The sequence below is a fragment of the Flavobacteriales bacterium genome, from assembly GCA_019694795.1.
Classification (GTDB): domain Bacteria; phylum Bacteroidota; class Bacteroidia; order Flavobacteriales_D; family UBA2798; genus UBA2798.
Window position 1 is genome coordinate 1 of record JAIBBF010000014.1, and the last position, 57671, is coordinate 57671.

46 protein-coding genes and 1 tRNA gene (1 of these 47 running past the window's edge) are annotated in these 57671 nt (G+C 40.5%); 29 read left to right on the top strand and 18 right to left on the bottom strand.

Annotated features, from left to right (window positions below; genetic code table 11):
- A partial coding sequence (locus K1X56_06435) for a hypothetical protein (GenBank protein ID MBX7094342.1) occupies positions 1 to 948 on the top strand: 948 nt, incomplete at its 5' end.
- Here K1X56_06435 and K1X56_06440 read toward each other — a convergent pair.
- Positions 949 to 1446, bottom strand: a complete 498-nt coding sequence (locus tag K1X56_06440) for a hypothetical protein (protein MBX7094343.1) — start codon at positions 1444 to 1446, stop codon at positions 949 to 951.
- 121 nt (positions 1447 to 1567) lie between these two features.
- Between K1X56_06440 and K1X56_06445 the strand changes: the two genes are divergently transcribed.
- From K1X56_06445 to atpG, 9 genes are all read left to right on the top strand, one after another.
- A complete protein-coding gene (locus K1X56_06445) occupies positions 1568 to 1981 on the top strand; it encodes a polymer-forming cytoskeletal protein (protein ID MBX7094344.1) in 414 nt (137 codons plus the stop codon).
- Between the two features lie 37 nt (positions 1982 to 2018).
- The gene (locus K1X56_06450) at positions 2019 to 2171 is read left to right on the top strand and encodes an AtpZ/AtpI family protein (protein ID MBX7094345.1); all 153 of its coding nucleotides are present in this window, start codon (positions 2019 to 2021) and stop codon (positions 2169 to 2171) included.
- A gap of 3 nt (positions 2172 to 2174) precedes the next feature.
- Positions 2175 to 2561, top strand: a complete 387-nt coding sequence (locus K1X56_06455; GenBank protein ID MBX7094346.1) for a hypothetical protein — start codon at positions 2175 to 2177, stop codon at positions 2559 to 2561.
- Positions 2562 to 2665: 104 nt separating this feature from the next.
- Complete coding sequence (gene atpB, locus K1X56_06460; GenBank protein MBX7094347.1) at positions 2666 to 3751, top strand: F0F1 ATP synthase subunit A; 1086 nt, start codon at positions 2666 to 2668, stop codon at positions 3749 to 3751.
- 32 nt (positions 3752 to 3783) lie between these two features.
- Positions 3784 to 4023 carry an ATP synthase F0 subunit C gene (gene atpE, locus K1X56_06465; protein MBX7094348.1) on the top strand — a complete coding sequence of 80 codons (240 nt, stop codon included), beginning with the start codon at positions 3784 to 3786 and terminating at the stop codon, positions 4021 to 4023.
- A gap of 79 nt (positions 4024 to 4102) precedes the next feature.
- Complete coding sequence (gene atpF / locus K1X56_06470) at positions 4103 to 4591, top strand: F0F1 ATP synthase subunit B (protein ID MBX7094349.1); 489 nt, start codon at positions 4103 to 4105, stop codon at positions 4589 to 4591.
- Position 4592: 1 nt separating this feature from the next.
- Entirely contained in the window at positions 4593 to 5150 is a 558-nt protein-coding gene (atpH, locus tag K1X56_06475; protein ID MBX7094350.1) for an ATP synthase F1 subunit delta, read from the top strand.
- Positions 5151 to 5165: 15 nt separating this feature from the next.
- Positions 5166 to 6746 (top strand): F0F1 ATP synthase subunit alpha, encoded by a 1581-nt coding sequence (gene atpA, locus K1X56_06480; GenBank protein MBX7094351.1) that lies wholly within the window; start codon positions 5166 to 5168, stop codon positions 6744 to 6746.
- 15 nt (positions 6747 to 6761) lie between these two features.
- Positions 6762 to 7643, top strand: a complete 882-nt coding sequence (atpG, locus tag K1X56_06485; GenBank protein MBX7094352.1) for an ATP synthase F1 subunit gamma — start codon at positions 6762 to 6764, stop codon at positions 7641 to 7643.
- Between the two features lie 116 nt (positions 7644 to 7759).
- On the opposite strand, the gene K1X56_06490 is transcribed toward atpG, so the two are convergent.
- The 8 genes from K1X56_06490 to K1X56_06525 all read right to left on the bottom strand — a co-directional run bounded on the left by K1X56_06490 (position 7760) and on the right by K1X56_06525 (position 19583).
- Positions 7760 to 9154, bottom strand: coding sequence for a PQQ-dependent sugar dehydrogenase (locus K1X56_06490; GenBank protein MBX7094353.1), 1395 nt, complete (start codon positions 9152 to 9154; stop codon positions 7760 to 7762).
- Between the two features lie 72 nt (positions 9155 to 9226).
- Positions 9227 to 9928, bottom strand: coding sequence for a recombination protein O N-terminal domain-containing protein (locus K1X56_06495; protein ID MBX7094354.1), 702 nt, complete (start codon positions 9926 to 9928; stop codon positions 9227 to 9229).
- Positions 9929 to 9987: 59 nt separating this feature from the next.
- On the bottom strand, positions 9988 to 12339 hold the full coding sequence (locus K1X56_06500) for a hypothetical protein (protein MBX7094355.1): 2352 nt from the start codon (positions 12337 to 12339) through the stop codon (positions 9988 to 9990).
- A gap of 147 nt (positions 12340 to 12486) precedes the next feature.
- Entirely contained in the window at positions 12487 to 13140 is a 654-nt protein-coding gene (locus K1X56_06505) for a class I SAM-dependent methyltransferase (protein MBX7094356.1), read from the bottom strand.
- 258 nt (positions 13141 to 13398) lie between these two features.
- The gene (mnmG, locus tag K1X56_06510; protein MBX7094357.1) at positions 13399 to 15282 is read right to left on the bottom strand and encodes a tRNA uridine-5-carboxymethylaminomethyl(34) synthesis enzyme MnmG; all 1884 of its coding nucleotides are present in this window, start codon (positions 15280 to 15282) and stop codon (positions 13399 to 13401) included.
- Between the two features lie 18 nt (positions 15283 to 15300).
- Entirely contained in the window at positions 15301 to 15714 is a 414-nt protein-coding gene (ybeY, locus tag K1X56_06515; GenBank protein ID MBX7094358.1) for an rRNA maturation RNase YbeY, read from the bottom strand.
- 17 nt (positions 15715 to 15731) lie between these two features.
- A complete protein-coding gene (locus K1X56_06520) occupies positions 15732 to 16157 on the bottom strand; it encodes an ATP-binding protein (GenBank protein ID MBX7094359.1) in 426 nt (141 codons plus the stop codon).
- Positions 16158 to 16160: 3 nt separating this feature from the next.
- Positions 16161 to 19583: a hypothetical protein gene (locus K1X56_06525; protein ID MBX7094360.1), complete on the bottom strand. Its 3423-nt coding sequence runs from the start codon at positions 19581 to 19583 to the stop codon at positions 16161 to 16163.
- Between the two features lie 151 nt (positions 19584 to 19734).
- On the opposite strand from K1X56_06525, the gene gltX reads away from it, so the two are divergent.
- The 4 genes from gltX to K1X56_06545 all read left to right on the top strand — a co-directional run bounded on the left by gltX (position 19735) and on the right by K1X56_06545 (position 23755).
- On the top strand, positions 19735 to 21273 hold the full coding sequence (gene gltX / locus K1X56_06530; GenBank protein ID MBX7094361.1) for a glutamate--tRNA ligase: 1539 nt from the start codon (positions 19735 to 19737) through the stop codon (positions 21271 to 21273).
- Positions 21274 to 21320: 47 nt separating this feature from the next.
- On the top strand, positions 21321 to 23291 hold the full coding sequence (locus K1X56_06535; GenBank protein MBX7094362.1) for a tetratricopeptide repeat protein: 1971 nt from the start codon (positions 21321 to 21323) through the stop codon (positions 23289 to 23291).
- A 2-nt stretch (positions 23292 to 23293) separates the two neighbouring features.
- Positions 23294 to 23644: a dihydroneopterin aldolase gene (folB, locus tag K1X56_06540; GenBank protein MBX7094363.1), complete on the top strand. Its 351-nt coding sequence runs from the start codon at positions 23294 to 23296 to the stop codon at positions 23642 to 23644.
- A gap of 37 nt (positions 23645 to 23681) precedes the next feature.
- Positions 23682 to 23755: transfer RNA gene (locus tag K1X56_06545), tRNA-Cys, on the top strand.
- Positions 23756 to 23869: 114 nt separating this feature from the next.
- Here K1X56_06545 and K1X56_06550 read toward each other — a convergent pair.
- The gene (locus K1X56_06550; protein ID MBX7094364.1) at positions 23870 to 25672 is read right to left on the bottom strand and encodes a T9SS type A sorting domain-containing protein; all 1803 of its coding nucleotides are present in this window, start codon (positions 25670 to 25672) and stop codon (positions 23870 to 23872) included.
- 452 nt (positions 25673 to 26124) lie between these two features.
- Between K1X56_06550 and K1X56_06555 the strand changes: the two genes are divergently transcribed.
- A complete protein-coding gene (locus K1X56_06555) occupies positions 26125 to 26472 on the top strand; it encodes a hypothetical protein (protein ID MBX7094365.1) in 348 nt (115 codons plus the stop codon).
- Positions 26473 to 26490: 18 nt separating this feature from the next.
- Here the strand turns inward: K1X56_06555 and K1X56_06560 are convergent, their stop codons facing one another.
- Complete coding sequence (locus K1X56_06560; protein ID MBX7094366.1) at positions 26491 to 28230, bottom strand: hypothetical protein; 1740 nt, start codon at positions 28228 to 28230, stop codon at positions 26491 to 26493.
- 156 nt (positions 28231 to 28386) lie between these two features.
- Between K1X56_06560 and K1X56_06565 the strand changes: the two genes are divergently transcribed.
- Genes K1X56_06565 through K1X56_06580 form a run of 4 tightly spaced genes read left to right on the top strand, consistent with a single transcriptional unit; the run spans position 28387 to position 34899 of the window.
- Positions 28387 to 29358, top strand: coding sequence for a sulfite exporter TauE/SafE family protein (locus K1X56_06565; GenBank protein ID MBX7094367.1), 972 nt, complete (start codon positions 28387 to 28389; stop codon positions 29356 to 29358).
- Complete coding sequence (locus K1X56_06570; protein MBX7094368.1) at positions 29355 to 30158, top strand: prolyl oligopeptidase family serine peptidase; 804 nt, start codon at positions 29355 to 29357, stop codon at positions 30156 to 30158. The genes K1X56_06565 and K1X56_06570 overlap by 4 nt, the downstream gene beginning before the upstream one ends.
- A 59-nt stretch (positions 30159 to 30217) precedes the next feature.
- Positions 30218 to 33679: a SpoIIE family protein phosphatase gene (locus K1X56_06575; protein MBX7094369.1), complete on the top strand. Its 3462-nt coding sequence runs from the start codon at positions 30218 to 30220 to the stop codon at positions 33677 to 33679.
- A 56-nt stretch (positions 33680 to 33735) separates the two neighbouring features.
- Positions 33736 to 34899, top strand: coding sequence for a 1-deoxy-D-xylulose-5-phosphate reductoisomerase (locus tag K1X56_06580; GenBank protein MBX7094370.1), 1164 nt, complete (start codon positions 33736 to 33738; stop codon positions 34897 to 34899).
- On the opposite strand, the gene K1X56_06585 is transcribed toward K1X56_06580, so the two are convergent.
- A complete protein-coding gene (locus K1X56_06585; GenBank protein ID MBX7094371.1) occupies positions 34896 to 36077 on the bottom strand; it encodes a hypothetical protein in 1182 nt (393 codons plus the stop codon). The genes K1X56_06580 and K1X56_06585 overlap by 4 nt on opposite strands.
- Before the next feature lie 111 nt (positions 36078 to 36188).
- Here K1X56_06585 and rseP point away from each other — a divergent pair, with 111 nt between their 5' ends.
- The 4 genes from rseP (at position 36189) to K1X56_06605 (ending at position 40366) form a co-directional block, all read left to right on the top strand.
- Positions 36189 to 37511: an RIP metalloprotease RseP gene (gene rseP, locus K1X56_06590; GenBank protein MBX7094372.1), complete on the top strand. Its 1323-nt coding sequence runs from the start codon at positions 36189 to 36191 to the stop codon at positions 37509 to 37511.
- An 88-nt stretch (positions 37512 to 37599) separates the two neighbouring features.
- Complete coding sequence (locus K1X56_06595; protein MBX7094373.1) at positions 37600 to 38418, top strand: hypothetical protein; 819 nt, start codon at positions 37600 to 37602, stop codon at positions 38416 to 38418.
- Between the two features lie 54 nt (positions 38419 to 38472).
- Positions 38473 to 40026: an aldehyde dehydrogenase family protein gene (locus tag K1X56_06600; protein MBX7094374.1), complete on the top strand. Its 1554-nt coding sequence runs from the start codon at positions 38473 to 38475 to the stop codon at positions 40024 to 40026.
- Between the two features lie 16 nt (positions 40027 to 40042).
- Complete coding sequence (locus tag K1X56_06605; protein ID MBX7094375.1) at positions 40043 to 40366, top strand: hypothetical protein; 324 nt, start codon at positions 40043 to 40045, stop codon at positions 40364 to 40366.
- Between the two features lie 67 nt (positions 40367 to 40433).
- Here K1X56_06605 and K1X56_06610 read toward each other — a convergent pair whose 3' ends face one another.
- On the bottom strand, positions 40434 to 41261 hold the full coding sequence (locus tag K1X56_06610; GenBank protein ID MBX7094376.1) for a gliding motility-associated C-terminal domain-containing protein: 828 nt from the start codon (positions 41259 to 41261) through the stop codon (positions 40434 to 40436).
- Between the two features lie 44 nt (positions 41262 to 41305).
- Complete coding sequence (locus K1X56_06615; GenBank protein MBX7094377.1) at positions 41306 to 42676, bottom strand: hypothetical protein; 1371 nt, start codon at positions 42674 to 42676, stop codon at positions 41306 to 41308.
- 94 nt (positions 42677 to 42770) lie between these two features.
- Between K1X56_06615 and rnr the strand changes: the two genes are divergently transcribed.
- The gene (rnr, locus tag K1X56_06620; GenBank protein ID MBX7094378.1) at positions 42771 to 44921 is read left to right on the top strand and encodes a ribonuclease R; all 2151 of its coding nucleotides are present in this window, start codon (positions 42771 to 42773) and stop codon (positions 44919 to 44921) included.
- A gap of 41 nt (positions 44922 to 44962) precedes the next feature.
- On the opposite strand, the gene K1X56_06625 is transcribed toward rnr, so the two are convergent.
- Genes K1X56_06625 through K1X56_06635 form a run of 3 tightly spaced genes read right to left on the bottom strand, consistent with a single transcriptional unit; the run spans position 44963 to position 51962 of the window.
- Positions 44963 to 45715 (bottom strand): response regulator, encoded by a 753-nt coding sequence (locus K1X56_06625; protein ID MBX7094379.1) that lies wholly within the window; start codon positions 45713 to 45715, stop codon positions 44963 to 44965.
- Positions 45716 to 45726: 11 nt separating this feature from the next.
- Positions 45727 to 50421: a PAS domain S-box protein gene (locus K1X56_06630; protein ID MBX7094380.1), complete on the bottom strand. Its 4695-nt coding sequence runs from the start codon at positions 50419 to 50421 to the stop codon at positions 45727 to 45729.
- Positions 50418 to 51962 carry a hypothetical protein gene (locus K1X56_06635; protein ID MBX7094381.1) on the bottom strand — a complete coding sequence of 515 codons (1545 nt, stop codon included), beginning with the start codon at positions 51960 to 51962 and terminating at the stop codon, positions 50418 to 50420. The genes K1X56_06630 and K1X56_06635 overlap by 4 nt, the downstream gene beginning before the upstream one ends.
- Before the next feature lie 415 nt (positions 51963 to 52377).
- Here K1X56_06635 and rpiB point away from each other — a divergent pair, with 415 nt between their 5' ends.
- Both rpiB and K1X56_06645 read left to right on the top strand, forming a co-directional pair.
- Positions 52378 to 52812, top strand: coding sequence for a ribose 5-phosphate isomerase B (gene rpiB / locus K1X56_06640; GenBank protein MBX7094382.1), 435 nt, complete (start codon positions 52378 to 52380; stop codon positions 52810 to 52812).
- A 2-nt stretch (positions 52813 to 52814) separates the two neighbouring features.
- The gene (locus K1X56_06645) at positions 52815 to 54383 is read left to right on the top strand and encodes a M28 family peptidase (GenBank protein ID MBX7094383.1); all 1569 of its coding nucleotides are present in this window, start codon (positions 52815 to 52817) and stop codon (positions 54381 to 54383) included.
- Between the two features lie 68 nt (positions 54384 to 54451).
- On the opposite strand, the gene K1X56_06650 is transcribed toward K1X56_06645, so the two are convergent.
- Complete coding sequence (locus K1X56_06650; GenBank protein MBX7094384.1) at positions 54452 to 55723, bottom strand: TlpA family protein disulfide reductase; 1272 nt, start codon at positions 55721 to 55723, stop codon at positions 54452 to 54454.
- Positions 55724 to 55839: 116 nt separating this feature from the next.
- Between K1X56_06650 and K1X56_06655 the strand changes: the two genes are divergently transcribed.
- The 3 genes from K1X56_06655 to K1X56_06665 all read left to right on the top strand — a co-directional run.
- Positions 55840 to 56373, top strand: a complete 534-nt coding sequence (locus tag K1X56_06655; protein ID MBX7094385.1) for a sigma-70 family RNA polymerase sigma factor — start codon at positions 55840 to 55842, stop codon at positions 56371 to 56373.
- A gap of 4 nt (positions 56374 to 56377) precedes the next feature.
- Positions 56378 to 57514, top strand: coding sequence for a gliding motility-associated C-terminal domain-containing protein (locus tag K1X56_06660; GenBank protein ID MBX7094386.1), 1137 nt, complete (start codon positions 56378 to 56380; stop codon positions 57512 to 57514).
- Between the two features lie 96 nt (positions 57515 to 57610).
- Positions 57611 to 57671 carry the 5' end (the start) of a ferritin gene (locus K1X56_06665; GenBank protein ID MBX7094387.1) on the top strand. The gene runs 461 nt beyond the window's last position, so the window shows 61 of its 522 coding nt (coding positions 1–61); its start codon is at positions 57611 to 57613; its stop codon lies beyond the right edge, outside the window.

Here is a 57671-nt window from a genome sequence, read left to right on the forward strand (position 1 = left end):
GAAGAAATATCTGAAGCGAAAAAGAAAGTTCAATACGCCCTCTACCATGCCGGGGTTATTTTTAAAGATGAGCTCAGTCAAAACGACCTCGCAATAAAAATGTTTAAAGACCTGCTGAAAAAATACGATTACGGCGAATTCGTTTTACCCGCCAATTACCAATTGTATCTTATCTACAGTCCGGGTCAGGAATCCGAAACCTACAAATCGACCATCCTTACCGATTACCCGGAAAGTGAATATGCACGATTGATTAAAAACCCGAATTATAAACGTGAGGGCGAAGAAAAATTCAAACAGCAGGAAGAAAATTATTTATCCGTTTACGCCTTGTACAAACAAAAACGATTTGATGAATCGTTAAAAGCCTGCAATGAAATAATCGCTTCCGAACCCGACAATAAATTTATATCCCGTTACTATTTTCTCCGCGCATTAAACTATGGCGAAATGCAACAATTGGAGCAACTGGAGCAAGCCTTAAGTCAATGCGCCGAAAAATTCGGAAATGAAGAAACCGGAAAAGAAGCGCAGTCCATATTAGACTTCCTCCGAAATAAGAAATCAAAAGAAAATCCGATCGACGGATTTGTCTACGATGCAAATTCAGAACACTTTTTCATTATGGTGTTTACCAATTCTATGGGGTCCATCGTTGAAGGTAAAGCCGCCTTTTCCGATTTCAATACCAAATACTTTTCTACAAAAAACTATGCCGTAAGCAACAACTTTCTCAATACCGATAATCAGTTATTAATCATCAAAAGTTTTCCGGATAAAAACGCCGGGATGGACTATTACAGAGCTGTTGTTAACGAAAGCGAGCGTTTAAAAAATTATAAGGCGGCTTCCTACTTCCTTATTACTCCTAAAAACTACGCCGCCTTTTTCTTGAGTAAAGACATTGCTAAATACATGCAGTTTTTTCAGGATAATTATTTAAAATAATTACTTCTTCCCTATTCTGATTTTTCCTACTCCTCCGGTTACAAAGGCATTGTAATCAATACTGATTCGCCCTCCACCTGTTCTGAATTTTACCGGAATCCACAATTCATGTATCCCTTTGGCTTTCCAACCCGGTAATGCTTTTATAACAAGCATGAAATCGTCAACAAACGAACGTGCCAAATGATCGATCGTGTACCAGTAATAACGTTCTACCGCATCAATTAATTCCGGTTTTCCTTCTTCGTTCATCACAACGTGAAATAACAACATTTGAGATCCGGTCAGAAAACGGCGCAAAGCAGGTTTTACACTTAGCTCTTGTTCTATTTGAAAATACATGGTCCAGGCCCCTCCTTCATACACTTCCACCCCGGTATATTCTTCGGGTCTGAATACAAAGCCATTGTCGATTACATACAATTCTCCTCCCTTCTGAACATTAGGGTATGCCGACAAAAAACTCAGTGAAAGAAGTAATCCTAAAAAATGATTCATGCCTATGGTGCAAGATAGAAATTAGACAGCTTATCTGTCGGTTTTAATTCTTGTTCCGTTGACCCTTTTTTTTATATTTGTACAAAGGGGTATTATTATGTTCAAATCAAATTCTCCCGCCATGAGCAAAACTGCAGAGATCAATTCTCCCGATCGTTTAAATCGAATTGTTGAAGGAACTGAAATTGTTGGCGACATCAAATCAGACAGCAATATCCGTATCGACGGTCGTTTAAAAGGCACCATCCATACGAAAGGTCGACTTGTAATTGGAGCCAGTGGTTCCATAGAAGGTGAAATCGTTTGCGAAAACGCGGATATAGAAGGTAGCTTTGTAGGGAAAATCTCTGTCAATCAATTGCTCTCATTAAAAGCCACCGCCAAACTAAGCGGTGATATTCTCACCTCCAAACTTGCCATTGAACCAGGAGCCGTATTTTCCGGAACCTGTAGCATGGGAGGTTTAATCAAGGACCTTAAAAACAACGAGCTACAGGAGAAGAACAATGTCCTCGCCACGGAAAAGACCGCCTAACGTTAGCGACGTTAACTATGTAGCCACCACCTTTAAAATGGCAATAGCCATTGGTTTAGGCGTTTATGGCGGACTTTATTTAGACGGACTCATCGGCTGGAAATTTCCACTTCTTACAATTTTACTTTCTTTGTGCGGTGTTGCTATGGGTATATATATTCTCTTTCGCGACACCAATACCAAAAAATAAGCTATGCGATCATTTTTAGTCGGCACCCTCTTATTAGCCTTGGTGCAGGTATTAGCATCCTACTTTATTTTTAATCAAGCCATTGGTTTTCAACCCAATAGTGTTGTTTATTTTTTTCCCCTCTTTTTCATCGGAATCTTCGGACTTGTTCACTGGCAGCTGATTAAAGCGCTGGAAAAGGAGCCAAAACGCTTTGTAACCATTTTTATGGGGGCCACGGGGGCAAAAATGATGGTTGCTCTTTTTACCATCCTAATTATTTCCCTCGTTTTAAAAACCGATTACAAGCATGTAGCGGTGTGTTTTATCGCCGAATACCTGCTATTTATGGCCCTGGAGGTTGTTTTCGTCTTAAAAGAACTGAAGACCAATCCAACAAGCCCCAAGTAGTTATCAACCGTTTACCCAAAAAACCCTCATCTTTTTTCGTTTCGAATTGGTATTTCTCTACTTTTGCGCTCGATTTTGAAATGGTTTCGAAAAGCATGGTAAGAATGGCCCTAATCTCGTTTAAAAAATTATTCCCGCTTCTCGCGTTTATTTTTGCGTTCAATTTTTCTCATGCCAGTGGCGGTGAAGGTGAATTCAAAGCGGGAGAGATGATTATGCATCACATCTCTGATGCGCATGAAATTCACTTCTTTGGACACGTTGCAATTCCTCTCCCGGTTATTATTGTAGATGGCGGGGTAAAAGTGTTCATGTCCGGTTCATTTTACCACAACCCCAAAACCACCTTCGATCCAAAATCGCATTCTGAAGTAGAATACTACGAGCACGAAGGGTATGTGCTTTACCATGAAAAAATCTATAAGCTTTCCGGAGAAGAACTTAAACTCGATGCTGAAGGTCACCCGATGAACGCCGCTTCTGTTGTTGACTTATCCATCACCAAAAGTGTATTGGGTCTTTTCATCGTAATGTTCATTGTGATTTTCATCTTCAAAAGCATTGCTAAAAAATATAGTCAAAACGAAGGAAAAGCTCCAAATGGTTTACAAAACGCATTAGAGCCTTTCATTCTCTTTATCCGCGACGAGGTGGCCAAGCCTTCTATCGGACATCATTACGAGCGTTTCATGCCTTTTCTGTTAACGATTTTCTTCTTTATCTGGACCTCCAATATATTGGGACTTATTCCTTTCCTCGGTGGTTTCAATATTATGGGAACACTGAGCGTAACCATGGTTTTCGCACTCGGTGTTTTTGTAGTTACATCTATAAATGGAAATAGTCACTATTGGGGACACTTATTAAACCCTCCCGGAGTTCCTGGATTTGTAAAAATTATTTTAGTTCCTATCGAAATCGCGGGGATTTTTATCAAGCCGATTGTATTGATGATTCGTTTAACGGCGAACATTACTGCCGGACACATTATCATTTTGGCCTTTGTTAGCTTAATCTTCATTTTCGGTCAGTCAAGCGCTGCCACCGGTTATGGTGTTGGCGTTGGGGCTACAGCGTTTATGGTTTTCATGAACGTATTAGAACTCTTGGTTGCTTTTCTTCAGGCATATGTATTTACATTGTTAGCTGCGATCTATTTCGGATCTGCAGTTGAAGAAGCGCATCATTAATTAGTAATTGTTTAACCTAAATATCAAATCAAATGAGCTTATTAGCTATTCTTCTCGCTAGCCCAACTGCAGGTGTTGCTGCTATTGGCGCTGGTATCGCTGCTGTAGGTGCAGGTCTTGGAATCGGTAAAATCGGTGCTTCTGCACTTGAGTCTATCGCTCGTCAACCTGAAGCTACTGGAGACATCCGTGCTAACATGATCGTTGCTGCTGCACTTGTTGAAGGTGTTGCGCTTTTCGCAGTGATCGTGTGTCTGCTCGCAGTACTTTGATTCATTGAAAGGAAAACGTCCCAACGGTTGGTTGGGACCTTCCTATTTAAGGTTTTGTAAAACATTAAAAAATTAAAATATGTTATCAGTAAGCTACGGTACTATTTTCTGGACTTCAATCGCCTTTATTCTGGTATTGGTGATCATGAAAAAAGTGGCCTGGAAACCCATCCTGGAAACCCTTGCAAAACGCGAAAAGGACATTCAGGAAGCGATTGACTCTGCCCGTCTCGCACGTGAAGAAATGGCTCGTTTAAAAGTTTCAAATGAAGAAGCTCAAAAGAAAGCACGCGAAGAGCGTGATGCCATTCTAAAAGAAGCACGCGATACCCGTGAAGCTATTATTGCAGAAGCCAAAGCTAAAGCCAATCAGGAAGCAGAACGAGTGCTTGCTGCAGCACGCGAAACCATCAAAAATGAAAAAATGGCGGCTATTTCTGAATTGAAAAATCAGGTGGCAACATTGTCGATCGAAATCGCTGAGAAAGTACTTCGCAATCAGCTTTCTTCTGATGATAAGCAAAAAGCATTGGTAAACAACATGGTCGAAGAGATCAATCTGAATTGATATGAAAGGACAACGCGTTGCCTACCGATATGCAAAGTCGCTGCTGAATCTGGCAGTTGAGCAAAATATGCTCGAAGAAGCGTATACCGACATGAAGCGTATTGCCGCTACATGCAATGAGAGTCGCGACTTCGTTATTTTTCTCCGCAGCCCGGTAGTAAAAGCAGATAAAAAAATGGATGTGATCAATAAAGTTTTCGGTAACAGTTTGCACAAACTGAGCGCCGGATTCATTAACATTATCACCACCCATCGTCGCGAAAGTGTTTTGGCAGAAATCGCCAATAGCTTTGTAGATCAATACCGCGAACACAAAAAAATCGCCAAAGCAGAAGTAATCACCGCAGTAAAACTTGATGATGCACTAAAAGCAAAAATCATTGCAGCGGTACATAAAAGCGAAGGAAAAGAAGTTGAGATTTCAGAGAAAGTAGATCCTTCCATCATTGGTGGTTTAATTGTTCGTGTTGGAGATAAGCAATACGACGGATCAATTATCCGCAAATTAAAATCACTGAAAAAAGATTTTTCACAAAACGCATACGTATCACAACTTTAATAAAACAGACCAACAATGGCTGAAGTAAAACCTGCAGAAGTATCTGCAATCCTTAGAGAACAGTTGGCCGGATTCAAATCCGCCGCTGAATTAGAAGAAGTGGGAACCGTACTCCAAGTTGGAGATGGTATTGCCCGCATCTATGGTCTTTCCAACGTTCAATCTGGTGAGCTTATTGAGTTCGAATCCGGATTACGTGGAATTGTACTTAACCTGGAAGAAGACAATGTAGGTGCCGTATTATTGGGTACTTCTACAGATATTAAAGAAGGTGATACAGCCCGCAGAACCGGGCTCATCGCATCCATTAAGGTGGGCGAAGGAATGGTTGGACGTGTTGTAAACACCCTTGGTGATGCTATCGACGGTAAAGGCCCGATTAAAGGTGAGCTTTACGAAATGCCACTTGAGCGCAAAGCTCCCGGGGTAGTTTTCCGTCAGCCAGTAAATGAGCCGCTTCAAACCGGTATTAAGGCAATCGATGCTATGATTCCGATTGGACGTGGTCAGCGTGAGTTGGTAATTGGTGACCGTCAAACCGGTAAAACAACGGTATGTATCGATACCATCATCAACCAAAAAGAATTCTACGAAAAAGGTCAACCTGTATTCTGTATCTATGTTGCCATCGGTCAGAAAGGTTCAACCGTTGCCGGTATCGTAAAAAAATTAGAAGAAGCAGGAGCAATGGCATACACTGTAGTAGTAGTTGCTAATGCTTCCGACCCTGCTCCTATGCAGTTCTACGCTCCATTTGCAGGTGCTGCAATTGGTGAGTATTTCCGCGATACAGGTCGTCCGGCATTAATCGTTTATGATGACTTGTCGAAACAAGCTGTAGCGTACCGCGAGGTTTCTCTGCTTCTTCGTCGCCCTCCGGGACGTGAGGCGTATCCTGGGGATGTATTCTATCTCCACAGCCGTCTTCTTGAGCGTGCTGCAAAAGTTATCGCAAACGATGCCATTGCTGCTCAGATGAATGATCTTCCACCATCTTTGAAACCAATTGTTAAAGGAGGCGGATCATTAACAGCACTTCCAATTATTGAAACCCAAGCGGGTGACGTATCTGCATATATTCCAACCAACGTAATTTCAATTACAGACGGACAGATCTTCCTTGAGTCGAACCTCTTCAACTCGGGTGTTCGTCCGGCGATTAACGTAGGTATCTCTGTAAGCCGTGTTGGTGGATCTGCACAAATCAAATCCATGAAAAAAGTTGCCGGTACATTAAAACTTGACCAGGCACAATACCGTGAGCTCGAAGCGTTCGCAAAATTCGGATCTGACCTTGATGCTGCAACCAAAGCCGTTCTTGAAAAAGGTAAACGCAACGTGGAAATCCTGAAACAACGTGAAGGTTCTCCATTAAGCGTAGAAAAACAAGTAGCTATTATCTACCTCGGTACAAAAGGGATGATGTCCAATGTTCCGGTTAATAAAGTGAAAGCCTTCGAAGAAGAATTCCTTGCGTTCCTCGACAGCAAACACCGCAATGTGCTGGATGATTTACGTGCCGGTAAATTTACAGACGAGATTACAGCCGTTCTGGAAACCGTTTGTAAAGATCTTTCTGCAAAATACGCTCACTAATTTTAAGTCCAACCAATGGCTAATCTCAAGGAAATACGCGGACGAATTACTTCGGTAAACTCTACCAAGCAAATTACGTCTGCCATGAAGATGGTTTCTGCTGCAAAATTAAAACGTGCACAGGATGCCATCCTTCAGATGCGCCCTTATGCTGAAAAGCTTCAGGAAATCCTGGGTAATCTTTCGGCTAGTCTCGATGTTAGTGAAGGCGTTTATTCCGCACCGCGTGAAGTAAAAAACGTTTTAATCGTAGCGATTACTTCGAACCGCGGTCTTTGCGGCGCATTTAACAACAACGTGATTAAAAGGACCAATGCATTATTGCAGGAATACAAAGGCAACAGCAATGTATCTGTTTTATGTATTGGTAAAAAGGCTTCTGAATTTTATAAAAACACCGAGTACAACATTAAGGCTTCCGATTTCCCGAAACATCTTAATGAGGTATATGATAATTTGAATTTTAATACCGTTGCTAAAATTGCAGATAATGTAATGCGTCATTATGTTGACCGCAGCATTGATAAAGTGATTTTGGTATACAATAAATTCAAAAATGCAGCGGTGCAGGAACTGATGGCAGAACAATTTTTGCCTGTGATTCCAACCCAAAGCGGAGAAGAAAAAACCTCTTCAGTTGAATACATCTTTGAACCTTCTAAAAAGGAAATTGTAGAGGATCTTATTCCAAAATCTCTCAAAATTCAGTTCTATAAAGCGGTATTAGATTCTTTCGCCTCAGAACACGGTGCGCGTATGACGGCCATGCACAAAGCAACCGACAATGCAACCGAATTAGTTAAAGAACTACGTATTACCTATAACAAAGCTCGTCAGGCTGCCATTACCAACGAAATTCTCGAAATCGTTGCCGGTGCCGAAGCGCTGAACGGATAATACTCACCAAATCATTTACTAAAAAAGCCACCTGAAACATCGGGTGGCTTTTTTTATTTGAAACGCATTTAAACACGTTGCACCTACATCGATTTAGGTTGGTTTATTTAATTCGATCACTCAACCACTAGTCTTCTTAACCCAGCGGCAGTAGAAACAAGGTAAATACCCGGTGAGACAGAATTAAGATTGATCGAAATCGTTTTCCCTGAAACAGTCTCTGTATATACTACCCGTCCAGTTAAATCGATAAGCTCAATCGAGGAGTTAGTTAGTGCTTCTTCGAATTCCAAACGCACCATATCTGCAGCGGGATTTGGACTCATAACAAAATTGGCCTTTTCAGACAGGTCGATCAAGCCCATATTGGAGGGACAAATCTTTTTGATAGATCCGTTCGCTGTATATCCACCTTTGATTACGTAGATACATCCTTCTAAACCTTGAGCGATATCGGTCATACCATTTATGCTTGTTGGCAGCGTTACAGTAACACGATTGGTCACCTGATCAAGACCGGGACCCGATAAAGTCATATCATAAAGTTTAGATGTGTTGTTATAAGTAACTACTAACAAATGACCCTGAAACTCCGGCATAAGAGGATGATCATAAACCATTATTCCCGTAACGGAAGGCACTGGGGCCGACCAGTCGTCGATTGGGTCCGTATAATTTGAATTGTTGCAAAGATTTGTGGTAGAATTTTGAAGGTAATATCCCTCGCAGGTTGGCCAGCCGTAATTGTCGCCTTCATGAATTACATTTACTTCATCCCAGGTATTTAATCCATTTTCCGATGCATATAAGGAATCATTGATGGGGGAAAAACAAAAATCGAAAGAGTTTCGGTGACCATATGTCCAAATCCGGTCATCGTTTCCGCTAAGCGGATTTCCATCGTCGTAAAAAGGGTTGTCGGTTGGAATGCTTCCGTCTTTGTTAATGCGTAAATACTTCCCGCATGGATTCGTTAACAACTGCGCATTTGCCTGAGTAGCTCTATCACCAATGGTGATGAATAAATGCTGATTGTCTCCCGGTTTAAAATGAATATTTCCACCGGTGTGATTTCCTGCAGAAAATGGATCGTTATAACTAAAAATGATGGTTGGGTTGGTACCAACGTGATTCACTTCAGTAAATCGTACTACGCGGATTTGAGCAGGACTTGCATGATTGTAAAAAACATAAACGAAATTATTCGTTGCAAAATCCGGGTCAACAGCAACACCCAAAACACCACGTTCAAAATAGGTTTCTACGGAATCCGTAAAGTCCCAAAGCACGCCTAACAATGCGCCGGTATTATCGAATTTCTTGATTTGCGCGTCAATATTCGTTGCAAAGCCGTCTCCCCCCTTTTGGGCAACATAATAATTGCCATCTGAAGTAATTTCGAATGTAACCGGGTATTTTAAGCCTGTAATCACATCGCTAACGGTGTATTGAGCCAATGAAATAGCGGAAAAAAAGACACTAAAAATGAAAGAAAATAATCCTCTGGTCATGGGTTTAATTTTTGTCTAAACTAGCTAAAAAGCATGTTTCTACCCAATAAAAAAGCGGAAAATACTGGAATCTTAACGAAAAATTTCTTCCACCACAGCCAGCGATTTCAATTGACCAAAATCAGGGATGTGGATCCTTAGATACTCTACAAGGGCATGAAGTAAAAATTTCCGATTGGCCGGATTAATTTTGTGGGAAGCGCTCTCATCAAATAAATCATCAAATTCCTTGGCTATTTCACCTTCCAAAAACAAATTGTGTAAAGGACGATTGGGGACAAAAGAGCCCGCCTGTAAATCGAAATAAATATCACCCGTGTGATAACTTCCATTGGGAAAAAACCCTAAATAAGCCGATAAGTGGGCGATAAAATGTAAATGAGAATCGGGGTCGAAATCTGCCAAATCGAAGTGCTGCAACCACTCCCTGAAAAACAAATAAAGATCCGGCTGTGGTGGTGCATGCTTTAAGCATTTCAATAAAATTTCATTGAGAAACATCACCACGGTGTTACGCAAAACATCGCGCCCAATATTGTGGTATGAAATGTTCAACCGGATTTCCCGGCATGTATGCATTTCCTGTTTTACTTCTTTCCAGGAAACCAATTCCAGTAATGCCAATGGCTCAAATAATCCGGAACGCCGGTGTTTCTTACTGAGACGATGATAATAACTCTGTAAACCCTCGTTGAGTGTAAAGACTTTTAGAATGACACCATTATCGGAATGCTGTATCGTTTGTAGTAGCAACCCCTCGTCCTTATAGAGCATGTCACAAATATACCTTCTCCCACTGAAAGAAGAAATAAGCTAAGAAAAAACTAACACAACTAGTTGATAAACAATATTTTAGCCACTGCTTTGCCGGAACCCTCCGGACCACGTGTTAAGACGGTGTAAACGCCAGAGGCTACGCGTTCACCTTTGAGATTTTTACCATCCCAAATGGCTTGACCTCCTTCACTCTTGGTTACAAAAACGACATTCCCGGCGATATCGGTAATTTTTACATCCGTGTCTCTATCCAAGCCCTTAATGGCAATGATGCCCGTATAATCCGGTCGAACGGGGTTTGGAAAAGCATATACCGAATCGAAAGGAACTTTTTCCATAGTCGCCGTACCGCGATAGGAAACGATGCCTTGCGATGTGGCAAAATAAACTTCGCCGTTGCTATGGTCAATTTCAATATCGTTGACCTGGTTCGATAAAAGGGGACTATTATCCTTAGTAAAATGCTGAAGCTGTTCTGTACCATCGGCCGACATCAGATAAACGCCTGAACCATCGGTGCCAATCCATTTTCGGTTTGCACCATCTACAGCAATGGCAGTAATTACTTCAGTTTCGAGCAGAATTTGAATATTTCCGTCTTGTTCAATTAAAATTTGCTGGGCATCAAAGTTTCCTCCGTTGAAGTAAGCATCCTGAGAATAAACTACGGCAATACCAGCTCCGGTACCAATCCAGATTTCATCGTCGAGATCTTCGGCTACGCAATACACATCGGTACTAGGTAAATTTCCAGAACCACTTCCGGAACTATACATGAAGTACTGATCATCCGAGCCGTTATTGATCGTGCCTTTATCGTCCCACAATAGAAGTCCGCCGGTTTGTGTCGTTGTGGGTATAGCCACCCACTTGTAGGTAAAATTTTTGCTGCAAACAATTTTTCGAAATACACGGTTATCTGCCACAGCTCCGAGGTCGTAAGAAACAAAAGATCCGTCGGCCTTTCTACAAGCAAAGGGTTTGTTCACATTGGCAATACCCATCCAAAGATTTCCATCCTCATCAAATGTTAATGCCGTAATACCACAGTAACCCGGGCGAGCCGACCATTGAGGTAAAATGGAGTTTTTCTCATCGTAACAATTCAGCACCTCCCCATTTCGCATCTCGACCAATCCGAAGAAGGACATCGATCCGCCGAACACGTGGCCGGGATCATTGGGGTCGATAGCAACCGCCATAAAATCGAAAAGAGAATCCTGGCCAAGATAATTATCGGGATCAGAAAAGGTTTTGCGGGTTTGCCAAATCCCGTTTGTACGGCCCGAAATAAAATCATTGTTGTAGGAGTTTAACCATGCGGCACCATAAACCACTCCAGGTGCTACCCAAACGTTTCCATCGCTAATCGCTAAATCCTGCGAAGAAGCAGATCGGGGTCCATCCGGACAAATCGGAGAATTTTCCCAGGTGTTAAGTGCCTTCACCAAACCTTCATTTCTATCGGCAATCCAGTAGTGGTTCCCGCCAAAAACCGTTTGCAAAGGTTGTGGTCCACCCTGCACATAATCGAAAATGTTCATCACCTGGGTAAAGGAAGCGTCATAAGATTCGATGGAGAAGTTAAACGAAAAGATCAATTGAGCAGAGGAGACATCCATCGACCGCACCCCTTTTCCGGCGATTGCGGGGACATTCACCCAACCAGCTCCTGCATTCCGATAAACAGAATCGTGATCAAATTGACTGCTCTGCCACACAGCCACTACCTCGTTGTTGAAGGTGGCAATCTCTGAAATCACAGAATCACGTACCCCAACTGGAAGCGTGTTGTCCTTTGTCCAGGAAGTATAATCCGTTAAAAAAGGATTTTGCAAATAGGCTTTGTATACACCCTTTTCGGTAGCCGCAAAAAGAGAATCGGAACGGATGGTCAACGCGTTTACCTTAACGGATGTTCCGGATGGAGCAAGGTAATAGGTCTCCTTTACCTCCTTTCGGTTGAGGTCAAGAACCACGATTCCAAAACCGGTGGACAAATAGGCATATCCCGATGAAGGGTAAATATGATAAATGGTTTTATCGCCAATGATGCTGCTACGTTTGATATCGGATAAGTTCGTGGTGGACAAAGCAGAGGGGTCAATCAAATCCACATTACCATTCGAATATCCTACAACCAATGTATTTGTGCCAGCATCGAATGCAAGGGAACTGATACCAATATCCGAAAGCAGATTTACCTTACTTAAGCGGCTCACAGAATTATCATCCTGGTCAAAACAAAACAAAGCATTACCCCCGCTGCAAAACACCCTGGACCCTGTATACGCCACAGCGCTACCACTGGCATAGGGCAGGTGATCCCTCCATTGTCCGATTGAAGGGGTTTGAGCAGAGGCTAAAAAAGGAAGCCAAAGCAGAGAAAAAAGCACAAAACGAATCATGAAAATCTCTTTTTCAGAGAACGAAAATAGTAGGCCTTTGGTATTTATACCAATGAAAATAGGGCAATGTGGACAAGTATTAATAAGTCAGAAATCCACAAAACACACTCGATTATGAACAAAAAATCCCGCATTACGCGGGATCTTTTAAGCTTGTTTTTTGAAGATATAAATCTGACTCGACCAGGCATCCGGAACACGCCGGGCATTTCTGTTCGACTTCCATCCCTGCCAAAATCCCTTTAACACACCACCGCCTTTTATCTTTTCACTAAGCATCGAAACATAATAAGCATCATACTTCATAGGCAAGGTTTCAATGCACCGAAAGCCATGCTTCTCAAAAAGGCGACGTAAAACAGATGGACTAAAGTGATAGAGGTGACGAGGAACATCATATGCCGCCCAGTGCTCCTTGTAATGCGCGGCATCAGCAGATGCAGGGTTGGGAACAGCGATTAATAAGGCACCATCATCTGCCAACAAAGACTTCAGTTTTTCAATATCTGAATTCAACTCGGGCAGATGTTCTAATACATGCCAGAGCGTAATCATGTCAAATCCTTTTTCTAGCCCTTGCAATTCATCCCTGCTCAAGGCCTGAATTCCGTTAAGCTCCTTTGCTAATTTACGGGCATCTGGATCCGGCTCAAGACCCAAAACATCGAACCCACCAGCTCTTGCTGCGGCCAAAAAATGTCCGGTTCCACATCCAAAATCCAATAATTTTTTACCCTTTGAAACACGAGAAATCAATGATACCTTTTGTTTCAGTGTCCTTTTTCGAACCTTTTGATACAAGAAATTGATGAGTCCCTTTTTTGAAGAAGTGTGCGAAACATATGATTCAGCCTTGTAGTAATTCCCCAACACATTCAGCTCCGGGATAGGATTAGTGAAGAGAAAGCCACAGGTCGTACAGCTTACAATAGGGAATGATTCCCCGCTTACGGTATGATCCTTACAAGTTAAAAAAAGGGAAAAGTCATGCCCATCGCATACAGGGCAGCGAGAAATGTTTAGCATCAGTTGTGTTTCACGTGGAACAAATCGGGACTATTAACGCCCCAAATATATCATCAAAATGGATATGTCGGCCGGAGAAATTCCGCTAATTCGGGATGCTTGTCCTAATGTCTTTGGACGAATCTTAATCAGTTTCTCTTTAGCCTCTGAAGAAAGAGATCCTAATTTAGAGAAGTCAAGATCCTCATGCAAAAGGATATCTTCCAGCTTAAGCATCTTATTGGCCAGCTCTTCTTCTTTCTCGATATAACCCTCGTACTTGATTTGAATCTCGGCTTGCTCTACACACAGCTTGCGTTGATCTGATGGGATCGTATTTAAAAAGTCCTGTAGAGAAGGGGAGGCGTTTTCAATATCGGAGAATTGGATTTGGGGACGACTAAGCACGCTCTGCATCTTTACCTTTTGACGGAGTTCGTCCGTCTCCAACTCCTTAAGTCGGGGATTAATTTCCTCCGGAGCTATACTTTCTTTTTTAATAAAGCGGACGATATCTGCTGTATGTTTTTGCTTCTTTTCCACTTCACGCATCCTGTCTTCTTTAGCCAGGCCCATCTCAAAAGCTCTTGGGGTTAACCTCAAATCGGCATTGTCTTGCCTTAACAAGATCCTGAATTCCGCCCTGGAGGTAAACATTCGGTAGGGCTCTTCTGTACCCTTTGTAATTAAATCATCTATTAAAACGCCGATGTATGCTTCGGAGCGTTGAAGTATAAATGGATCTTTATCGTTGATTTTTAAATGCGCATTTATTCCCGCCATCAATCCCTGGCAAGCCGCTTCTTCATAGCCGGTAGTACCATTGATTTGTCCGGCAAAATATAAATGCTCAACCAGCTTTGTTTCTAAGGTGTGCTTTAATTGGGTAGGAGGGAAGTAATCGTATTCAATGGCGTAACCCGGGCGAAACATCTTGGCATTTTCGAATCCAGGGATTCTTTTTAAAGCAGCATACTGAACATCCTCCGGCAAAGAAGTAGAGAATCCGTTGACATAAATCTCTACTGTATTCCAACCTTCAGGTTCAACGAAAATTTGGTGACGCTCCCTTTGGGCAAAACGATTTACTTTATCTTCTATTGAAGGGCAATACCTGGGACCCGTACTCTGAATGGCGCCATTAAACATTGGCGAGCGATCAAATCCGGAACGCAGGATATCATGTACAATGTCGTTGGTATAGGACATATAACAAGAAAGCTGTCGTTCTAATGGACGCGTGCTATTGCTATAACTGAACTTACCCGGATTGAAATCGCCGGGTTGTTCTTCCATTTTAGAATAATCAAGCGTGCGACCATCGATTCGGGGAGGTGTACCTGTTTTCATTCGGCCAGCCTCAAAGCCCAATTGAACCAAATCCTCAGTAATTCCAAAAGCGGCCTTTTCACCCATTCGTCCACCACCAAATTGCTTTTCACCTACGTGAATTAATCCATTCAAAAATGTACCATTGGTTAAAACCACCGCTCTGGAACGAACCTCCATTCCCATGCCGGTTTTTATGCCGACCACCTTATTCCCTTCCACAATCAGACCAGATACCATGTCCTGCCAAAAATCAACATTAGGGGTTTGCTCAAGTAATTGTCGCCAGGTTTCGGAAAACAACTGACGATCGTTTTGAGATCTTGGACTCCACATGGCCGGCCCCTTAGAAAGGTTTAGCATTTTGAACTGGATGGCGGAACGGTCGGAAACAATTCCCGAGTAGCCCCCCAGGGCGTCCACTTCCCGAACAATTTGCCCTTTTGCAATTCCACCCATGGCAGGATTGCAGGACATTTGTCCAATAGTTTGCATGTTCATTGTAACCAGCAGGACCCTGGATCCTAAATTGGCAGCAGCGGCAGCAGCTTCACAACCGGCATGACCGGCACCAACTACTATAATGTCGTATTGAGGTAATATTTGCATGATGTTCCACGTGAAACATTAAAGGACCAACTTCCGGAGATAGGTGTTCTCTTTTTTGGTCATTAATTCTTTATCTGTCTTCCTTTTATCTTTATATCCGCATAAATGAAGAACACCGTGTATCATCACCCGGTGCAATTCTTTTTCTGTACTTACTTTGAATGTTCTAGCATTTTCAATTACCCGATCTAAACTAATCATTAAATCTCCGCTAACTTTCTGATTATCAGTGTATTGAAAAGTAATGATGTCAGTATAATAATCGTGTTGAAGAAATTGGCGGTTTACTTCTAATAGTTGATCATCGCTACAAAGGACAATAGTAATTGTTCCGCACATCAACTTTTCTGTTTCGATGGCGGATTTAATCCAAGAGCTAAGCTCCCTTTTGTGTTTTAAGCGATAGCCGGAATAATTGGACTGAAATGAAATTTTACCTGCCACGGGTATTAATTGGCAGAAGCCTTAAATTTTAGTTCAACGCGTTTACCCTGATTGGTAAAGGTAACTTCATCGGCGAGGTTCTTCATTAGAAAAACACCTCTGCCATTTGGCTTTTCAAGATTGGCCGGATCGGTGGGATCGGGGAGGTGTTGGAAATCGAATCCGTCTCCTTCATCTTCTACAACGAAACTCAAACCGGTTTCTTTATTCTCGAAAGTGAGCGTGATGTTCTTTGAAGGATCTTGTTTATTACCGTGCAAAATAGCGTTGTTTACTGCCTCGGTAAGGGCAATAAGAATATTGCCATAATGATCTTCGTTAACCTTGAATTCCTCACAAACCTTGTCGATCATTTTTTCTACCAACGAAAGATTTTCGATTCTTGAAGGAAAATTAATCTCTTTCACCGGTCTAGCGTAAGCCTGCTCCATACTTTACTTTTCAATTACATTGAAATATTCATTCACGCGGTTCTTATAATATGGTGTAAGGTCGGCAGGAATAGTCCGCAACAATTCCACCTCTTTTTCTTTTTGCCTTTTATACTGCAAAAATTGAAAAGAGTTACTCAAATCTTCATTTTTCGCTTCATTTGATTGTCTTTTTTCATCCCAATCCCTTTCCCGAAGCGCTTTTTCCGATTCCAGCAGGCGTGTAACTATGTCTTGTTGACGAAGCAGTGTTTCGCGGTTGATGTTCATATTGACGATATCCTCTTCGTTCTTCTCCATTTGTTCGGCAATCTTTTTTAATTGATTTCCTTTACCGGAACCATCCTTATTTAATTCCGTTCCCAGCTCCTGCAGTTTCCTTCTCAAGGCTTCTTGCTGCGCAGCCATCTCGGCCAACTCTTTGCTTAATTGTCCATTTTGACCCGGCATTCCCATTCCCGGTTTTTGACCCGGTTTTTTACCGTTTTGTTGCTGACCCTGCTGCTCTAGTTGTTTCTTTAATTGCTCGAGCGTTTTGGCGAGGTCTTCCTGCATCTTTTTAATGGACTGCACCGATTGTTCCGGGCTCTGTCCTTGTCCCTGCGGTTTGCCATCTCCGGGTTTAGGTTTTCCTTTACCGGGTTTATTACACGAACCATTCCCCGCTGCAGAACTATTCATTTGTTGTTGCATTTGTTGCAAGGCATTATCCAGCATCAGAGCAAGGTTATTGAGGGAGGTCATTACATATTGCTGATTGGAATTAGCCTGGGGTGTTTTACGTTCACCAATATTCGAAATCGCTTCTTCCATGTTTTTATTGATGGTAACCATTTCCTGGTTGACAATACTCTGTATAGAAACCTGGCGTTTACTCAATGCAAACAAAGAATCTTCAATCACTTTGGCATCGTCCTGCAACTTGCGTTGTTGTTGTCCGAGTTTAATGTATTTTGGATCCTTAGCACTGGTTTTGGCCATCTCTTTCATCAATGCTTCCTGATCGAAAGAAAGTGTAATCAAATTCTCCAACAATGCACGGATGGCATCCATGTCTTCAGCGTTTTGTTGCGCTTGCATACCCTGCAACATGGATTCCATTTGTTGCTGAAGTTTTTTCATTTCCTGCGAAGCGTTTTTCTGCGATTCAGACGCTTTTTTATTCTTGTTCTGATCTAGTTCTTCAGAACTCTTTTGCATTTCTTCACTAATTTTTTCCTGACTCTCTTCTGTATTTTCAAGGTTCTTTTTGTTCTCTAATTCTTCATTTAATTTGTTCAACTCCTCGAGGTCCTTTTTAATATTTTCAAACTCTTTATTTAATTCTTCCTGCCGCTTTTCAAGATTTTCCTGTGATTCTTTTTTGTCCTTGGTATCCTCTGAAAGCTTCTCCTGTTTTTCGGCCAACTCATTTAGTTTTTCGCTGATGTTTTCCATCTTCTGTTCAAACTCCATTTGTTTAAACAATTCGAGTGAGCGATCTAGTTCCTTCTCTAGTTCTTTATTCGACATTTCCATTTCCTGCATTTGCTCCTGAACCTTATCCTTGTTCATGGCCTCCATCAGTTTTTGTAATTCGTCGTAAAGTTTTTTCATCTCATCGGTCATGATCTTATCGAACATTTCCTCGAGCTGTTTTTGTTTTTCCAATAAAGCCGGATCCATTTCGTTGAATTCGGTTTTTTGCTGGTTGTTGAGTTTGTTGTCCTGCTTAATCTGTTCAATTTGTTTCTGCAGGTTCATCTGACGCTCCATCAGGTTTTCCAACTTGCTTTTATCCTGCCAGCCCAATTGCTTTTTCTCCAACATCTCTTGCTTGAGCAATTGCATCTCTTTATCGATCTTTTTAGCCTCTTTTAAGGCACTTTCGAGGTCTGACTTAATTTCCTTATTGTTCTTATCGGTAGAGGCGCTGATTTCCTCCAGCGTAGGCGCTTTAAAAACCCTTGTTGCAGAACGAGTAAATTTTGGACCGTGAATTCCGTCGTTATCGTACACCACAAAATAATACTCAATCTGATCACCCGGTGAAATGCTCATGGTGGACATATCCCAATAATAGACAAAGCGATCACTGGTGTTTTGACGGGAAAAAGGAAGGTCAACCGTATGCAATTGTTTATCGGAAACCGAATCGGAACTTTCGATAAAACGATAGGCGAAACTTAATTTAGTAAACCCATAATCGTCGGAAATTTCTCCGGCAAAGAATTTACGTTTGAGCGAGGTACTATCCTGGTGTTCTTCTAATGAAATAGAAGGATACTGGTCTGCCACCACATTGAGGTAATAGTTTAACGAGTCGTTGGAACTTGTAAATTGATTTTTGGATCTCAGGCTATAGCTTCCGCTCTTTTTTAGGCGTGAATTAAACACGAATAAATCCTTTGACGATGGTTTTAAATTCAAAATGGTATCAGGTAATTGCACACGCAACTCGTCGGTATATTTTGTACGAACCAACCATTTTGCCACGGTGCCTTCGGGAACAGATAAATCACCCGAATTACTAATTGTTTTAGCACTTAATCCGGTGTACTTCGGAAATTCAAGCTGTACTTCGAATGAAATAAGACTAGGGTTAGGAAGTATTTTTACCTTGTATTCTTTAGAACTGAATCCATCGGCTGTAAAGTGAAAAGAAAAATCTTTGCTCACTTTTTTAAACGTGTATTCGAAATGCCGTTTATCTTTTTGTTGCATCAGGTAACTTTCGGTTCCTGTTACAATCCGAACCTCAGCAGGAATGCTCTCTCCTTTTAGTTCCAGTTGAACAATGTAATCGCTTTGCTCAATGGCTTCTGTTTTTTCATTGAGCAAAACAAATTCAAAAGGAGCCTGAACTTCGAAATCGGAATTATAATTCACCAGGCGATAAGTACCTTCCTTGAGTAGTCCGGGTGCGGCAATGAACAAGGTTAATACAACGAAAACCGGAGGCAATAAGAAGCGAAGGTATTTTCTATTCTTGCTGAGGTCAATTGCAGCGGTAAAGGGAACCGGTTTTAATTCCTTCACCCGCTGGGTGATGGAGGCCTGTACCAAATCTAATTGCTGACCGGAAATATCGGAATAGGCTCCCAATTGGAGCGTGTTTAATACTTTATCGTTTACATCGGGAAAATGATTCCCGATAATGAGCGATGCCTTTTCATAGGAGATAACCTTACCCAGGCGGTAAAGCCGGATTAAAGGATCTATCACCCAAAAAATGAAGCTCGTTAAAAAGACCCCGACAAATGCAAAAAACATCAGGGTGCGTACACCTGAACTAAAAAAAGCAAAATAATCGGAAATGATTGCTACCAGGTAAAAAGCCAGCACTGAAGAAACGCTGAGCAAAAGGCCCCGAATCAGAAGATTTTTATAATACTTCCGAATGAATTCGTCGAGCTTTTCAACTAATATGTTCAGGTTGTTATTCACGGCTAACAATAAACGGTTTTGTGTGGCTTTTGTTACGTAAAGATCGTTAAAAAGCGCGAAGCAACAATTTGTACACTTCAGAATGATCGCCGTTCATTTTTTAAGGGGTTTTAATCGCATTCTTCTATCTTTGCGGCCAAATTCCTTTCAAATGAACAATCGTCGTGTTAGAGTGCGCTTTGCACCCAGTCCAACGGGTCCCCTTCACATGGGTGGTGTAAGAACTGCTTTATATAATTACCTGTTTGCCAAAAAGCACGGGGGTGATTTCATTTTGAGAATTGAGGATACCGATCAAACCCGATTTGTTCCAGGTGCAGAGGAGTACATCATTGAATCGCTAAAATGGTGTGGAATTTTACCGGATGAGGGTGTTGGTTTCGGTGATGGTCCACACCGTCCTTACCGCCAGAGCGAACGTAAAAATGCCGGAGTGTATGCACAGTATGCCGACCAGCTGATAAAAAGTGGTCACGCCTATTACGCTTTCGACACTTCGGAGGAACTCGAAGAAATGAGAAAACGTTTGGAAGCAGCTAAAGCGAAAAGCACTTCCTATAATGCCATTACGCGCCAGCACATGAAAAATTCGCTTACACTTCCGGAGGATGAAGTTGAGCGCAGAATTAATAGTGGCGATCCATATGTTATCCGAATTAAAATGCCACGCAATGAGGAGGTCCGCTTAAAAGACATCATTCGCGGCTGGGTTGTGGTAAACACAGCGGAACTTGATGATAAAGTTTTGTTTAAATCAGACGGCATGCCCACCTACCATTTAGCGAATGTGGTAGACGACTATTTAATGCAAACCTCACATGTGATTCGCGGTGAAGAATGGTTACCATCTGCCCCGCTCCATGTATTGTTATACCGCTATTTGGGCTGGGAAGAAGTGATGCCTGAATTTGCACATTTGCCGCTGTTGTTAAAACCTGACGGAAACGGAAAACTGAGCAAGCGCGATGGAGACCGTTTAGGTTTTCCTGTTTTTCCTTTAGAGTGGAAAGATCCTTCATCAGGAGAAATTTCATCGGGATACAGAGAGAAAGGATATTTTCCTGAAGCATTTATTAATATTCTGGTGCTTTTGGGATGGCACAGCAGCGGTAATCAGGAATTGTTTACTCTGGATGAACTCATTCAGGAATTTTCACTGGAGCGCGTAAGTAAAGCCGGGGCAAAATTCGATCCGGAGAAAGCAAAGTGGTTCAATCAGCAATACCTCAGAAAACACACGCCTGCTGAACTTGCGCAAGCATGGAAACCAGAACTTGAAAAAAGAGGGTTTGCTTTTGATTTAAGTTTTGTAAGCAGTGTATGCGGATTACTTCAGGAAAAAGCCAATTTCGTAAATGAGTTTTGGTCGCTCGGTAATTATTTCTTCGAAGAGCCTGCTTCTTACGATGCTGAGGTCGTAAAAAAACGCTGGAACGAAAAAAGCGCGCAGTTTATTCAACAGATTGGAGATGCCTATCAACATTGTGCCGACTTCAATAAAACAAGTGCTGAAGAGCTATTTAAATCCACAGCAGAAAACTGCGGACTAAAAACCGGTGAGGTGATGCAATTGTTCCGTGTTTGTTTAAGCGGACAAGCGGGTGGTCCGGCCTTGTTTGAAATGGCTGAATTACTCGGAAAAGACCGCTGTGTAATGCGACTCAAAAAAGCTGCTGAAACCATCAAGTAATTTTTTGATTTCGTTCACCCTTGCCGATTTTTCTCTATTTTAGAAAGATGATCCGCAAGTTGTGTATACTCTTCTTTGTGCTCGCAAGCAGTAAAGCATTTGCGGTATCTACCATTGACAGTCTTTTACAAATTACCAGTAGTACTCAACCTGATTCCATCAAGGTTGATGCCTATAATGATCTCATTTGGGAATATTACGGTTACAACAACGATTCTGCCTTGTATTATGGCAATCAGAGTATCCGTTTGGCAACAGCCATTGATTATAAAAAAGGTCTGGCCAATGCGCATCGTTATGTAGGAAATGTATACGAATTGATCTCCAACTACGCACGAGCATTACAACATCAGCAAATTAGTTTAGAGATTGCGGAATCGATCCATTTTAAACCTGCTATTGCAAGTTCGTTAAGTAATATTGGTTCAATCTACGAGCGAATTAATGATTATAAAAAGGCATTGAGTTACCTGGAGCGGAGTTTAAAATTATGCATTGAGCTCGACCAAAAAGAAGGTATTGCAGCGGTGTATGGAAATATCGGAAACATCTATTTTAACATTAAGGCCTTTACCAAATCGCTCGAGTGTTATAAGACGAGTTTAAAAATGAACGAGGAAATTGGTAATCTATACGGAATTGCCGTTTCGAAAAGTAATATTGGCAATATTTATATTGAGCAAAAAAAATACAGAGAAGGTATAGAACAACATTTGTCTTCGCTGGAGATCCGAACACAGATTAATCATCGTCAGGGAATGGCAAGTTCAATGGCAAGTCTGGGTATTTGTTATCAGGCGATTGGCGACATTCAAAAAGCGAAAGAATATTTTGCGCAATCGGCCTTAATCTCAGATGAAGTAGACGATGTGTTATCGGGAATGAAAGCAAATAAGGGATTGTATGAGATATCGAAAGAAAACAAGAACTATCCTGAAGCGCTTCGATATCATGAAGAATTTTTCCGCTTAAATGATTCTGTTTTTAATGCCAACCGTAACGAAGAAATTACCAATCTCCGCACCAAGTTTGCACTTGATCAACAACAAAAAGAGCTCGACACAAAAGCTGAAGCAGAAAAAATAAAACTTCAGGCGGAAGCAGATGCCGATCATCAGCGACAACAAATTATTATTTATGCGTCTGTTGCCATATTGGTAACACTGATTGTTTTTCTTCTCTTTTTATTCAATCGCTTTCAGGTTACGCGCCGTCAAAAATTAATCATCGAAGAGCAAAAGAAAACCGTTGAAGAAAGTAATAAACAAATTACCGATTCCATTAACTATGCACGGCGAATTCAAGAAGCCTTGCTGCCTTCTGAACATGATTTAAAGTCGCAATTCAACGATTCCTTTTTATTATTTAAACCCAAGGACATTGTTAGCGGAGATTTCTTTTGGATCAGCGATCAGGGCAATCACATCTTTTTTGCGCTTGCAGATTGTACTGGACATGGCGTACCGGGTGGATTCATGAGTATGCTTGGAACCAGTTTTTTGAACGAAATCATCAATGAAAAAAAGATGATGGATCCCGGTTCAATTTTAGATTTATTGCGTGAACGTGTCATTGCTGCTTTACGCCAACAAGGAAACATTGCCGAGAATAAAGACGGTATGGATATAGTTTTATGTCGCTATAACAAGAACAACAAACAACTTTGTTATGCTGCCGCTAACAATCATTTCTACGCCATAAAAAACAATGTTCTGTTGGAATGCAAAGGCGATAAAATGCCGATTGGTTACCATGGTTTGTCCATGCAGCCTTTTCAGGAACATTGCTTAGCGTTAAATGATGGCGACGCTGTGGTGTTGTTTTCTGACGGACTTGCGGATCAGTTCGGCGGACCAAACGGAAAAAAACTAAAACATAAATCCCTGGAACAATTAATCAGCGAAAAACACCATATTCCCATGGATCAAATGGGACGTTCAATCCTGGATCTTTTAAATAACTGGAAGGGGAACCTGGAACAAGTAGATGATGTTTGTGTTGCAGGAATAAGATTTTAAACATGGGAATTGTATCGATTAAAGGCCAAAGGGTTTACGCCTATCATGGTTGTTTGGAAGAAGAAGCTTTAGTGGGAACAGAATACCGTATTGATGTAGATATACATCTTGACTTCACAAAAGCATCCATCAGTGATGATTTGACAGAAACAGCCGATTATGTTGTAGTGGCCGCAATAGTTAAAGAAGAAATGGCTATCCGCAGTAAACTGATAGAGCAGGTTGCATATCGAATCATTGGTAGAATCCGGGGTGTATATCCAAAGGCGGATAAAGTGGTAATCTGTCTCCAAAAGATTAATCCTCCGGCGGGTGCCGACCTGGATTATGTTAGTGTTACGCTAGAGGGCTAGTACAATCGATTTTTTTGTATATTTGTCGACCCTAAATGGTCCTGTGGCCGAGCGGCTAGGCAGAGGTCTGCAAAACCTTGTACAGCGGTTCGAATCCGCTCGGGACCTCCAAGAAAGCCGGTGCAAGTGCATCGGCTTTTTTATTTTCTTCCTTTTATTTTAGCATATGGACAAAAAAAATCCGGACCCTTTCGAGTCCGGAAATTTTATTTGTTTGGTGTTTATTTATTTCTGAAGAATCAGTTTTTCGGTTTGAGTTTGTCCGTTTCCAGTGAAGCGAACAAAATAAACTCCGGCTGATTGTTCGGTAAGATCAATTTGTTTTACTGCACCATTTTGAATGTTGTTCCATTGTGATGAAGCAACTACTTTACCGCTAAGATCAATTACCTCTACTTGTACAACTGAAACGATTGTTCCAAATGAAACATTAATCATTCCATTGCTAGGATTAGGGTAAAGACTGATGTTGTTTACCAATGAAAGATCTTCTACTCCAGCACAAGCATCAACTACGATAGCGAGTGAATCTGAATTTGAACATCCGTCAACATCCGTGTAAGAGTAAGTCAATGTATAGTTACCTACAGTAACAGTAGTTGGATCGAAAGATGTACCGGAAATACCGTTACCCGACCAAGAACCTCCAACCGGTGTTCCGGTTAAAGCAACTTGTGTTCCGTAAGTACAAACTGTAGAAACAGGTGAAGAAACAGTTACGTTTGGAAGTCCGTCTTCATCACCATAGCCTGCAACCCAATACAAAGCGTTAGCCATTAAGTCGCCACCTTGCGTTGATGCATCCCATAAATCGGAACGAGAATCTGATGAAGGAGGGAAGAAGTTAAGGTCGGCACGACGAGCATTGTTTCCACCAACATTTGTTTTATAAGCAACCAATCCAACTCCATTATCCCAATCTGCCAACATAGTAGCGCCTGCAGCAAGTGTAACTGAAGGAGATATAAAGGAAGCCGATCCTCCATTAAGATTTGTGATTCCTTTAATGATAGGGTGACAATCGTTATAAACCGTACCTAAATAGAGAGTGGTACCGTCTGTTTGGTTTCCTGATGGAACCATCACCTGGTAGGTGCTGGTATTAAATGCACCGGCAATGGGAACGCTAGCCGTTGAAAAAACTGCATTAACAACTCCACCGCCATTATCGATATAAGCAGCGAGATTATCACCAAGAAGTATATCATCTTGTGCTCCGTAGTCAGTAAATACCAACACCGCATCATAATAATCAAGTTCAGCTACAGTTGGTGTACCATCAACATAAATATTATACAAAGCCGCTTTACCGAATTTACCAGTTGCAAGGATTTTGTCTGCAACATCTTGTAACCACACATTGTCGTCTTCTGCACCGGCAACAAGGATACGTGGACGAATGGTCCATGTTAAAGCATTTGCCATTAACAATCCGCCGTCAGTAGCAGAATTCCAAAAGTCGGAACGAACATCGATGGATGGTGGGTAAAGGTTTAAATCCACGCGGCGTGATTTTGCTGGACCAACATTTTCTTTAACTGCCACTAACCAAGAACCGTTATTCCATTGTGCAATGGTAGAAGCGCCCGGGGCAAGTGTAGTAGATGTAGATACATAACTTGCAGTACCGCCATCTAAAGAGTTTACACCTTGCATTACAGGGTGACTTGGATCCAGAACGGTACCAAGTGTAAGTTGTGTGTTTTGATTCTGACCAGAAGGGACAACCACTTGATAAGTAGAAGTATTAAAGTTTCCATCGATAGGAACACTGGCATTTGCAAAAACGCAGTTTACAACACCGCCACCGCCATCGATATAAGCGGCCAGATTATCTCCCATTAATACTGAGTAGCTTGCTGAACCGTCAGTGAAAGTTAACACTGCATCATAAGCCTGAAGGTCTGTAAGTGTAGGAGTACCTGCAGAAATGTTATAAATGTCTACCACGTCAAACTGACCTGTAGCCTGAAGTTTAGCCTGAACATCGTTGTTCCATGCCGGATCTCCCGGAGCACCGCATACCAATACTTTAATCTGAGCATTGGAAAGTGTCCCCGTAAAGAATAAAGCTATCGCAAGAGAAAGCTTTTAGAATTTTGTAAAAGTTTCATGCATATTCTTTTCGTTTTGGGTTTTACAAATCAAAAGTAATTAGGATATTATGTATGAATTAGGACAAAAATCATATTTCGGAAAGTTTTTGTGAGCATTCAGAAGATTTTGAAAAAAATAATTAATAAACATCCTGGTTGTTTTAATAAGTTATGCTTTACAAAAAAGCTTCGTTGTATTTTAATTGAATTTAATACTCTAATTACGTTCAACCTAAAAAATGCTATAAATCGGGTATTAATACCATATAATCTAGGTGGTCCTACCGAAAAAGCCCGATCAGGTGCTGATTCGTCCTTATTTTACCTTTATATTAAATGGGATTAATCGTTTTATCACCCGGTGCGTAAAACGCATATTTGAATGTGAAATGGATTTTATTTATGGTGACGGTGTTCGCTATTGCGTGCACAAACAACGTTGCTCCTCCGCCTCCGCAAACGTGCGATACAAGTATTGTTTCTTATCATAACGACATTGTTCCGCTCATTCTGTCTTCCTGTTTCTCCTGTCATTCTGCCCCATCACCCAGTGCGGGTATTAATCTTGCCGACAGCGCCTCCTTTTTTTTCTATGTAAACGAAGGTAGTTTTTATGGTGCGGTTAGCTGGGACGGTTCCTATGCTTTAATGCCGCCTGATGCTAAACTGGATGATTGCTCCATGGCAAAAATCACAAAGTGGAAAAACGAAGGATACCCCGCCAATCAATAGCGGAGCACCCTTTACCTATTAGCGCACTTCAAATCCCATTGGGGGTACCCGAATTGCACCCGAGGGACCTCTCGCGTTGATGTTCTTAAATATTACTGTAGATCCGCTTCCGGCTCTCGATAAAAAACTTTTCATTTCAGTAGTGAGTCCCGCAGCATCCGAATGACGATTAATGATATTGTTTCCTGCCGTAATCACCATATCGAATGAGGTAATGGTAAATGAAACTTTACTTGGATTCAGCGGAAAGGAATTATCGTAACCAAGACGTATACCCACATTCATGTTACCGCTTACTTCCGATTTAGAAACAGTTCCCTGCGTTGATGGTATACTTCCGAAAAAGACCTGAGGTGTTGGTAGTTTTCGCACCATGTATGTTGGTCCGTTAAAACTTTTTACACCCTGTTCAGTTCTTACGCTGATTACAGAATTTAATCGTTGTCCAACAGCGGATGCCGGTGCACGAATGGTGTACTTACCTCCTCCCTGAGCACTAACAGATGCTCCGTTCAGACTAAGCATTGTTTTATCCTGAGGATATCCGGAAACCGAGGCAGAAAATGTATGGTCGTATCCAGCATAGATAATGGTCATGTCCTCATTGGAAACAACACCGCTTGGTTGTCCCACTTCATAACTATACGACCAGGGCTTCCATTTTTTTATACCACGTTCCTCAATAGCAATTTGTCCAAATAAAGTATGTTTTCCCGCTGTGTTTGCGCGGACAGAAATTGTTCCATTGGCCATTTGATTAAGATTCACCGAATCGTTCATTCCAAATTTTACTTCCGAAATTTTTGTTGAGTCGTAAGCGGCAATCATTATTTTTACCTGCATCGAATCGCCAAGATTCATGTAGTTGGAAGGAGCGAATGCCATAGGTTCTATTTTATTCACTTTAAATGGCTCCACTTTCACGCGTGATGATAAAATTTCCAGCGCTTGTACTTCTGCGGAACGGATATCGTTAGACAGCGAAGTAAACAGGGCTGATGCTGCAACCACCGGTGCATGATCAAACATTCCCAATTGCCAGTCGACCTCCGATTCAAAATCTTTTATTTTCTCCGGAAGACTCAGCGTTTTATATATACCTCTTATCCGGTCCTGATCTTCGGGATATACATTTTTGCGCAACTCTTCCTCAAGCGAAAGCGAATCGCTGATTGCGGTTGGATCGATTTTATATTTTTTTCCTCCGTATTCATATTCGGAAACAAGCACCATTAATTCATCGCGAAATGCATGAATTTTATTCCTGATCTCTGCTCCAAATGCATATCCGGATGTTCCGATTTCACCGCCAAACAAACGTGTGGCAATATCGTAATCGTCTTTGTTTTGAACCTCCATCAGGTTTCTTGTTTTAAACCGAAAATTTTCTTCATCCGGAACAACATAATCTTCCTGTTCTATTTCGAACAACATTTTGTTTTTGCATTCCATTTGGATAAAGTGGTCCATTTCGAAAACCTTTTTCCGAATCTCTACAGCTCGCTTTTTCCAGTTCAGAACTGCTGATTGACTCTCGGGTACTTTTGCTAAACTTTCGGTTAGCCGCGCCTCATCAAATCCTTGCATGATGGATTCCGATTTGTCGATTAAAATTCTGTTTCCTTCCATGAGTTTGTTATCGAGCTTTACAAAGGCATTAACAATCTCTTTGGAAACATTAAGCGCTAACAATGCGGTTAGAACGAGATACATCATCCCGATCATTTTTTGTCTGGGTGTTTCTTTACCTCCGGCCATAGTTTTGAGTTTTATGTTAGTCACCACGCAATGCACCACCCCAGCTCAAAACGGTTGTTTACTCTTAAAATTCAAGCCCGATAAAAAAGTAACAGGTGGACATAAATATTTTTCTTTTCCTGTGGGCGGGAAGGTCCTTTGTTGTATTTTCACTTTATGCGTAAATCTATTTTTCCGGCCACCATTTTTCTTCTGCTATTGATTTGGGCAGGATATTTTTACACGTTTAACCTGCAGCCCGACCAGGTATTTTCTTTTGGTTACCCCATGATGATTACCATGTTTTTTGGTTCCTTCATTGCCGGGGCCACCTCGGAAGGGGGAGGGGCTGTTGCTTTTCCTGTAATGACCTTGTTGCTGTCCATTCCATCTGCTGACGCCAGAATATTCTCTTTGGGATGCCAATCGTTTGGCATGACATCGGCCTCTGCTCTTATCCTATCGAAAAATTATCCAATTGTTCGTAGTTGTATTTTACCGGTTTCAATTTTTGGAATAGTAGGCTTTATTCTTTCTGATTTATTTATTGTACCCATTCTTTCAGGAGCAGTGGTAAAACTTTTTTTTGTTTCCCTTTGGCTTGCATTCGGAGTTGCATTATGGTGGATGAATAAAACATCCGGTCAACATAAATCCACCGCGCTTTCATTTCACCGAAAATCGGCAACGTTTAGTTTGTTGTTTGTTTTTGGATTTATCGGTGGTGGAATTTCTGCTTTATTCGGAAACGGGATTGACATTATCACGTTTACGCTATTAACGCTTGTGTTTCGGATTGATGAAAAAATTGCAACGCCTACTTCTGTTATATTAATGACCATCATGACCATTTTCGGTTTTCTTTGGCATCTCTTGTATAAAGCGGACATGAATGCTGCCACGGAAAGTTATTGGCTGGCTGCAGTTCCAGTAGCTATGTTAATGGCTCCGCTTGGTGCATGGGTAGTAAGCAAATTAAAAACCAATCACGTTGTGTTTATTTTATATTTTACCATCGTTGCGCAATTTATAACTGCACTCTACGTGATTAAACCCTCTGTAAGTTTGATTGTATTTTCTCTTTCTGTAATATTTATTGGATTAAGCATTTTCAGAGTGATGGCCTACATCAATAAATATTTTAAATGAAGAAAGCCGGGCTGTTTTTTGTGGTATTTCTTTTTTGTTTTTGCTTAAAAGCAACAGCGAATAAATCATTCTACCTCAGTAACCCTAATTCCATAGATTGCATTGTTCGTTTGGCAGATCACCCAAAGGGAACGATTATTTTATTACATGGATGGAATTTCAGTCCAACCGAGTGGTGCGAAAAAAGCAGCATTTGCGATAGTGCATTAAAAAGAGGATACAACCTGATTTTGCCTAACCTTGGTAAATCAACTTACCATTGGCAAACCTATCCGGAAACCAGAAAAGATTATTTAAAATATCCAACCCGAAAATGGATGTACGACAGTTTGTTTGTTTATCTGCAAAAATCGTTTTCGGTGTTAAAAGCGGGACAAAACAATTTTGTTGCCGGAATTTCAACAGGAGGAAGAGGCGCTGCTTTATTTGCGCTTGAACATCCTGAATTATTTAAAGCTGCAGTGTGTTTATCTGCCGATTTTGACCAAAGTCTATTAAAGGGCGAACCGATTAACACCGGGTTTTATGGTCCGTTTGAAAAATTTCCTGATCGTTGGAAAGGAAAAGATAATATTTATAACCGCGCTTCCGAATTAAAGGTTCCTCTCTTGCTTATTCATGGCAAAAAAGATAAAATGTGTCCCTACACCCAATCTGAATCTTTTTATGCTAAAATCTCCATGAACAATAATCCATTGGGACATCAAATCATTTTATCGAAAAACGATGGTCACTCCTACGCATTTTGGTCGGCCCAGAGCGAAATCATTCTTAATTTTTTTGACCAACATCTTCACTGAGTGCATTTAACTTTGTATATTCATCGTTAATGCGCCTTTTCCACACCATATTTCTTTTTTTGATTCTGACATCAGTTTCAAGCGGACAGGTACACAACTTTCGTAATTATTCCATTGAAGACGGTTTAACGCAATCCAGAGTTAGCACCATTGCACAGGATAAATCCGGATACATCTGGCTGGGGACTCTAGGCGGAGGGGTTTGTCGTTTCGACGGGAAACAGTTTATTCCCTACAGCATGCAGGATGGTTTAAGCAGCAACATCATTTATAAACTAATTTGCGATTCCAAAGGAATAATTTGGGCAGGAACCTCACAGGGGATTAGTCGATTTAACGGAAAACGATTCGAAAAAATAGCAACGCCATACAACATCGTTGATAAAGCCATTCTCGACATTACAGAAGACAAAACTGGAAATTTATGGTTCGCAACCAATGGCTATGGAGTCATTCGTTTTGACGGCTTAAAATACCACAAATTTGGAATACAAGACGGTTTAGGCTTTAGTGAGGTTAGCTCCATCTATTGTGATAAAAATAATACACTATGGGCAGGATCTTCAGGATACGGTATTGCTAAATTCAATAATGAGTTTTTTGAAAATGTAACTGAAAAAGCGCAATTAAACGGTGATTATATCCGTGAGATTTCGGAAGGACCAAGAAAAAATCTCATTGTATTTACGGAAAAAGGAGCGCAGGAATTCAATGGCAAAACATTTCAGTCTTCCATAGATTCTTTCCCCCCGGATGTAAAAATTTACCACGCATTTGAAAATGGCGATCAGTGGTTGGCAACTTCACAATCGATTTACCGGATTTCAGAAAAAAAAGAACCGTTGACGCTGGAGAATGGTTTAAGCTCAAATCAATTGTTGTGTTTATTCGAAGACAATGAAAAAAACATTTGGTTTGGTTTTGATGGTTCGGGCTGCAGTGTTTTTTCAGGCGATCGTTTTATCCATTTCGACCGCTATTCAGGATTGCCGGGAAACAGTGTAAATACCATTTACGAAGATGAATCCGGAATCATTTGGGTGGGCACCCAAAACGGATTAGCATATAACGAAGGCGAAGGTTTTCATCCACTTCATCTGGTTGGTTCTTCCTCCTATAATGTAAAAGCTATCATCGAAGACCGGGAAGGAAATTTATGGATAGGAACAGATAATTCGATTATTCGCACCAACGGTCCTTCTTGCCAGGTTTACAGTCAACATTCCGAGGGAAACATCCAATCGGTCCATTTTCTTTTTCAGGATCCTTACAACGGGGAATTATTTGCCGGGACCAACCTTGGCGTATTAAAATACAACGGCATTACGTTTGAACCCGCGTTTCAATCGCTCTTACCTGCGTGTAAGGTAAATTCCATCCGCATGCCTTCGCGGGAAGATTTGTGGATCAATACCGACAAAGGTGCCTTTCGCTATAACGGAGAAAGTTTGGTTCATCTACCCTTACGCGATGAATTCGGAAAGTTGGATGCTATTGATGTATGGAAAGATCCAAGGGGAAATTTTTGGATTATTACAGGAAGAGGAATTGTAATAAAACGCAAAGATGAAAGTTATGAGCACATCAAAAAACGGGATGGTCTCTGCTCTGAAAATCTAACCCTGATTTTATACGATAATCAATCCTTATGGATTGGATCGGACCATGGATTGGATAAAATTACACCCAACGAAGATTGGTCCATAAAAAGCATCGAACACTACGGAAAAACTGAAGGACTTAGAGGAGTAGAGTGTAATCCGGCCGCCGGTATCATTGATAAAAACGGAATGATGTGGATTGGTACCACCAATGGAGCTACACGCTATAATCATTTACTTGATTTGGAAAATGGAAATAAGCCCGTAGTTCATATTACCGGATTGCGGTTAAACTATGATAAAACAAACTGGACAAACAAATATCCCAATCAGGAGCTGGATGATCAATTGCCGAATAATATCGTTTTAAATTATAGCGACAACCACATCACGTTCGACTTTATCGCTTTTCAATATAAAAATCCGGATAATTTATATTACCGTTTTTTCCTTGAAGGCTTTGATGAAAAGTGGTCGCCCCCAACCAAAGAAAACCAGGCTACCTATTCGAATATTCCTCCGGGGAAATACAAGTTTATGGTTGCAGCAAAAACCAGTAATGGCAATTGGGGACCGGTAGATGAATTTATATTCGAAGTGGACGCTCCATTCTGGAGAAAGAAATGGTTCTATGCTTTGTTGATGCCCTTAATGGTAATTTTCTTTTATCTCATTCTTTTGTTCAGAACAAGGAATCTGAATCGTGCAAAAAGGAGACTGGAAGAAAAAGTCAGAATACGCACACAGGAATTAAATCAGCAAAAAGACGAGCTTGAAAAACTATCGATTGTTGCGTCGAACATGAACGAAGGCGTTCTTATTTGCGGTCCCGACGGCTCCATTGAATGGATCAACGATTCCTTCTTCCGGATGGCCGGTTATTCGAAAGAAGATTTTAATTCCTCTGTATATGGAAAAGCACAAACATTGCAGGAGTTAAGTTCCTTTCCGGGTATTGACCAGGTGGTAAAAGGATTTGTTACGAAAAAAGAAACGGTAGTATTCGATTCATCCCATTTTAACAAAGAAGGAAAAACGATTTGGACACGCGGCTCGATTGTTCCCATCTACAATAAGCGTTTTGAATTAGAAAAAATCATTGTCATTTATACCGACATCACCGACCGAAAATTAGCAGAGCTGGCCTTAGAGCAATCGAATAAAGATTTTCTGGATAGCATAAAATATGCACGCAGAATTCAGGAAGCAATTCTACCGGATATTCACCGCCTGGAACAAGAGTATCCGGATTCGTTTATGTTCTATCAGCCACGCGATATTGTAAGCGGAGATTTTTACTGGTTCACGAAAATCAACAATGTATTTTTGGTGGCAGTGGCAGATTGTACCGGACATGGTGTACCGGGAGCGTTTATGAGCTTGATTGGAAATGAATTCCTTCATCAGATTTCGAATGATGCCTTTGTTACCGGTCCCGAACAGTGTTTACACTTCCTCGATAAGCAGGTCACCCGTGCCTTGCACCAGGAAGGAGAAGCACGCGAATCGCGCGACGGAATGGATATTGGTCTTTGCGCATTGCATACCGACTCCATGCTTTGTCAGTTCTCCGGAGCAAACATTCCCATGTATCTGGTTCGCGAAGGCGAAGTGCTGGAATATGATTCGTTGAAGGAATCCATTGGTGGATTTAATGAGCGCGGAAAAGAATTTTACTCCCACGAATTTTTACTCTTACCGGGCGATTGTATCTACATGACTACGGATGGTTTTATTGATCAGTTTGGCGGTGAAAAAGGAAAAAAATTCATGCGGCGCCGGTTCAAGGAAATGCTGGTGAAAATCCATGCTTTACCAATGAAAGAACAACAAGAAATGATTCAGGAGGAATTTCGTTTGTGGGCGGGCGGGCGAAAACAGATCGACGATGTATTGGTGATTGGAATCCGCATCCACTGATTTTTTATTGGGGATATTCAACAAAAGGGCGACATTTGTGTTTTCCTAATTAGCTCATGCAAACAGATATCAAGAAGAAGGGCGTTGCCATTTTAGGTTCAACAGGATCCATTGGAACGCAAGCGCTGGAAGTCATCGAATCTCATCCCGAAGAGTTTTCGCTGGAAGTGATTACAGCCAATAAAAATGCAGATCTTCTGATTGCTCAATCCCGAAAATTTCTGCCAAACACGGTTGTGATTACCGACAAATCACTTCACAAGGTGGTAAAAGATGCCTTAGCTGATTTGGATATTAAAGTTTACACCGGAGAAGAATCGCTGGAACAAGTTGTGAGCATGAGCACGATCGACATTGTGCTTACTGCCATGGTGGGTTATTCCGGATTAAAGCCTACCATCGCTGCAATTGAAGCCGGAAAAGATATCGCTTTAGCCAACAAAGAAACCCTGGTGGTTGCGGGTGCGCTTATTACTAAAATGTGCAAAGAAAAAGGGGTTAACATTTATCCGGTGGACAGCGAACATTCTGCGATTTTTCAATGTTTGGTGGGTGAGTTTCATAATCCAATTGAAAAAATATATCTCACGGCATCGGGCGGACCCTTCCGTGGTAAGTCGCGTGCCGAATTAGAAAAAGTAACAAAAGCTCAGGCGCTAAAACATCCCAACTGGGAAATGGGTGCAAAAATCACCATCGATTCCGCTTCATTAATGAATAAAGGATTAGAGGTGATTGAAGCGAAATGGTTGTTCGGATTAAACGATGATCAGATTGATGTGATTGTTCATCCACAGTCCATCATCCACAGCATTGTTCAATTTAAAGATGGATCCATGAAAGCGCAAATGGGATTACCGGATATGAAATTACCCATTCAGTTTGCATTAGGATACCCACAACGCTTATCCTCCTCTTTTCCCCGTTTTAATTTTCTGGACTACCCACAACTCACCTTTGAGCAAGCCGATAAATCAACCTTTAAAAATCTTGATCTGGCTTATACCGCCATGAAAAAAGGAGGGAACATGGCTTGTATTTTAAACGCAGCCAATGAAATTGCCGTACAGGCCTTTTTAGAAGAGAAAATCGGGTTTTTAGACATTGCCAGTATCAACGAACGTTGCATGGAAAAAATGCATTTTATTGCTCAGCCAACGCTTGAAGATTATGTGCACACCAATGCGGAAACAAGATCGTTTGCATTGGAATTATTCTAACCTCCCGCAACAAAAATTAAGCTGTTGTTTTTTTCATTGGTTTCTTCAATGACGTTCTCCAAATCGAGAATCACTTTGATCTCGCAATTCGGATCGTAAATCCAGTGACCGTAAATCAGAAAATCCAATACATATTTTTTTCCCGGTCCAACCGAAGGAATCACACAATAACTTTCAAAATATTCATCATCGGCATTGGGATCCGTTGCAATGTATTCCAACTCCGATGCAATGCGCAGCTGATCTCCTTTTAATCCTTCTGCTTTTGCTGTTTTTGCACTGAGATCAATATCCTTTAACTGTGCGAGTGTTGGATAACTATTAACCGTTCCTTTATTCATGATAATCACCCGTACTCTGGTTCCGTCAATTTCTTCGAGGTATTCGGGGTCGAGGATTTCTACAACGGATAAATCAACATATTCTTTTTTATTGCTGATCAACTGACGTTCACCCCAGGATTCATATTGAGGTGGCGCCTGAATTAAATCGAAGGTATGATCTTCCTCCATCACCGGTTCTTCGGTGTTGCATTCGGAAGAATAAAGATTGATGTAATCAAAAATAATATCCAATGCCTCCTGGCGCATATCGTTAACCGTTATTAAAGGTTCATCACGCACCTGCACCATCACATTGTACACATAACACCAATCGCGGTCCAAATTGTATTGCGCTATAATTAATCCGTAAATGATAGCATGTGTTCTGGTGGGACCCCGATTAAACGCCTGCCATGCCAGATAATGTGCTTTTAACGGTTCAAAATAATTACCCATTGCCTGCAAATAGGCCAAACAGATTAATTCATCTTGTGAGAGTAATTCTGTACCCGGATAGGTTTCGGGTGTTTCTCCGCGATAAACCAAAACACTATCGAAAAATGCGAGTGGAAGTTTATGTTTCCCGGCCAGATAATCGCGGTACGCATTTACATATTCCATTTTCCCCCAACTCAGGGCATTGATCAAGGCCATTTTCTGATCGATTGGGTGACTACCACTCAAAAACGCAATCGACTCCTTATTCAGCGCTTCAGCTTCGGTGGCTGCTTTTACTTGCGGTATATCCATGTAAGCCGTATAAAACGGAGTAGAGGTTAATGGCGAGTCCGCTAAAACAATTGGGCTTCGAAGTACAAGCGCCAAAACAAGAATAATTAATGCGTTCCTTTTCATGAGTACAAATCTAAAGAGTCCAACGAAACTCCAGACACAAAGTTATACGGGCTTTACCGTATTTGCACCTCGGGTGATAGAAAATCGTACTTTTGGAAAAAACCTGAATACATGGAATACCTGGTGCAAGCCGGACAATTGATCCTGAGTCTTTCAATTCTGATCGTTTTACACGAATTCGGACATTTTATACCTGCTCGTATTTTTAAAACCAGAGTCGAAAAATTTTATCTCTTTTTTAATCCCTGGTTTTCTCTTTTCAAAGTGAAAAAAGGAGAAACCGAGTGGGGACTGGGATGGCTTCCTTTAGGAGGTTATGTAAAAATTTCGGGGATGATTGATGAGAGTATGGATAAAGAACAAATGTCCAAACCCGCCGAACCCTGGGAATTCAGAAGTAAACCAGCTTGGCAACGATTAATCATTATGCTGGGTGGTGTTACTGTTAATTTCATTCTTGGTTACCTCATTTACATCATGGTATTATTTGTTTGGGGAAAACAGTATTTACCTACAGAAAACGCCACGTATGGAATGTACATCAACAATCCTGCTTTATTGGGAGAAGACAAATTACTGCACGGAGATATTCTTGTGAGTGTAGAAGGCCATCAACCCAAAACACTGGCCGATGCGGGCACAATGATCATCATCGACGGTGCGCGTAAATTAGAAGTCATTCGCAACGGTTCGCTTAAACAAGTCACCCTACCGGGTGATATCAGCGATCAGTTATTGGAAAGCGGAAAAAAATCTTTGCCTTTTGATCCGCGTGTTCCCTTTGTAGCCGAAAGCGTAAAAAAAGGAATGGGTGCAGATGCAGCGGGAATTCAAAAAGGAGATAGCATTATTGGGGTGGACAATGAAATGAATCCTTTCTTTCAGGATATAGCCAATTATCTGGGCGAACACAAAGCCAGCACAGTCCAATTACATATCGTGCGCAATGATTCATCGTTAACCATTCCCGTAGAAGTAAATGAAGACGGATTCATCGGTATACAACCGGTTAGTCCCGATAAATTTCTAAGCTATAAAACCGAAAAATTTACCTTTCTGGAATCGATTCCCGAAGGCATAAGTACGGGAACAGAAACGCTCGTTAATTATGTAAAATCACTGGCCCTGGTATTTTCACCGGCCGGCGCCAAACAACTGGGAGGATTTGGAAGCATAGGTGGTATGTTTCCAAAAAGTTGGGACTGGCAAAAGTTTTGGTTGCTCACTGCGTTTATTTCCATCATTCTTGCATTCATGAATCTCTTACCCATTCCTGCCCTGGATGGCGGACATGTAATGTTTCTGATTTATGAAATGATTCGCGGTAAAGCACCAAGTCAGAAATTCCTTGAAATTGCGCAAACTATCGGAATGGTTTTATTATTAGGACTATTGGTATATGCCAACCTCAACGATATTTTAAAACTGTTTTAAGCGGCTATTCACTTTTACATCTTGAAATCTTCCTTTTTCATCACCCCGGTGTGGTGATATTTGGTTTTATTTTTGAGTGTACTGGTCTATGAAAAAGCTACTCTATTTTTTACTTCTTCTTCCTCAGGTGCTTTTTGCGCAGGAACGAACATTCAATAATGAAAAAAGCAATCAGAAAATGGTGACCGACACCAGCTTTAAACGTTCTGTATTGGTTGTTCCCTTCGAAACTAAAATGTACATGAGCCAAATCGACCGGCAGATTTGTAATCGTCACCAAATTTCATTTGAAAACATGGTGGACATGATGCGAAAAAATCTGGCCGACATTGTTGCGTTTAAACTGGAAGACGTAATGGACGCTTATTCCCTGATGCAACCCGGTAAAGATTCGTTAGAGCGCGAATTGCACTATACTTACACCTCGGTTAACTATGTGTACCGTGCAATGCCGGAAGAGAAAAAAGAAACAGCGAAAGACAGCAGCAGACTTCCCGTAAAAATTAAAATTGGAACTAAAGGAGAAAAAACAAACACTAAACCTAAAACGGAAAACGGAATTCAAAACGGACAAATCATTGCCGAGGAAGATCCGCGCGAAAAATTTATGGATGCAGATATTATTAATCCTAAACTTTTGAATGAATTAAGCGGTTTATACCATTCAACCTGGTTTGTATTTATTAATCAACTTGATTTACTGTATTCTCCGGAGTCGACGGATCAGATTCGCATTAAAGTTCATTACAGCATTTTTAACGAAAACGGCACAAAAAAATATGCCGGTGCCGCTATAAGTAAAATGCCATCATCCATCAGTGATTTAAGTACCATTAAAAACGATTATTTCTTTGCCATAGCAACAGAAATCACTGATAAATTCCGTTCTGCATTAAAAACACCCTAAGCTTCCTGTTTTTGGTTTTATTTTGGCTAAATTTGCACTTTAAGCATTAAAGCTATGTCTGAAGTTATGACCGATTTTGGTATCTCGGAAACACTTAAAGTGTTAGGGATTAAAGAAAAAAACAGTGGTGCATCTACCGGTTCTCACTGGTTTGCCACCCGTGGTGAAGAGATTCATTCCTATTCTCCTGTTAACGGAGAATTAATTGCAACCGTACATTCAGCTACCGAAGCAGAATATGAAGCCGTTATTTTAAAAGCTACCGAAGCATTTAAAGTATGGCGAAAAGTTCCCGCACCAAAACGTGGTGAAATTGTTCGCCAAATGGGTGAGGAATTACGTAAATACAAAAATGAACTAGGTAAGCTTGTTTCCTATGAAATGGGTAAATCCTATCAGGAAGGACTGGGAGAAGTACAGGAGATGATCGATATCTGTGATTTCGCAGTGGGATTATCACGTCAGCTTCATGGTTTAACCATGCACAGCGAACGCCCCAATCACCGTATGTACGAACAGTATCATCCGCTGGGAATTGTAGGTATTATTTCTGCATTCAACTTTCCTGTTGCAGTTTGGTCATGGAATTCGATGCTGGCCTGGATTTGTGGTGACGTTTGTATTTGGAAGCCTTCTGAGAAAACACCATTGTGTGCCATCGCGTGTCAAAACATCATCACCGATGTTCTAAAGAAAAATGATGTTCCCGAAGGAGTATCCTGTGTAATCATCGGCGACCGCAACATTGGAGAAATGATGAGTCACGATAAACGCGTTCCTTTAGTTTCTGCTACCGGATCTACCCGTATGGGTAAAGCCGTTGGTAAAGCGGTTGGTGAACGTTTAGGTCGTTCCTTATTGGAGCTTGGCGGAAACAATGCCATCATCATTAGTGAACATGCCGATTTAGAAATGGCCATGCTGGCTGTTATTTTCGGAGCTGTGGGTACTGCCGGTCAACGCTGCACCACCACCCGCCGTTTAATCATTCACGAGTCCATTTACGAAAGCGTAAAAGCAAAACTTAAAGCGGCCTATTCCCATTTACGCATCGGTAATCCACTGGATCAAAACAACCATGTTGGTCCGCTCATCGATAAACATGCCGTTTCACTGTATGAAAACGCATTGAAAGAAGCAGAAAAAGAAGGCGGAAAAGTACTTGTTGCCGGAGGCGTTTTAAGCGGCGAAGGCTACGAAAGCGGTTGTTATGTTAAGCCGGCGATTATCGAGGCTAAAAACCACTTTAAAATCGTTCAGGAAGAAACCTTTGCGCCGATATTATACATCATGTCCTACAAAACCATCGAAGAAGCCATTGAGCTTCAAAACGGGGTTGTGCAGGGACTTTCTTCGGCAATCATGACGCTGAATATGCGTGAGGCTGAGCGTTTCTTATCGGTAGAGGGATCGGATTGTGGAATTGCCAATGTTAACATTGGTACTTCAGGAGCCGAAATCGGGGGAGCATTTGGTGGTGAAAAGGAAACAGGCGGGGGACGCGAATCCGGATCGGATGCGTGGAAAGCTTATATGCGTCGCCAAACCAATACCATTAATTACGGAAATCAATTACCTTTGGCGCAAGGAATTAAATTCGATATCTAAAACTTCATCCGATACAATGGAAAGAAAAGAAGCAGAACGTCTGGCCGATAGCATTGCAAAAGATTATGCTAAAAATGGCAATAGCGAAAAAGTGATTAACGATCTCAAAACGTTACGTAATTATTTTATTGAGATCAAAGATCCTACGTTAACCAAAATCATTCGCCTTACTTACGAATACCTCGAAAACAATGAGGATTTCGATTTGGTATTGGAAGATTTTGAAGAAGAAAGCGAAGAAAGCTCTTTTGAATACCTCATGCAATTGGTGGTAGCTTACGATAATCCGTATAACCGCGAAGAGCTGAATGAGTACAAACAACTCATGATGGAAGCGTAATAGAATCTTATGATAAAAAGAAAAGGGACCTGTTCGGGTCCCTTTTTTTATATAGCGAAATGCTCCTCTAACGCAGGAGCGTAATCGTTCCTTTTTGCTCGTAATTTACACCATCGTATCCTACTGCTTTTATCCAGTAGAAATAGGTTCCTGTTGGACAAGCCACTCCGGCAGGAAAGGTATACCCATCCCAAAAACCCCGCGGTCCGTTCCAGGCTTGTACGATTTCCCCGTAGCGGTTCATAATGGTACACTCCAGCTCTTTTATCCCCATCACCTGTGGCATAAATAAATCGTTTACGCCATCTTCGTTTGGACTAAACACATTGGGTATGGTTAAAGAAGAAGCGGACAAAACCAGCACATTTGCAAAGGCCGTATCAGAACATAGTCCGTCTGTTACAACGAGTGAAGCAGAATAATTTCCGGCCAGGTTGTAGTTGTGAATAATCGATGTGATTCCACCACTCGCGGTTCCGTCGCCATAATCCAGCAGTGAACCAGTGTGACCAACCGAAGCATCCGTAAACAGCACGTCCTCCCCAACAAAAACAGTAGTGGCGCTCACCAATAAATCGGCACTTAAAATTGAATTAGGAGAAATAACAATGGTATCGCTTACCGAACAGGGTTGTGGCGACTGAACAACTACAATGTATGTACCCGGACTTAAATTAGAAAACACATTCGAAGCAGAGAAGGTTAATCCCCCATCAATAGAATACGTTAAGGAAGGCGCTCCGGAAGCGTTAATCGTAAGAGACCCGTTGCTGGAATAGAAGCAATCCGGATTGACCACACTATATGAATCGATGGTACAAGCCTGCGAAACATAAGCCCAACCCAACAACAGGATTACAGCCCAAAATTTCAAAACCACATGTAATCGAATCATCCGCATTGGTATAGTGACGTAAATTTAATCGATTTTGTTGCTTTTTACACCATTTGGCGGAGGATATTGTACTGAAGGCAACAAAGCGCCTCCGAACCTGCGCTTTTTCTTGTTGAGGTTTTTCCTTTTAACTCGTCGTTCAATCGCTGAAAGGTCGCTTTAGAAGAATTCAACGTAAATCGCTTACCCTTATTCGATAAAAAGTGACGGGAAATTCTTCCGGACAAACTCTCACATAAATTCAGGTTCGCCTTTGATAAATGAATAGCAAACTCCATTAAACGCGACCAGGTAGAAAGTTGGAAATTGCTGACATAAGAAAGCTGATTCAGTTTTTTTAATGCAGGACTAAAATCCTTCTGCAAAAAATAAATTAATGCGAGAAGGAAATCCTTTCTGAATTGATTTTCTTCTTCCATTTTTATTTTCTGAATTTCTTTACTATCCGGCAAAGGTTTTTTCTTTTCGGCCGCTGCAAGAATCCGAATTAAATGATAATAAAAAAGTTCGAGTCCGTTTTCCGAATCCTTTAAATTTTCGGCCTGACTTAAAATGACACTTGCGCTTTCACCAAAGTGAAATTGATGTTGCAAAAGTAAAAACGCGTATTTGTTTTTTAGTTTAGAAAGTTCCTTTGAAGCCTTCATTCGTTTTAAGGCATCTGCCACCTTGCGAATCCGAACAGAAAATAATTTTTCGTCGTAAAAAACAAATCGCGCAGAAGCAAGTAAGTATTCTATTTCTTCGGTGCTTCCCGACGAAAGTTGAATTAATACTTCAACCTCATCATCCGTTAGCACCAGCGCTTTCATCCCCTCGGTAAGTTCGGTGTCCTCAAACGTTAAAACCGATAACAAATCATACACACGTGCTAGTTCGCCGTGATAGCTTTTTTGGATAAGTGCATTCTTTTGAATCAACAATTGCTTCAAATGCTGCATTTCCTTTTTCGTGTGCGTTTTAGACGTGTGCTCCATCATCCGGTCGATGAAATAAGCCGTCATAAACCGGTCGTTTTCCTTTTCAGAATATTCACCGGTTCTTTCTAAATAACGCAATTCAACGGCAGGATCTCCTTTTGATGTGTATATGCGAGATAATAGAAAATTCCGCATTAATTGATTTTCACCCAGAAAATTCTTCAGTTTAACCTGCTCAATTTCTTTTAATGAAAAATCGATAAATCGACGCTGAATTTTATCTTTTTCGTGTTCATCTTTTTTACCTCCGTAAAGCGGCTTGGCACAAAGATCCAGCAAGTGTTCAAACTCGTCTTTTTGACCGTTTGATTTTTTCATTAGCTGATACAGTGCAGCATGACGCTTATCGCCGGAGCGCTTACACACATTCAGTAATTGATGACGCTCCGCTTTGTTCAGCTCATCGATGAGTAAAAAAAGAGATTTTCCTTTCATTTACTTGTTAACACTTATCTGTCGTAAAACAATTTGAAGGACACTCTCCTCCATTGATCAAATTAATATCTTTAAGAATCATCATTCACTTCCTATGGCAAAAAATAATTCACAGAACAGTACTAACAAAATGTATCAACTGCTTCGTAAAGAGGTGCTAGAGCAAATGAGTGAAAATGCTGATCGGTCGTTTAACTATAAACAACTTTCCAAAGCCATTGGGGCTGACGACAAGCATAGCCGTGAAATGATTCAGGAGATTCTGGAAGAATTATGCGAGGATGAGGTAATACGAGAGACCGACCGTGGGAGATACGCCTTTAAAAAGAAAAAAGAAGTCCTCAGTGGAACCCTGGATGTCACCTCCAAGGGCAACGCCTACCTGATTAGTTTAACAGAAGGTGTTCCCGACGTTTTTGTTCATCGCAAAAACCTCAATCACGCCCTACATGGCGATACGGTAAATATTCTGGTATACCCACCTAAAAAAGACCAGCAACGCGAAGGAGAGGTTATAGAGATCGTTCAGCGGGCCACCTTATCCTTTGTGGGTCGCATTCAACTGAATAAAAACACTGCGTTTTTAATACCGGACTCACAACGGATGTATGTCGACATTTTCATCCCCATTGAAAAACTAAATGGCGCCAAGAATAACGATAAAGTAATAGCACAAATCACCGACTGGCCGCCGCAAGCCGCTAATCCGTTTGGAAAAGTAACCGAAGTACTGGGCGCAGTGGGCGACAATGAAGCAGAGATGCATGCTATTCTTGCTGAATTCGGATTACCCTATCGTTATCCTAAAGAAGTGGAAGAAGCTGCTAATAAACTGAATCCCGCCATTACCGAACAAGAAGTTGCAAAGCGAAGAGATTTCAGAGGGATTACAACTTTTACCATCGACCCGGTAGACGCCAAGGATTTCGATGATGCCTTATCGGTGCAATTCATTAAAGAAGAAAACGGTAAAAAAATCTACGAAGTAGGTGTGCACATTGCGGACGTTTCACACTATGTTGTGCCGGGAAGTATTTTGGATAAAGAAGCGCTTGAACGTGCAACATCGGTTTATTTGGTGGACCGTGTAGTTCCCATGCTTCCTGAAATTTTATCCAATCAAATTTGCTCTTTACGTCCCAACGAAGACAAGCTTACATTTTCGGTGGTGTTTGAAATGGATGAAGACGCTAAAATCAGAAGAGAATGGTTTGGAAGAACTGTTATTCATTCGAACCGCAGATTTACCTATGAAGAGGCTCAGGCCATCATAGAAGGTGGAGAAGGTGATTTAAAAGAGGAGATTTTGTTGTTGGATAAAATGGCAAAAATTGTCAGAGAAAAACGAATGCAAAACGGAGCGCTTGGACTGGAAAGTATAGAAGTAAAATTCAGGCTCGACGAAAAAGGAAAACCGATTGGTGTTTACACGAAAATATCGAAAGATGCCAATAAGCTCATTGAAGAATTTATGTTGCTTGCCAATAAAGCTGTTGCTAAAAAAGTTGGAGAGCCCGACGGTAAGAAAAAAATTCTTCCAATGGTATACCGCGTACACGATGAGCCCTCTAAAGAAAAACTTAAAGAGCTTGCCGAATTTGTTTCTTTGTTAGGTTATAAACTTAAATCCTACGACACTCAACGTCTACCCGCTGCAGTAAATAAATTAATCAGCGAAATTCAGGATAAACGTGTTGCAGAAACGATACAGAATTACACCATCCGATCGATGGCGAAAGCGATTTACGATGTAAATAATATTGGACATTACGGATTGGCGTTTGATTACTATACACACTTCACTTCACCTATCCGTCGCTATCCCGATTTAATTGTCCACCGCATTTTACAACACGCGCTGGATCATGAAAATGCTTTTTCAAAAAATCAATTAGAACTTTGGTGCAGACATTCCTCTGCGCAGGAAAAAAAAGCTGCCGATGCCGAACGTGCTTCCATTAAATACAAACAGGTGGAGTATATGAAAGAACATATCGGCGAAGTGTTTGATGGTGTGGTATCGGGTGTAACCGAATGGGGGATTTATGTAGAAATTGAAGAAAATCACTGTGAGGGAATGATTCCATTGCGCTCTATCTCAGGCGATGTTTATGTATACGATCAGGAAGCATTATGTGTACGCGGAGTGCGTTCTAAAAAAACTTACCGCTTGGGTAGCAGGATAAAAATTAAAGTGAAAAACGCCGACTTAATGCGCCGACAAATTGATTTTGAAATGGTATAAAAAAAGGGGCTGCAGAGCCCCTTTATAATTTATCTTTTTGGTTATACCAGATTCAAACGATTCACTAAATCGTCCTTATAAGAACCGCCAATAGGAATCACTTTCTTATCATTCTCCAGGACCAGATTTGGCAAATCAATCGAAGCAATCTTATCGATGCGCACAATGAAAGAACGGTGTACACGAATAAAATCACTGATTGGCATTTTCTTTTCAATGTCCTTCATGGTAGAGTGGATGGTGTACCGGCTATTCAGTGTATTGATCACCACATAATCTTTCAAAGCCTCAATGTAAAAGATCTCTTTTGTATTGAGCTTAATTAATCTGGAATTAGATTTTACAAAGATGTAATCTTTTGAATCTTTGTTTTCCACAATGGAATAAAGTAAATCTCTTTCTTTTACAATTTCTTTTTCCTTCTTGTGTTTGTACAGAGCCATTTCTATGGACGTATGCAAATCAATTTCCTTAAACGGCTTAATGATATAACCATACGGCTCTGTTACTTTCGCTTTAGATAAAGTACTTTCATCGGCATAAGCGGTGAGAAAAATAACAGGTATCGCCTCATTTTTTTTAATTTCTCCTGCGGCATCAATTCCGGTAATAGAACCTTTCAGCATAATGTCCATTAACACAATGTCTGGTCGCAATTCTGTGGCAAGCGCTATTGCTTTTTCTCCGGTAGAAGCAGCTCCCACCACATTGTAACCAAGTTTAGTCAGACTCTGCTGAATGTCCTTCGATACGATACTTTCATCTTCTACTACGAGTACGGTTGTTTTTGACATAAAAAACCCGGTTAATTCAATTTTTCAAATGTAATTAAATATTTAGTACCCCTTTGCGGCTCCGAATCAAGAAGCATTTTACCATCCAGCTGTTCCACCAGGGTCGCCACCAGCTGCAATCCCAGGGTTTCGGTCGACATCGGATCAAAGCCCGGGGGCAATCCGCATCCATTATCTTCCACCCTTAACTGTACCTGCTTGCCCGATTCCACCAGCTCAATGATAATCCTGCCCTTGACACCATCCTTAAAGGCATATTTCAAAGCGTTGGAAACTAGTTCGTTAACTATTAATCCGCAAGGAATAGACTGATCTAAATTCAGTTGGACATCTCCAAGCTGGAAATCAAGTTCGACTAAATCGCCAAATACCTGGTATGAATGTACTAAATTTTTCGACAAGTTATATATGTACTCCGAAAAATTAACGGAGCTGAAGTTCTTGGTCTGATATAGACTTTCGTGGATGAAGGACATGGACTTGATCCGATTCTGGCTTTCACGTAAAATCTGCAACGTACCTTCATCACGAACATAACTCGATTGGAGATTGAGGATACTGGAAATTACCTGCAAGTTGTTTTTCACCCGGTGATGGACTTCCTTAAGTAAAACCTCTTTTTCTTTTAAGGAATCAAGCAAGTCGTTTTCCGCTTTTTTCTTCTCGGTGATATCGTGAGCGAGGCAACTGATTTCTTCAATTTCGCCTGACTCCAGTCGAATAGGGTTGAGGTAGGTTTCAAACCAGCGATCGGAAGAACGTATGCCGAATAAAGGCCCATCCAATTCATGCGCACTACCATGAAATGCAAATTCGAAAGGCGTGGTAATTTTTGCTTTGGTATCATCATCGAGATCACCAGAAAGCGCATCGAAAATATGCATACCAATTTTAACCGGTATCTGAAACAAACTTTGCATGATATCGGCAAAGCTTTTATTGAAAGAGGTAATGGTATAATTACGATCCATTGTCCACATCATCATATTGGATGAGTTTTCGAAAATGGATTTAATTTTTGCGTTTTGTTCCTGAACGATTTTTTCCGCCTCAATAATTTCAGTGATATCCCGCGAAACACCCATGGCACCAATTACACTTCCGCTTGGCGATTTAATTAATGAAGCAGAGATGTACGAAATAAATACCTCGCCGGATTTTCTGCGATTAGAAATTTCACCCGTGTAGGTTCCTTCCTTATCCAGGTAATTTTTTATTGTGATATAGTCCAATTCAGAACTATATAATAAAGAAATATGCTGACCTAAAATTTCTTCTTTATCATACCCGAAACAATTCAATGCTGCGGGATTCATTTGTGTAATTAAATTATTAATGTCCGTAGCGATAATCATATCGATAGAACTACCAATAATACTTTCTGTGTATTGCTGAATTTCCTGTAACCGGCGTTGCGTTTCTTTGTGCTCATTAATTTCGGCTTCCAGCAATTGATTGGTTTGCTCAGCTACCTCTGCACGCAGTTTTTCTTTTTCAAGTTGTAATTCCGCAGAAATATTTATTAAGGTTGTTTGAATAGAAGGTTTCCCCTCGTAAACGATCAATTGAGATTTCGTTTCAATATCGATAACATCGCCAGAAACATTTCTCATTTTAACACGAATAAAAGGTACGCTTTCACCGTTCAAAATTTTCCTTCTGCGTTCATGACTTTCTTCCACATAGTCGGGCATTAGAAAATCATAAATCGAAAATTTACCCATGGTAAAATGATCACGATCTAATCCCACAATTTCAAATGCTTCCTGATTTGCATATTGAACGTATCCATCGGTGTGAATGAAAATACCATATGGAGATCCTTCTACTAATTGCTCATACGAACGTTTACTGTTCAATATTTGTTCTTCATATAATTTTCGTTCAGTAATATCCTCAACCACCGAAACCCTTACTTTACGGCTACCGAAAAACATGTATTTCCCTTTGGTGTCTAACCAAATAATGGAACCATCTTTTTTATAAACACGCAACTCGGTCAACTCATCAGAATCATCCCTTAATACTCTCGCCATTACGGCATGGTCTTCGGGAATAATAAAATCAGCAAGCGATTTACCTAAAACATCTTTGCGACTATCGTAACCTAAAATAGAAACAATCTGATCATTGCAGTCGATGATTTTTCCTTCATCAGAAAAAACAACTCCTTCAATTGCTGAGGAGGCTAATAATTTAAACCGTTCTTCACTATCACGAAGAGCAATCTCTGCTTTCATCCGTTGTGTGATGTCGCGAATTACCACCTGAACAAAAATCTCATTTCCTAATGAGAATGAATTAAGTGAAATTTCAGTATCGAAAAATTTACCGGAGGCATTGTTCATTCTCCAGTAAAAAAACTGTGATTTTCCTTGTTCAGATAACAATAAACGCTGCTTCCACTTTTCTGCAGAAGGCATTCCATCCGGTTGTATATCGGGCGAAAATGAAATCAGTGAATTTCCTACCAATTCAAATTTCGAATATCCGAACATATCAGATGAACGTTCATTACAATCGATAATTACATTGCGTGAAATGATGAAGATGGAGTCGTTCGTAACCTCAAATAAAAGTCTGAATTTTTCTTCATTCTGAGCGAGCGCCTCACTGGTTAATTTTTGTTCAGTAATATCGATTAATGTCCCCATTAACACACCCTCATCGGGCGATAAGGAAACATTTGCAAACAACCACAATTCCGATCCGTCCTTACGCTTTTGCCGCATTTCGTAATTCGACAGCATATTCTCCTTGTTCAAATCGGAAAGATATTTTTCCCTGTCGGCATCCGTAAAATATAAATCCTTACTCGATATACTTAAAATGTCTTCCTTACTATCATAACCAAACATGCGAACAAATGCATCATTACATTCCAGTATTTCTCCATTTAAGCGCGTTCTGAATACACCGGCAAGATTTCGTTCAAACAGGTTTCTGTATTTTTCTTCATTGGCACGAAGGACATCCTCATACTTTTTCTTTTCAGAAACATCCCTTACCACACCGAAATTTTTGTACAATCTTCCCTTCTCATCAAATTGAGGAAACATGGATTCTTCGAGCCATTTATAGGTTTGACTCGATTGATCTAAAAACCGGTAAGTAAAAATTCCGGATGTTTTTTTATCTCTTATTTCCTGTAATTGAATGCGGACATTTTGCAAATCTTCCGGGTGGAAATAATTATTGATTGAACCATCCTGAACTGATTTTATGTATTGCTCACGTGGGATACCTACCAGCTTTTCGATTTGAGGTCCTAAAAAATTAAAATGTTTATTTCCCTTTTCATCAATATCCAGACTATATACCAGTGAATCGATGTTATCAATTACAAGTTCAAGATTTTTCTGAATGGATCTGATGCGTAATTCAGCATCTTTCATTTCAGTAATATCAAAGGCAGTTCCCTCGATATATTCGGCTTCATTTCTTGAGTTGTGAATCAGAGAAACGTTTTCCAGTAACCAGATTTCTTTTCCTGATCTTAATCGAATTTTACTTTCGTGATTATAAAAATGCGGGTTTTGTTTTAATAGCTGAACAAATCTTCCTTTGTCGGTAGAATCGATATATAATTCGGATATGGATTTACCGATAATTTCATTTTTATCGCTAAATCCCATAATACCTGCAAAGGAATTATTGCAATCAATCAGAATATTATCCAGGCTGATTCTGTAAAAACCGGCAAGGTTCCGTTCAATCATCGACCGGTAACGTTCTTCCGATTTTTTCAATGAAATTTCATTGTTTACACGCAATGTAACATCCGATGAAATTCCAATACTCGCTACATGATTACCTTCTTGATCCAGCTTTGGAAATACCTTTTCTTCGATCCATATATAACCATCACTTTTTAAAAAGCGATATATCATAGAAACCGGTACCTTCTTTTCGGATAATATTCTGGAGGCATCAATTACTCCGGGTAAATCTTCCGGATGAATTCGTTCTATAATTCTTCCTGATTTAATTTCCGTGATATATTCATCAACAGATAAACCTAAAATATCATCAATTGTAGCTGAAACATATCTTAATGTTTTAATTCCTTTATCGTCGATAGAAACATTGTAAACCACCTTATCAATCGAATCGAGTAAGGTTAACAAACGATCGCGACTTCCGGATAATTCGTTTTTGTTTTCAATTAAATTACGTAATAAAATAAAGCGTGTATAGTGAATTACAAATCCCACGATACCCATTACAAAAACCAACACAACAATACTTGAAGCATTATTTTCGGGGTTATTAATTATAAACGAAGCAATAACGGAAACAATTAAAAACGAGATGGTATAAAATACAGTAATGCGATGATCCTGAATTGCGACAACGATGGCAATAAAACTCAAAACAAAAGTTAAATAATCTTCTGTATTGTAGCCCGAAGAATACATGTTGGCAAAAGCATAAATGGTAGCTAAATACCCAATGCCAAAAAATATTTCTTTCAGCCTAATTTTAATCTGCTCAAAAAAGAAAGATAGAATCAGAACAGAGGTAAATGAAATAATAACCAGCAGATCTAATACAAAACTTTTTGTTACTCCCTCTGATGGTACAACAAAGGTCAACAAGGGCGCTACGATAGCACCAAACAAAAAATAAATTCGGTAAATTTTATAATGTTCGTCGCTTTGACTAAAACCGAATTCTTTCTTAAGAAATCCGATAAGATTTCTCATTGTTCAACCGCATTAACTTTTAACGGATCCATTTTTTCTTTTCGTTTAATTCCGTCAAATCTCGTTTCTACTCCGTGTTTGTATTCAATGGATAAATGAGGTGTTCCATCTTCATTATAATGATGCCAGGTACCCTCTTTTAATCCCTGTTTAAATTTTCCTTCTAAACGAAGTTGTCCGTTATCATAATAATATTTATGCTTTCCTTCCGCTAATCCGTTTACATATTTCCCGGTAAAAGCAATTTTTCCGTTATCATAAATAAACTCCCAATCACCATCCTTTTCACCATCTATAAATTTACCCTTTTCGGTGTGATCTCCCACATGATAAAACCAATCTCCGGTCCTTTTACCATCTATGAACTCTCCTTGCGTTAAAATGGCTCCTAATGAGTCGTATTCAATACTAACTCCGTCCTCCTTACCATACCTGTAGTTTTCTTCCCGGTGAAGTTTACCGTTGGCATAAAACCAATTCCACATTCCATGTGGTTTACCTTTTACGTATTTACCTTTTTGTTCAATTTTACCATTGCGGTGGTAAAACTTCCATTCATCGGTTTTCATTCCATTTTCATACTTGCCTTCTGCACGTACTTTACCGTCTTTATAGAAATATTTCCAGGGACCAACATAGGACCCGTCGCCATCAACAATTCCTTCTGCTACCAGCGTATCGTTTTCATACATGTACGAATTGATAATCTGTCCCAGTGTATCATATTCACGGAAAACACCATTTTTTAATCCATTGGTATAACCGCCTACGAGACGAATTTTACCTGTGGGATAATATTCAGTTCTGAAATCAATAAAAACAGTCTCTTCAGCATACTCCTGTTTTTGTCCCTCTTCGTACTTCTCAATGACTTTTAAATTCCCTTTTTTATCGTATTCCTTAAAATAACCAACCTGAATACCTCCGCTAAATTCAGCTTCAGTTTTTACGGTTCCGTCGGGATAAAACTCAACCCATTTACCGGTTTTATTTCCATTTTCATCCTTACGATTTATTTTATTTTGAAGTCTTAATCTGCCATCCTGATAATCCTCAATAGCAATAACCACACCCGTAGAATCAAACTCTCTTGCTGCACCTGTAATTACATTATCTGCATAATTTTCGGTGCGCTTTACTTTACCATTCGGGTGATAAACAATTACAGGTCCCTGCTTAATATTGTTCGCATAATTTTCCTCACTTAACAAATTCCCGTTTACATCGTAATTCCGTGTAAGTCCATTTTTCTTTCCTTCTGCGTAATTAATTTCCGTTTGAATAACTCCCTTATCAGAATAAAATTTCCAGGTACTGTCTAACTGATAATTTTTCCGGTTTCCTTCTGTTTTTAATTTTCCTGTTTCATAATAAGTTTTCCAATATCCCTCCGGTTTACCTTCCTTCATGGTACCTTCGCTCGACTTATTTCCATTGGGATAATAAAAAACATTGTATCCATTCGGGTTAACCTGAGCATGCACCAAATCCATTGCAAGAATAAGAAGGAATACAATACACCCTATTATCTTTTTACCCACTCTCATTTTATATATATCTTTTATTTTAATGTTATTCTCTTTTATTACGGTGTTAACACTGTTAATAGTATCTGCGCTAATTTCTTTATTTCGTCACTTATCAATAATTATTCATAGGTTATTAGAACCCAAAAATTTGAATCTTAGCAATATACGTGATTTTTAACACATGGTGTAAAAACTTGGTTTCGGATAAATACTTACTTTTGAATTTACAAAAATGTTGATTCTGATGTTTAGTTGATACTTAAATAATCTCTCAACTTATTGTAAGGAGAATGAATTTAATGTTATACAGGATTGAATCGGGAATTGACAAAACTTATTTTAATAAGATATTAACGGGAAATTCATGTAATTAACAGCATCTATAAGGATAACTAATCAGGTAGTTTATTAACAAAACAGCATACAAATGAAAACAATTGCTATAGGCTGCGATCATGCCGGATTTCAATTAAAAACGAAATTAATTGACCATTTACGGGCGAATGGTTATTCCGTGGAAGACAAAGGAACCTATTCCGAAGAAAGCACAGATTATCCGGATTATGCCCACGCAGTTTCTAAAGCGGTTGAAAATAATGAAGTTGATCTCGGAATTTTACTCTGTGGTAGCGGAAACGGAATCAGCATGGCTGCTAACAAACACCAGGGAATTCGCGCTGCATTATGCTGGATGCCGGAAATTGCAAGTCTTGCCCGTTTACATAATAATGCCAATGTGCTTTCGATCCCCGCAAGGTATGTTAGTGACGAACAAGCGATTGAGATTTTGGATACATTTTTGAATACTTCATTTGAGGGCGGTCGACATGAACGCCGCGTTAACAAGATTGCTTGCAGTTAAGTATGAAAAGCTTATTCACATTTTGTTCATTTCTTTTGTTGATTCATTGTGTAAAAGCACAACAAAAGATTGATAGTACGGCACTTAAATATTCGGCCTTCATTAACAAAGAAGACTTGTCGAAACACCTCCATGTTTTAGCTTCGGATGAATATGAGGGTAGAGAAACAGGTAAAGCGGGACAAAAAAAGGCAGCCGCTTATATTGCTGCTCAATTTAAGGCATTGGGGATTCCGGCTGTAATTGGACAATCCTATTTTCAGTCGTACAACGTAGTGGAGCAAGCCCCAAACGGAGAAATTTCCATTCGCGGAAAATCCTATGAATTTATTCGCGACTTCTATTATTTCCCCGGCTTTAGTGATACGGTGATTAAAAGCAATAAAATTCTGCTCTTAGGTTATGGTATCGATGATCCTATTTATTCAGATTATACAGGGGCAGAAGTAAAAGGAAAAATTCTGCTTTTAATGGATGGTGAGCCAATGGATAAAAAAGGAAAATCCCTGATCACCAAATCCAAAAAATTATCCGTGTGGAGTTCCGATCAAAAGAAAAAAATTCAACTGGCAAAATCGAAAGGTGCAGCAGCAGTGATTGTATTAAAGAATAATTATTCTCTAAATCTCGATTATTACCGACACTATATAGAAAAGCCATCCATGATGCTGGAGATGGATACGGTAGATTCCGATTATAAAGCACAGAAGCGTCGATTACACACGTTTTATTTTAATGAAGATTTAGCTCCTGTTTTTTTAGGCGATAAATCGCTCGCTGCTATTCGTACGCAAATTGCCAAAACTAAAAAGACAGTGCGAATGGAGTTGAATTGCGAGATTGAAATAAAAATTGATCGCGACAATGAAGTGCTGAGCGCAGAAAATGTGCTGGCTTATATTGAAGGTACCGATAAGAAAGATGAGTTGGTTATTATTACTGCACATTACGATCATATCGGCATGGAAGGAGATAAGGTCTTTAACGGAGCAGATGATGATGGTTCCGGAACCGTTGCACTGCTGGAATTGGCAGAAGCTTTTCAAGCGGCAGCAAAGGCAGGAAAGCGACCAAGAAGATCTATTCTGATTATGATGGTGTCGGGTGAGGAAAAAGGATTGCTGGGCTCTTATTATTATTCTGAATATCCCGTTTTCCCATTGGCAAAAACAGTGGTGGATTTAAATATAGATATGATAGGCCGTTTGGATAAGGATCATGAAAACAATCCCAACTATATTTATTTAATCGGATCAAATATTTTGAGCGACGACCTTCACGCGGTGAGTGAAAAGGCCAATGAATTGTATACCGGATTGCAACTGGATTACAAATACAATGACCTGAAAGATCCCAATCGTTTTTACTATCGTTCCGACCACTACAATTTTGCCAAAAAGAATATTCCGGTGATTTTCTACTTTAACGGCGTGCATGAAGACTACCATCAGGCCACGGATGATGTGGAGAAAATAGATTTCCTTAAAATGGAGAAAATTACGCGTCTGGTTTTCTTTACTGCCTGGGAAATTGCGAATCGGGAAGAGCGGATTCAGTTAAAAACGCCCTAAAAAAATTTTAAAAACGGCTTCGCCTTAAGATTTCATCAAAATTTTAAGAATTCTTGGAAAGCTAATCTTTATTCAGCCAAGAGCTTTTCTACAAAGTTTCTGTTCAATTCCGAATAACGGGTAAAATAATCGCCTGTGCCCGGCCCGTAAAACCCGGTGTGTATTTTGCGCACTTTCCCGTTTTTATCGATGAAAATAGAGGTTGGAAAGGACATCACATGATTCAACATTGGGAGTGTTTTTGCAGCTTTTTCTTTACTGGCAGATCCCGCAATAAGAAATTGCCAATTGGCACCCAGGTGATTTTTATGATTGGACACATTTCGAACGGATTCCTCAAAGTTTTCGGAGCGCTCATAACACAGCGAAATAATTTCCAGACCCTGTGCATGGTATTCATTGTAGAGATCTTTTAAAAAGGCGGTTTCGTCCATGCAATTCGGACACCAGGATCCCATTAGTTGAACGATAACCACTTTATTGGTGTAGTTGTCGGAAGGGAAAGAAACCGTTTCGCCTTTAAGATTGGGAAATGCAAAATTTAATCCGCTGTAACCCGGTTTGATGTAGGTTAAAGAGTCAGGATTTGCCAATTCAAATGCTGCATTTCTATTCGCGGTCCAGGGTTCCTGCCAGTGTTTTCCGGAGAAGAATTTTCCGCTTAATTGTTGTTCTGCATTTAAACGCGCATCAAATAAAAAAGCATGGCTGCCATCGAAACAGGAGAGCAACATTCGGTTGCCAAATACATTTCCTTCGAGGAATCGGTAATCACCGGTTTCGGTGAGAAAAGTACCGCTGATGCGATTGTTTTTCTGCTCAAACAATCCAACAGCATCGTATTGATCGTCGGTACCCGGACTAAAAATTACTTTCCATTTTCCATTAAAATCAGCAGGATCTTCGGATAGTGATTCAGGCAAAACAAATCGCTCTTCACTACCGAATTTGGCTGAAACATCAATATGATAATTGCAACAACGCGTGTAATTGTACCAGGCACCTACCAGTGTTCCCTGATCCATGCGTTTTAAACGAAATTCACTATCGAAAATGGGTAACCGGAAAAAAATCGAATCGCCGTTTAGGCTTAATTCCAGACTTTTTATTTTTTCTGTTCCGTTTACAACCTCAGCATAATATTTATTGTTTTCTTCCAGGAGATTAAAACGAAACGGAAGAAAGTCGGTTGCACTTAATTGCATATTCATTTTCCATTCGCCAACCGAAAGAAATTTATCCTTACCGGATACCCCGTGTTTTTCTTCCTGAACCGAAGCAACACCACAAGCCATTAACATGGCCGAAAAAACAAACAGGTAGAGAGATGTAGTACGCATGATGAATAGGCTTCAATATTACCCAGAATTCCTTGACCTTGGGCGTTTCTTTCACTATTTTGCTTACCCAATGCAACCTTTAAATTGGATTTTCAGTCTTTAATTTCGAACGATCCATGAATGATGAACAGCTGATCCGTGAATGTCTCGAAGGCAGGCCGGGAGCCCAAAAAGCTCTTTACGACCGGTTTTCGCGTAAAATGATGGGTGTTTGCTTAAGATACTCAGCAAGTTACGAAGAGGCGCAGGACATCCTTCAGGATGGTTTCGTTAAGGTTTTTGAGAAATTAAAGTCCTTTAACGGTATGGGTTCTTTTGAAGGTTGGGTAAGGCGGATTTTTGTTAATACGGCTTTGGATGCGTATCGGAAGTCGAAACAGGAACGCCAAATGCAGGATATAGATGATGTAGGTTATGCACTTTCATCGGGGCACGACATTGTATCTGATATTTCAGCTGAAGATTTACTTAAAATTCTTCAGAAGATTCCCGCAGGATACCGGATGGTTTTCAATTTATATGTGATTGAAGGATACAGTCACAAAGAAATCGGAGATCAGCTGGGAATTACCGAAAGCACTTCAAAGAGTCAATTTTCGAGAGCTAGAAGTTATCTGATGACTATTCTCGAAAAACAAAACATGATATAAGAACGTGGAAAAGAATACGAACATAGAAGATCTCTTCAGAGATAAATTAAACAGCCTAGAAGCCGATCCGGGTCCTGGTGTTTGGGAGTCGCTGCAGTCGCAAATCGGGCAGTCCTCTACGGTTTCTTCCGTAGCAGGCAGCACGAGTGTTTGGTCAACAAAAGGAATACTTTTGGTTTCCGGAATATCGGTACTTGGTGGCTTAGGACTGGGATATTTCATTTCATCCAATAACAGCGAAGCGGCGAAAGAAAACAATCCTAAAACGGAAACAGTTGCCATTGAAAATACCAATCCGGTAACAGAGAGTAACGAATCGCCGATTACGTTTACCGAAACGGATCATACATCTTCCATCATTTTAGAAACAAAACCCCAAAAACCGGGAGAAAGTCCGCAAAAGGTGAAAATCACGGTTAAAAACGATAATAAAGGGGAATCCATTGCTAATTTTTTCATGACGCCAAGCGCCAAGAAAGAACAGCTGATGCAAAACCCTGCCGTAGTTACAAACGACAAATCTTCCGAAAACAACAAAAGCACTTCTGCTAACCCTATTGCAACCGACACGAAAAAGGAGAATTCAGTTGTACAGGTAAAAGAAGAAAAGCTGGTAGAAAACCACGTGGTTGCTTTGATTAAGGCAAGTACTACGGGTGGACCTGCCCCATTATATGTTGAATTCAGCAATGAATCGTCCGCAGAAAATCTCGAATGGAATTTTGGTGATGGAGAAATCTCTAAAGAAGCTAATCCGCTGCACAAATTCGAAGAGCCCGGTTCATATACCGTATCGGTGGTGGTAAAAGATCAAAAAGGAAACCGGTCAACCGATCAAATTACCATTGTAGTACGCGAAGGATCATCCATTAAAAATCCAAATGTTTTTTCACCGAATGGTGATGGAAGAAATGATTATTTCGAGTTTGAAACCAAAAATATTACAGCGCTAACCGTTCAGGTGATTGAAATAAAATCCGGACGTGTATTGTTTGAAACAGATGATGTAAACTTTAAATGGGATGGTCGCGATAAAAGCGGCACGAAGGTGGATCCGGGGGTTTACATGTACCAGTTCCGGGCCATTGATAAATCCGGTAAAGAATACAAAGGCGCGAGTCAGCTGACCATTAACTATTAATCTACTTGCTATAAAGAAGCCCCGGAGTAATCTTCGGGGTTTTTTGTTTTCATTCTAAATACATTTCCCATTACATTTGGGATAAATTCTATTGTTATGCTTCCTAAAAAAGTTGAATCAGCGCTGAATCAGCAAATCGAAATAGAGGCACAGTCCT

Excerpts from the sequence above, each read along its gene's own strand:
- K1X56_06440 (MBX7094343.1), bottom strand. The coding sequence starts at position 1,446 with ATGAATCATTTTTTAGGATTACTTCTTTCACTGAGTTTTTTGTCGGCA.
- K1X56_06445 (MBX7094344.1), top strand. The coding sequence starts at position 1,568 with ATGAGCAAAACTGCAGAGATCAATTCTCCCGATCGTTTAAATCGAATT.
- K1X56_06450 (MBX7094345.1), top strand. The coding sequence starts at position 2,019 with ATGGCAATAGCCATTGGTTTAGGCGTTTATGGCGGACTTTATTTAGAC.
- K1X56_06455 (MBX7094346.1), top strand. The coding sequence starts at position 2,175 with ATGCGATCATTTTTAGTCGGCACCCTCTTATTAGCCTTGGTGCAGGTA.
- atpB (MBX7094347.1), top strand. The coding sequence starts at position 2,666 with ATGGCCCTAATCTCGTTTAAAAAATTATTCCCGCTTCTCGCGTTTATT.
- atpE (MBX7094348.1), top strand. The coding sequence starts at position 3,784 with ATGAGCTTATTAGCTATTCTTCTCGCTAGCCCAACTGCAGGTGTTGCT.
- atpF (MBX7094349.1), top strand. The coding sequence starts at position 4,103 with ATGTTATCAGTAAGCTACGGTACTATTTTCTGGACTTCAATCGCCTTT.
- atpH (MBX7094350.1), top strand. The coding sequence starts at position 4,593 with ATGAAAGGACAACGCGTTGCCTACCGATATGCAAAGTCGCTGCTGAAT.
- atpA (MBX7094351.1), top strand. The coding sequence starts at position 5,166 with ATGGCTGAAGTAAAACCTGCAGAAGTATCTGCAATCCTTAGAGAACAG.
- atpG (MBX7094352.1), top strand. The coding sequence starts at position 6,762 with ATGGCTAATCTCAAGGAAATACGCGGACGAATTACTTCGGTAAACTCT.
- K1X56_06490 (MBX7094353.1), bottom strand. The coding sequence starts at position 9,154 with ATGACCAGAGGATTATTTTCTTTCATTTTTAGTGTCTTTTTTTCCGCT.
- K1X56_06495 (MBX7094354.1), bottom strand. The coding sequence starts at position 9,928 with ATGCTCTATAAGGACGAGGGGTTGCTACTACAAACGATACAGCATTCC.
- K1X56_06500 (MBX7094355.1), bottom strand. The coding sequence starts at position 12,339 with ATGATTCGTTTTGTGCTTTTTTCTCTGCTTTGGCTTCCTTTTTTAGCC.
- mnmG (MBX7094357.1), bottom strand. The coding sequence starts at position 15,282 with ATGCAAATATTACCTCAATACGACATTATAGTAGTTGGTGCCGGTCAT.
- K1X56_06520 (MBX7094359.1), bottom strand. The coding sequence starts at position 16,157 with ATGGAGCAGGCTTACGCTAGACCGGTGAAAGAGATTAATTTTCCTTCA.
- gltX (MBX7094361.1), top strand. The coding sequence starts at position 19,735 with ATGAACAATCGTCGTGTTAGAGTGCGCTTTGCACCCAGTCCAACGGGT.
- K1X56_06535 (MBX7094362.1), top strand. The coding sequence starts at position 21,321 with ATGATCCGCAAGTTGTGTATACTCTTCTTTGTGCTCGCAAGCAGTAAA.
- folB (MBX7094363.1), top strand. The coding sequence starts at position 23,294 with ATGGGAATTGTATCGATTAAAGGCCAAAGGGTTTACGCCTATCATGGT.
- K1X56_06560 (MBX7094366.1), bottom strand. The coding sequence starts at position 28,230 with ATGGCCGGAGGTAAAGAAACACCCAGACAAAAAATGATCGGGATGATG.
- K1X56_06565 (MBX7094367.1), top strand. The coding sequence starts at position 28,387 with ATGCGTAAATCTATTTTTCCGGCCACCATTTTTCTTCTGCTATTGATT.
- K1X56_06570 (MBX7094368.1), top strand. The coding sequence starts at position 29,355 with ATGAAGAAAGCCGGGCTGTTTTTTGTGGTATTTCTTTTTTGTTTTTGC.
- K1X56_06580 (MBX7094370.1), top strand. The coding sequence starts at position 33,736 with ATGCAAACAGATATCAAGAAGAAGGGCGTTGCCATTTTAGGTTCAACA.
- K1X56_06585 (MBX7094371.1), bottom strand. The coding sequence starts at position 36,077 with ATGAAAAGGAACGCATTAATTATTCTTGTTTTGGCGCTTGTACTTCGA.
- rseP (MBX7094372.1), top strand. The coding sequence starts at position 36,189 with ATGGAATACCTGGTGCAAGCCGGACAATTGATCCTGAGTCTTTCAATT.
- K1X56_06595 (MBX7094373.1), top strand. The coding sequence starts at position 37,600 with ATGAAAAAGCTACTCTATTTTTTACTTCTTCTTCCTCAGGTGCTTTTT.
- K1X56_06600 (MBX7094374.1), top strand. The coding sequence starts at position 38,473 with ATGTCTGAAGTTATGACCGATTTTGGTATCTCGGAAACACTTAAAGTG.
- K1X56_06605 (MBX7094375.1), top strand. The coding sequence starts at position 40,043 with ATGGAAAGAAAAGAAGCAGAACGTCTGGCCGATAGCATTGCAAAAGAT.
- K1X56_06610 (MBX7094376.1), bottom strand. The coding sequence starts at position 41,261 with ATGATTCGATTACATGTGGTTTTGAAATTTTGGGCTGTAATCCTGTTG.
- K1X56_06615 (MBX7094377.1), bottom strand. The coding sequence starts at position 42,676 with ATGAAAGGAAAATCTCTTTTTTTACTCATCGATGAGCTGAACAAAGCG.
- rnr (MBX7094378.1), top strand. The coding sequence starts at position 42,771 with ATGGCAAAAAATAATTCACAGAACAGTACTAACAAAATGTATCAACTG.
- K1X56_06625 (MBX7094379.1), bottom strand. The coding sequence starts at position 45,715 with ATGTCAAAAACAACCGTACTCGTAGTAGAAGATGAAAGTATCGTATCG.
- K1X56_06630 (MBX7094380.1), bottom strand. The coding sequence starts at position 50,421 with ATGAGAAATCTTATCGGATTTCTTAAGAAAGAATTCGGTTTTAGTCAA.
- rpiB (MBX7094382.1), top strand. The coding sequence starts at position 52,378 with ATGAAAACAATTGCTATAGGCTGCGATCATGCCGGATTTCAATTAAAA.
- K1X56_06645 (MBX7094383.1), top strand. The coding sequence starts at position 52,815 with ATGAAAAGCTTATTCACATTTTGTTCATTTCTTTTGTTGATTCATTGT.
- K1X56_06650 (MBX7094384.1), bottom strand. The coding sequence starts at position 55,723 with ATGCGTACTACATCTCTCTACCTGTTTGTTTTTTCGGCCATGTTAATG.
- K1X56_06655 (MBX7094385.1), top strand. The coding sequence starts at position 55,840 with ATGAATGATGAACAGCTGATCCGTGAATGTCTCGAAGGCAGGCCGGGA.